We start from the raw sequence: 57,671 nt of genomic DNA, 5'->3' as shown, positions 1-57,671 counted from the left end.
TAAATATAATTGTTTTTGCCGTTGACTTATCCAGGAAGTTTCAAAAGAATTTTTAGCAAGTTGCACGACTTGATCTTGGGAAAGATCAAATTTTTGTGCTAAAGCATAATAATTGTCGCTAATATAACCTTTAAAGTAAGCAGGGTCATCTGAATTAATGGAAACTTTTACTCCCGCATTCAAAAGATCAATTACTTCTTTACCTTTCATTTCTGGTGAAACAAAGCTGTTAGACAATGGGCAAGAAGTTAAGCCAATCTGTCTTTTGGCTGCTAATTCTACCAAATCAGGGTCTTCCACAATATTGGTACCATGATCAAGACGTTCAACTTCCATAATTTCTAAAGCTTGACGGATGTGTTCGATTGAATCTTTTTGATCAATGTCGCAGTGAGTAGTGATGTGCAATCCGGCCACTACTGCGTCTTCAAACTGGCGAGCAAATTTTAATGGCGGATTGTTATGCTCATCAGAATCAAGTCCAATACCAATAATTTTATCTTTGTATTTCAGACCTTCTTGCAGTGTTTTTCTTGCTGATTCCTTTGAAAAATCACGTAAAAAGCACATAATCAGATGAGCGTCAACGTTTAATGCCCGTGCATCAATAGTAGCTTGATAAAGACCATTGAGTACAACTTCAAAAGGAATACCGCGACTAGTATGAGCCTGGGGATCAAAAAAGAGTTCAACGTGTCGTACATTATTGGCAGCAGCTTTAGTTAAGTAGTCCCAAGCCAAGTCATAAAAGTCTTCTTCAGTTTGTAAAACATTCATTGCTGGGTAATAAACAGCTAAAAATGATGCTAGGTCATGATAGTTATATGTTTTTTGGACATCTTCAATTGTAGCTTGGCCTATATCGACGTGATTGCGTTTAGCTAATTTTAGTTTCAATTCAGGTTCTAAAGTACCTTCAATATGCAAGTGCAATTCGGCTTTAGGCAGGCCACGGGTAAATTCTGGTGTAACGACTGAACTCATATAATCCTCCTTGATAATGTTCTTGTATTTAACTTATTATCTCAGTTTAGCATAATTTTAATAACAATAATAGAGCAAAAAACGAACAAATTAAATAATTATAGCATATATGTTCCTAATAAAATACCTAACTAAAAATCTAGTCAGGTAAAATAATTAAAAATTCCAGTTAAGTATTTTAGTCGCAATGGCGCCATTTTGCGTCCGTTAAAATGCGAGCAGTAAGTAAACCGATTGGCAGAGCAGTAATAATCATTAAAGCATCCATAATCCAATAAGCACCGACATTAATGTTAGTAATACCAAAATTAAAGACAGCGCGATACATGTATAAACCGGGGACCATGATGACAATTGCGGGAACCGTGATTGCAATGCGGGGAAAACCAACTTTATCCCGCACAAAACTGGCAATTAATCCTGCTAATAATGCTCCGATGAATGCTGCTAGGGCAGCCGGAACGTGATTAAATTCAACTAGACTTAAACGCAAGGTATTTGCTAGAGCACCAATAACTGCCGCTACTGTCGCCATTGATACTTTGGCATTAAACATGATTGAAAAGCCGAAAACACCGCAAAAACTGGCAATAATTCTGAAAGCTGTTAATAATGTTGGATTAAGATTTAATTTGGGCATGGTACCTGGCGACAAATTGAGCATAGTAGCCATGCCCCAGCCTACCATTGCCGCAATCATAACAACTAAGATAGCATAAGCCAGCCTTTCAAGACCAGATCGCATATCAAGCTTTGACATATCAAGGCCAGAAGTAATAAAAGGGAATCCAGGTATGACATAAAGCATCGAACCGATGTAACCATAAGCATGATTGTTACTCCAGCCACAAATTAATGTGCCTAATCTAAAACAGATGAAATAAACGGCGCAGGAAATCGCTACGCCAACAGTTATTTTGGCGACCAAAGTAACTTTTTTCTTCCCTAATAATTGGCGCAAATAGTTGCCAATAAAGGCTCCAAAAAATGTGCAAAACATTTCCGGTATTCCTCCACCAAGCAGAAAAAGAAAACTAGCACACGCCAGGCCGGCACTCAAAGCGGAAATGATTAGAGGATAGTTTTGAGTATGGCGTTCAATTTGATTCAGTTTGTGGTGAACTGCTCCAATAGTCAAATAATCATTCTCAGTTTCAAATTTACGGACAAATTCTTCCATTTCATTGAGCTTGTTCATATTTACTTCTGTAGTTGGTAAGGAAAGAGTCTGTGAGTAAGACTTGTTGTCAACATCAAAGCAGGTATAGCTAATAGTTACCAAGCCAATGTCTGTTGAACATGTGATTTTAAGTGCTCTTGCAATTGTATTCATCGAATCACGAACTCGCCAGGCTCCAGTACCACACTGAAGTAGCATTATGCCAATTCTTCCGACTAAAGACCCTTTTTCTACCAAGGTGATATCTTTAACTAAAGTATCATCTGAACTTTTGAAGAACTCTTTCCAATGAATTCTCATATGGTGTTTACTAGAAATCTTGGGATATGATTCTGGAGTCTGCTTGTCTTTCATAACTAAATTTATAACCCTTCTTTTGATAACGTAATATTTTAATTTTACCACACTCGTGGTTGGACCAATTTTGTAGAATTGAGTTTTTAAAAACATGTTTATTATAAAAAAGTATAGTATACTACAGTATGATAAAATATTAGTCTGAGATTTACTTCTGAGGGAAATAATATGACAACTTTTTTAGATCGAATTGGTCCCAAAATTAAAATTGCGAATACTTTGATTGAAAAGGAATTAAACAAGCAGTTTGCAGAAATATTTAGAGATTATTCTTTAACAGGTGCCCAAATTTCTCTGATGATTTATTTATATGAATCAAAAGCACGGCAAATTACCCAAAAAGAAGTGGCAGATGCATTTGTGCTAAGTCATCCTACAATTCGAGGAATAGTTAAACGCTTAGAAGCAAATAAATTAATTGCTTCTAAGCGTTTAGAAAATGATCAAAGGCAAATTGTTTTAAAGCTTTCGGATAAAGGCTTTAATTTGATAAATAAAAATATTGCCAAGATTCGCACAATAATGACAAATATTAATACTCGTATCACTAAGGGATTGTCTAAGCAAGAAATTTCAAATCTTGAACAAGTTTTAAATAGAATTACGGATAACTTTTAATTATTATTAGCAAAAATGTAGCATGCTACATAAAAGAAAGGATTAAAATGATCGAAAATATCTCTAATAAGAAGAGGATTTTAATGATGGCTGTTTTACTATTTGGGGCATTTGTCTCTTTACTAGCCGAAACCTTTCTTAATAATGCTCTGCCAACAATAATGACTGTTTTTAAAGTTAATCAATCCACTGCTCAATGGCTTACTACTTCTTATTTATTGGTCGTAGGGCTAATGATTCCCATGTCGGCATGGATCTTTGAATCATTTAACTTAAGACAAAACTTTTTAACAATGATGCTTATTTTTTTAGCAGGTTCACTTATTTGTGTTTTTGCGCCTAATTTTCCGGTGCTATTGCTAGGCAGAATTATTGAAGCAGTTGCGGCTGGTAGTTTAATGCCTTTTATTCAAAATGTCATTTTACTTATGTTTCCTCCTGAAAAAAGAGGTGTGGCGATGGGAATTACTGGACTAGTAATTGGTTTTGGACCTGCTGTTGGTCCCACAATTTCAGGATTAATTTTAAAATATGCAGACTGGCAAATGCTTTTTATCATTTTAAGTATTGCCAGTGGTATGGTAGCCATTTGTGCAACTTTTTGTATGCAAAATATCATTGAACCCCATAGAAACACTACCGATTTAATATCATTTATTGAATCAATTGCCGGCTTTGGTTTAATTTTGTACTCCCTGTCAGATATTGGGAACACTGGTAAAGTTACGATTACAATAGCTGCATTCTTTACAATAGGTCTGCTAATTATTCTGTTATTTTGTCGTCGGCAGTTGCATATGAAAAAACCTTTGCTTAATATTAGAGTTTTTCAAAATTTAAAATTTGATTTGTGTACTTTATTAAGTACTATTAGCAACATTTCAATGGTAGGAATTGAATTAGTTTTACCTTTATATTTACAAACTACTAGACAAGAGAGTGCATTAACCTCTGGTTTAGTAATGATGCCAGGGGCTCTATTAATGATCATTTGCAATCCTGTATCGGGCGTTTTATTTGATAAATTTGGTATTAAAAAATTGGCACTTTTTGGTTTTTCTATGCTTTTATTAGGGACGTTCCCAATGACTGTTTTTAATAGCAAAACAAGTCTGGCTTTAATTAGTTTATGCTATGCCTTACGCATGGTAGGCGTATCTTTTACTATGATGACCACGTTTACCGCAGGTATTAATGTGGTAGAACCTCAAATGACTGCACATGCTAATGCAGGTTCTTCTACGGTAAGGCAAATCGGTGGCTCACTGGGAACGGCGTTATCAATGTTAGTAATTAGCTTGTGTGCGAGTGGTACTTCAAATGCTGAGACTGCAAATTTGACAGTTGCATACCGCTGGGGTTTTGTCTTAATGCTGACTTTTGCAATAATCGGATTTTTAGGCTCTTTTATTTTACCGTCTGCGCAAAAAGAATTACGTAAATAGTGAGAAGAAAGCTGTGATACTAATAGTGGACAGCTTTTTTGCTACCTTTAAGGTTAAGATTTAATAATGGATTACTTGTTTATAATAATATACTCTAATTAGACCAAATCTTTTTTTATGTAGCTTTAGGGATATATGTATAGATAATTATAAGTATACCAATTATTTTGGACTAGACCATTATATTTGAAAGCGCTATTATTTGTGGTAGATAAAAATTACTAATCTATAAGGAGGAAAAATGAATGAATAATTTTATGACGTGGATGCAAGATAAGTTAATACCCCCGATGGCAAAAATTGGTAATAATAAGTATCTTGTATCCATTCGTGATGGGTTAGTTATTACTTTGCCAGCTGTAATAAGTGGTTCAATTTTTTTAATTATTGGCAATATTCCTATTACTGCATGGACAAACTTAATTAAACCGTATAGTGGGATGTTAACGGAAGCTGTTAATGCCTCATTTGGAATAATTTCACTACTAGCAGTAATTGGCATATCATATCAGCTTTCTAAAGCTCTCGATGTTGATGCAATTTCTTCAATAGGCCTTTCTGTTATGGCGTTTATTCTAACTTCTTTTAACGATAAACATGTTTTAAACTATGATAATCTTGGTTCAAGTGGTATATTTACTGCTATTCTAACAGCCTTTGTTGCAACGTTTATTTTCACTTTTTTTGTTAAGAAAAACATTGTTATCAAGCTGCCAGATGGTGTTCCAGCGGCAGTTTCAAATTCTTTTGTTGCTTTGCTACCAGGAATGACAGTTTTAGGTTTATTTTGGCTAGTAAGAGTTGTATTTAATATTGATATAAATCAAGTAGTTCAAGCCATTTTCCATCCAGTTGTTTTTGCTTTAAATACATTGCCTGGAATTTTAGTTTATACATTAATTGTCAGTTTACTTTGGGTTTGTGGAATTCATGGAGACATGACTCTAGAAGGAATTGCAGATCCAATCTTTTTACAATATTTAGCTTCAAATGCAACTGCCTTTGCTCATCACCAGCCATTGCCTTATGTAACAGCTTCAGGCTTCGCAAGTTTGCTGGTAAATGTTGGTGGAACAGGAGCAACTTTAACCCTTTGTATGTTAATGCTGTTCTCTAAAAGTAAGACATATCGTGATTTAGGGAGATTAGCTTTTCCTAGTTCACTTTTTGAAATAAATGAACCAATAATTTTCGGCTTTCCAATAGTAATGAATCCTATGATAATGATTCCGTTTATAGTGATTCCATTAGTTTTAGCCACTTTATCGTATATACTGATTACTATTAAGTGGATTTCAGCTCCAGTAGCAATGGTTCCATGGACTATGCCACCAATTATTGGACCAATGATGGCTTGTGGTTGGGACTGGCGTGCAGGTGTTTGGTCAGCTGTTGAATGTGTAATTGCAGCTGGTTTATATTATCCATTTTTTAAAGCATGTGAGAAACAAATGTTATCTAAGGAAATGAAGAGTAATGAAGCTGAATAAGGATAGAGAGACTTTAGATGAAGCTATTCATTTAATTCAATATGCTTTTTTGAAAAAAAATGACCTCAAAAAAGATATTAATTTTATGAGTCGTTATGAGCATAGTGACGGTTATGGTACATTTCACGGTGGCAAACTTGCAAGTTATATAATGTCAAATCATTTTGAAAGCAAAATATTTGATCAGGAAGTCAAGATGTCAGGTATTGGATATGTTTCATCGTATCCGGAAAACCGTGGACATGGAGATGTTTCTAAGTTGATGAAAGAGATACTTAAGGATCTTAATGAAACAGGAGTTTCTTTATCCAACCTGGCACCTTGGTCAGAAACATTTTATCGTCAGTATGGTTATGAAAATTCAATTTATCAAAAAAGATATAGTATAGATCCTGCAATGTTTAGATACTTTAAATCTCCTAAAACAGGTAGAGTTTTGAGAGGAGACTGGAGTAATTCTAAATTAAAAGAACTAATTATAAAGTTATACCAAAACCAAATTAATTCAGGCCAAGAACGTAATACAGTTATTAGAAGAAAATGGTGGTGGGATAGACTTGAAACTTACTATCCTGGCAGGTATGCAGTTGTTTATGTTGATGACAATCAAATTCCTCAAGCGTATATGTTTTACCGATTTTTAAATAATAAATTTAAAGTTGATGAAATATACTATACTGATGAAGTATCTGCTACCGCCTTACTTAATTTTATTGGTGGGCATATATCGACTTGTACTGAATTTGAAATAGAAGCACCGGAAGATTCATTAATAGATGAATACTTTCCAGATCAGAGTGGATTAAAAATTACCACTCATCCGTATATGATGTCGAGAATTGTTGATTTTGCAAAAATTGTTTCTGCTGTAAAGTTTATTAGTGAAAGATCTGTGAACTTGGAAGTTTTAGATGATCAAATTTGTCCGTGGAATACAGGTGTTTGGCATCTAGTAAATGACTCTGATCATGTTAGCTGCATTAAAACAATTGATAAACCCGATTTTGCAGGCTCAATAACTAATTGGACGAAGGTTTTACTTGGTCATTTAACTTTAGAGCAAGCAGTTAGCTTGGGATTGATTAAGGCATTAAGTTCGAAGAAAATAGAATTTATGGCTGGAAAAGTAAGTTTTTATGACTATTTTTAAATAAAAGTATTTAAAGGCTTGCGGTAAATAGTAAAAAGCTACATCATTGATATGATCTCCAAATTTAGGACAAATTTGGGGGTTATTTTTTGGGCTTAACTTTAAAATATATAAATTGAAGAATGCTCTTTGCTCTGCTCAGTGTAGCAATAAATATCGTAGGAAAATTTGCTGTCATTTCAAATCAAAACATTACAAGTCCGTCAAAGATGATGACAAATACATTGTCATTTGTGGAATCAATTATAGGTTTTGGTTTAATGCATTATGCTTTGTCGGAAGTCGGTAATACAGGTAAAATTAGGATTAGTTTATGTTTGGCGTTTATTGGTTTCTTGTATTCACTACTTTTACCTTTAAGAAAATAGTAAGCTTAAGGGAAAATTACTGCGTATAAATTTATGCGCATTTTTTAATGCGTAAAAATTAAGTTATAGAGTGGCTTTTGCACGTTTTTGCAAGAAAATGATAAATTATGATTGAAAATGATTGCTTTTAATTGCTAAACCGCATAAAATACTGTCTGGAGGTGAAATGTATGTTAACGCAGGAACGGCAAAAAGTGATTGAAGACTACGTTAACCAGCATGGCTTGTGTCGAGTGAGTGATCTTTGCTCAATGACTTCGACATCTGAATCAACGATTAGGCGTGATCTTAACCAGATGGAAGAACAAGGTCTGATTAAACGGGTACATGGTGGTGCGCAGTCAGTCAAAAGCTTCACTCATGACGTATCTCAACATATTCGTTTTTCAATGAATCATAATGATAAAAAGCTAATCGCTCAGTATGCTGTTAAAAACTTTGTGCATAAAGATGTTTATATTTTTATTGACGCAGGTACGACAACTTATGAAATGGTTCCTTTTATTGCCATGACTCCAGGAGTAACGATTGTCACAAATGGTTTAGAAACTGCACTTTGTGCACTTAATCATGGGATTGAGACTATACTTTTAGGTGGTCGGATTAAAGAAAATACTCATGCTGTGGTGGGGCAAACAGCTCTAAAGCAATTGCAGCAAATGAACTTTTCTGCCAGTTTCATTGGCACCAATGGACTTGATAGCCAGGGAAACTTGACTACACCTGATACTGAAGAAGCAGCAATTAAGAAAATAGAGATTGCTCAGGCTGATCAGGCATACATTTTGACCGATACTTCTAAAATTGGTGAGCGTAGTTTTGCGACTTTTGCACAAGTCAAAGATGTAACAGTACTTACTACTTCTTTAAGTGCAAAAGATAAAAAATTCTTGCCCGCTAAAATTAATTTGAAGGAGATTTGCTAATGATTTATACGGTTACCGTTAATCCTGCTTTGGATTATGTAATTCAATTAGAGCAGGTTAACCGTGGTGAAGTTAATCGTGCTGATAACTGCACGTTTTTGGCTGGCGGCAAGGGAATTAATGTTTCCCAAATTCTTAACCAGTTGAATATAGATAATACTGCCTGGGGCTTTGTTGGTGGTTTTACTGGCAAAGAGCTGGTACGTCAGCTAAACCAGCGCCGCATTGTTAATGATTTTGTCACTATATCTGATGTGACCCGCGTGAACGTTAAAGTACATGCAGAAGAGGAGTCAGAGATTAATGCCGCTGGTCCTAATATTACAGATCAGGAAATAACCGCTTTTAAAGCACGTCTTAGCGATTTGCAAAAAGGTGACATTGTGGTTTTGAGTGGTTCCCTAGCACCAAGCTTGCCAGTTGATTTTTATAAAGAACTCTTACCTATTATTAAAGAAGCAGGAGCAGAATTTGTAATTGACACTACTGGTCAGGCTTTGCTAGACACTTTGAGTTATAAACCTCTGGTAATTAAACCAAATCATCATGAACTGGCTGATCTATTCAAAACTACATTTGAGTCAGATCAGGAAATGCTTGAGTGTGCGCGCAAATTGCTTGACATGGGTGCACAAAATGTTATGGTCTCCATGGCTGGTAAAGGTGGTTACTTGATTACACCTAAGCATTTTTATCATGCTAAAGCAGCTGTTGGTACTGCCGTTAATTCGGTTGGTGCAGGAGACTCCATGACAGCTGGCTTTGTCGGTACTTATGTTAAAACAAAAGATCCGGCCGCAAGTTTCCGTATCGGTATGGCCTGTGGTGCTGCCACAGCCTTTACTAAGGATATTGCAGTTAAAAGTCAGATTGATGCGGTTTTGCCGCAAATTAATGTTGAAGAAATTTCGTAATTTGAGGAGAATTTAAAATGAAAATTAAAGATATTTTGGCTCCTGAATCCATGATTATGTCGCTTAAAGCGACTAATAAAGAAGATGCTGTTAAGGAAATGGCTGATTTAGAAGTCAAAACTGGCATCGTCAATGACGAAGATGAATTCATTAAGTCAATTTGGGCTCGTGAAAATGAATCTACTACCGGGATTGGCGAAGGTATTGCAATGCCACATGCCCGCAATAAAACAATCAATAAGGCGCGTGTACTTTTTGCTAAAAGCGAAAAGGGAATTGACTACAATTCACTTGATGGTCAACCGGTTCATTTATTTTTTATGATTACCGCTCCAGACGGTGCTGATAATACTCACCTTGAAGCCTTAGCTAAATTGTCCGGGTTATTAATTGATCCTGATCTGGTTAGCGCTCTTAAAAAAGCGCAAACCCCTGAAGAAGTAATCCAGCTTTTTGAAGACGCTGAAAAACAAAAAGATGCCGCTAAACAAGCTGAGAAAGAGCAAGCCGCAAGTGCTAGTGAAACTAAAAAGGAAGAAAAACCTTTAATTGTCGGCGTTACTGCATGTATTAACGGTATTGCCCACACATATATGGCCCAAGAGGCTTTAATCAAGGCCGGTAAAAAACGTGGCGTTGATGTCCGCATTGAAACCAACGGTTCAGAAGGTGTCAAAGATAAATTGACCGCTGATGAGATTAGCCGTGCTCAAGGTGTTGTCATTGCCTCGGACAAGAAAGTTGATATGCCACGCTTTGATGGTAAGCCGTTAATTTCTCGTCCAGTTGTTGACGGTATCAACAAACCTGACGAATTGATTGATAACATTTTGAATTCTAAAGCTAGCGTTTACCATTCAAATGGTGAAAAGAGCAGCGATGATGGTGACAATGCTAAAGAAGGCGTTTGGGGCTCAATTTACAAGAACCTCATGAACGGTGTTTCCCACATGTTGCCATTTGTTATCGGTGGCGGTATCTTAATGGCAATCTCCTTTATTGTGGAAAACTATGCTGGTGGTCCAAAATCTCCTGCATTTATTTTCTTGAATAATGCTGGTAACATGGCCTTTGCATTCATGGTACCAATTTTGTCAGGTTACATCGCTGAATCAATCGGTGACTTGCCTGCTTTAATGCCCGGTTTTGTCGGTGGTTTTATGGCCACGGTTTATAGTGGTGCGTACGGTGGTGCTTATGTTGCCAATGTGGTAACTAATGCTAAATCACCTGCCGGTTTCTTAGGCGGACTTGCTTCCGGATTTATTGCTGGTTATTTAGTAGTTGGTTTAAAGAAATTATTTGCCAAGTTGCCTAAGTCTCTTGAAGGAATGAAGCCAATGCTCATTTATCCAATCTTGAGCCTGCTCTTCATAGCCCTGATCATGTACTACATTGTTAACCCAGTCTTTAGTGCGGTTAACTTTGCCATTACTAACTTCTTAAACCAAATGGGTACGGGCAACTTAGCTGTTTTGACAACTATTTTAGCTGCCATGATGTCAATTGATATGGGTGGACCTTTCAACAAGGCTGCTTATGTCTTTGCTTCAGGCGCCTTTGCCAACGACCCGCACTCAACTGTTGCCGCTGTGATGATGGCTGCCGTAATGGTGGGTGGCATGGTACCGCCATTTGCGACCGCAATTGGTACGACCTTCTTTAAGAATAAGTACACTATGGATGAGCGCCGTGCTGGTTTAACTAACTGGATTTTAGGCTTTTCTTTCATTACTGAAGGTGCTATTCCGTTTGCTGCAGCTGATCCTGGACACGTACTGCCTTCATGCATCATTGGCTCTGCTGTTGGTGGTGCCTTAGTGGGCTTGTGGCACATTGGCGTTCCAGCACCTCACGGTGGACTCTGGGTTTCTCCACTTGCTAACCACATTTTGCTTTACTTCGTTGCTACTATTATTGGCTCCATTGTTGCAGGTGTCATTTTAGGTCTGTGGAAAAAGCCAGTTAACCAACAAGAAGATAAATAACAAAATTTAATTGAATTATACAAAAACTGCACTGGGCTGTTTAAAAAGCTCAGTGCAGTTTTTGCTTGTAAATTAATGCTTATAAGCTGAATGTCTTCAATTATATAGATCACTCTATTGCATTATAAATAAAAGATTAAAAAATATTGACTATATAAAAACGTTAATATAAAAATCCTTTGTATTCATGTAATGACCATTTCCGGGCCAATTTCTTGGAACGGTACCAGTGAGCACAATTGTGTATTTTGCTGCCATGCATAACATTAGCCTCAGTTAATACTTGATGTCCTTTAAGCTTCGACACGTTGTAAAAAAGACCTCCATCTTCTTCGTGACCGCCGATGGCATTAGTTGAGTTCCATGGTTTTACGTTCAACCATTTATGGCCACCTTCTTTTTTATAACCAGTTAGAAACTCCCAATGTAAAGCTTTATTATTATCGCTGCCAAGTGCATCTGTGGCAGTATGTGGGATATATTTATGTAAAAATTTAGAATCAGTTCCCATCTTCATTTTTTTAGGATTTTCGCCATAATAATATGTTCTGGTAACTTTAGTTTTAGTAAAAGTTTCTTTGGTGACGAACGGATAATTTATATCTTCTTTATTGAAAAAATACCAGTTGCCCCGCATTGCCTTAGGATAAACGGTTGGTACTTTTTTAGCTTCTACAGTAGTTGCGGAATTGTTTATCTGACTTCCAACTGTCCCCAAGCTTATTAAAGCAATGACTGAAATTAGTGATTTCTTTAGTTTCATTTTTCTCTCCTTTTAAACTGCTTTAGCAATTAATATATTATTAATGGTATCACTTGACAGCAAATAAATAAAAGCAAATTACCAGTTAGATGACTGCCCTTTATCTGTTTAATAAATTTCATAAGCAATAAGTTTCAAAAATCTTAGTGAATTTAAGGCGAAAATTTAATCATTTCAGCCACTATTTTGAGCAGTTGAATACGATTTCTATTGCGTAAACTGAAAAAATTGTCATACTTATATGATATAAGAGGTTAATTCCAGCTTAGTTTACGGATTGGAGAAAAACGTGTTCAGTCTATTCATATTATTATCAGAACGCCTGGGTATTATTATGATTCTGGCGTTTCTCCTTGTTAACATGCGCTTTTTTAGGGATTTAATTGAAAAAAGAACCTTAAAATCGCAAATCTGGTTATTTATCATTTTTTCACTCTTCGTTGTCATTGCCAATCTCACTGGTGTAGAAATTTCGAGTTCAAAAGAAATAGTTACCCCACTTATTCTGACAGAATTACCCCAGTCTGACTCAATAGCAAATACCAGGATGTTGGTTATCACTACTGCAAGTTTGACTGCTGGACCCTATGTAGGACTTCTAGTTGGGTTAGTGGGTGGTTTACACCGTGTGATTTTTGGTGGCTTTTCGGATTATTTTTATATTGTCAGTTCAGTTTTAATTGGGTATTTAATTGGCGTTTTAGGTGATAAGGTTAAGAAAAATAACTTGTATCCTTCTACTTTTTGGGTAGCAGTTTTATCTTTTTTAGCAGAACTAATTCAGATGGCCTTTATTTTTGCATTTCATGGTTTCGGCTTGATTAAATTAATTTTTGTACCCATGATATTGTTAAACACAATTGGTTCTTGCTTGTTTATAGAAATTTTGAAAACCTATTTATCAAATGAGCGTCAATTGCGGGCTGTGCAAACTAAAGACGTTTTGGAATTGGCTAATAAAACATTGCCTTATTTTCGCCATGGCCTGGACTTTGATTCTGCAGAGCATGTCTGTAAAATTATCAAAAAATACACTAATTTTGATGCGGTTGGCTTAACTGATCGTGTTAATGTACTGGCTCATGTTGGCGCTGGACAAGATCACCACATTGCTGGTGAGCCGGTAATAACTGATCTTTCTAAAACAGTTATTGCTTCGGGACGTGAAAAACTGGCTCATTCAAAAGAAGAAATTGGTTGTCCTCATCCGAATTGCCCATTAACATCCGCTATCGTTTGTCCACTGCAAGTAAACAAAAAAACGATTGGAGCACTAAAGCTGTACTTTTGTGCTGAACAAGAAATGACAGTAGTTGAAGAAAATTTGGTTCGCGGTCTTGCTATGATTTTTTCAGGACAATTGGCTATTGGCATTGCAGAACAGCAGACCAGTTTGGTGAATGAAGCTGAAATTCGGGCATTACAAGTTCAAATTAATCCGCATTTTTTATTTAATGCAATTAATACAATTGGAGCCTTAATGAGGGTTGATGTTAGTGAAGCTCACAGAGCTTTAATGCAGCTTAGCACATTTTTCAGATTAAGCTTGAAAAATGGTCAGGCAAAAGAAATCACACTTGATCAGGAAAAAAGGTATGTCAGTGCTTATACTGGAATCGAGGAGCTGCGTTTTCCGCATAAATTTAAGATTGACTATCAAATCAGTGTGCCGGATAGTACGCTGCTGCCATCGTTTTGTTTACAAATCTTTGTGGAAAATGCTATCAAGCATGCCTTCAAAGGCAGAAAAACTGGTAACAAAATTATCATTAATTTAAGTCAAAAAAAAGATTACTTGCAGATTTTAGTAAGTGATAATGGTGTTGGTATTAAACCGGAAATTTTAAAAAGGCTGGGTCAAGAGCCAATAAGTGAATCTGGCGGCAGTGGTACGGCACTCTATAATTTAAATAAGCGTCTGATAGGTTTATATGGCACAAATAGTCAATTGCATATCAAAACTGGTAAAAATGGAACTACTTTTAAAACCGAGATACCATTGAGACAAGCTGAAAAAGGTGATTTTGAAGGTCAAGGGGGAGCTAAAAATGAAAATTTTGGTAGTTGATGATGAACCATTAGCCCGCACTGAATTATCTTATTTGATCAAAAAAAGTTCAGTCTTAAATAAGCTAACCGTTAAACTCTATGAAGCAGAAGATATCAAGGAAGCACAGGGAACTTTGCTTAAATATAAAATTGACTTGCTGTTTTTGGACATTTCGCTTAATGAAGAAAACGGCTTTGAACTGGCCGATGAATTGAAACAACTGAGCTATTCACCGATGATTGTATTTGCTACTGCGTATGATAATTATGCCGTGAAGGCTTTTGACGTTGGTGCACTTGACTATGTTCTGAAACCATTCGAACAAGAGAGGGTTGATCAGGCACTGCAAAAGGCTGTGAAAGTCTTAAACAGTCAAAATAACAATGCTGTGCAGGCGCAAAAAGCGGGAAGTGACGTTCTTAGTATTGAACTTGAAGATCGCAACGTAGTTATTAAGAAACTGGAAGTAATAGCTGCAACGGTTAATAATGGTGTACTAACAATTGAAACGAACAAGCAAAAATATGAAACACGCAAGACCTTAGCTTGGCTCAAGGAACGACTAACAGATTCATGCTTTCTACAAGTCCATAGAAATGCAATTGTAAATATTGAAGATATCAAGGAGGTCCAGCCCTGGTTTAATCATACATTGATGTTGATTATGAATAATGATTCCAGAGTTCAGGTAGGTCGATCCTACCGCAAAGAATTAAATCAAAAATTAGGTTTGTAAATAGTTCTCTAATTTATATTGACTTGTGAATTTGCTTTAGTGCAGTTCACAGGTCATTTTTTGCAATTCACGAGTTAATCGCTTACAAAAATCATATTTTCTATTATCTTATTACTTGAAAGCAAGAAAGCTGAAAATGAGAAAGGAAATCGATCTTATGAAAAAAGAAAAAACAAAATCAGCTCCAATTTTAGTACAAATGTTTATTTATGCTGCAATTTTGTTTGTGGCACAAGTAATTTCTGATTTGATGCCAAAGTCTTTTCCCGTACCGACTCCAGTGATAGGGTTAGTTTTGCTTTATTTTTTATTGACTTTTCATGTAATCAAAGTTGAATGGGTAGATTCTTTTGGCAGTGCACTAATCTCACTAATTAGTTTCATGTTTGTTCCCTCTGGAATCTCTTTAGCCGCAAATTTAAAGATTATGAAAGAGCAGGGAATACAACTAATTATAGTGGTAATTGCTTCTACAATCATTTTGTTAGTTGTAACTGCTTATACCACTAAATTCTTTAGTTGGGTTATAGGAAAAGTAACTAATAATCAACTAACTGTTATGAATCACAAAAAAGTAGGGGATGTTAAATAATGCAATATATTACGAATCCATTATTTGGAGTTTTCTTGTCATTAATTGTATTTTTAACTGGACAATGGCTGTTCAAAAAATCAAAAGGTTTTTTCCTTTTTCAACCACTCTTTGTAGCAATGGTTTTGGGAATAGCAATTCTGATTATCCTTGCTAAGTGCTTTGATGTTTCAACAGCTACTGTTTATGCTAAAGCTTATAAACCAGGTGGAGATATTATTTTCTGGTTCATCACGCCAGCTACAATTGCTTTCGCGGTACCATTGTATAAGCGTAATGATGTTGTAAAGAAAAACTGGCTGGTTATTCTTTTAGGGTTGGTTTTCGGTACGTTAATTTCAATGGCTTTAATAACGCTTGTCGCTAAAGCAGTTGGTTTAAATACTGTCGGAATAAAGTCAATGCTAAGTCAGTCTGCTACTACTGCAGTAGCTATGCCAATAACAAAAGCTATCGGGGGCAATGCCTCGGTTACAGCAATGGCATGCATACTTAATGCTGTAGTAATTTACGCCTTAGGCAAACAATTAGTTAAGTGGTTCAACTTAAATAGTGATCCATTGGGAACAGGCTTGGGTTTAGGTTCTGCAGGCCATACTATCGGCTCAGCTTTTGCATTGGAAATGGGCTCTGTGCAAGGAGCAACTGCTGCAGTGGCAGTTGTTGCGACAGCTTTAGTGGATAATCTGTTAGTTCCAGTTTTTGCCCATTTAATTGGGTTGTAGTTTATAATTTTATAGTTGTTTTGTTTACTTACTCAGAAAGCACGCGAATTTATGGCGTGCTTTTTGATTACCTTAAATTTATTTTTTTAAAGCAATGAAATTGTAACAAAACTATAATAGGGCGTGGCTTTTAAAGCAATCCCTAATTAGTGTATAATGGTTATTAATTGTAAGTAACTTTTATTTTGTACTGCAATTAAAAAAGTTGCCTTATTACCTAAAAACTACACTTAAATACGAAAAGGAATGACAACAATATTGAAATTTGTTAAATTTAGAAAGTTATTTGCTGCAGTTACCTTATTAGGCATAGTTCTTTTAACATTAGGTGCATGTTCACAAAAGTCACACAAAAGCAGTAAGATATCAATTATGACGACGACGAATGTCTATTCTGACATTGCTCAAAATATAGTTGGCAAATATGGCAAAGCAGAAGCAATTATTAAAAAATCTGCAATTGACCCTCACGATTTTCAACCTACTACTAACGATGCCAAGGCTCTATCTAACGCAGACATAGTAATAGAAAATGGCCTAGGTTACGACAGTTGGATGGATAAATTGGCTTCTTCAGTTGACAAAAAGCCGGTTCGTGTTGGGGAAGACTTGATGAGTAAAAAAAAGGGGGATAATCCACATATTTGGTTTGATTTGACTATGCCCACCAAGTATGTTAATTACTTAGTTAAGAGCTTGTGCAAAAAAGATCCTAAGCATGCTCGTTATTACAGAAAAAATGGGAAAAGATATTTAGCTGAAATTGCCCGTATTAAAAGGGCTTCTGCTAAATTAAGTCATCACGTTGAAAAGCCCGTTTATGTCAGTGAGCCGGTTTTTGACTATGCGTTAAGTTCTGTCAACATTAAAGTCGCAAATAAAGATTTTGAGAAAGCAATTCAAAATAATACAGATCCGAGTCCGGCTGCTGTTCAGAAAATGACTGATGGTATTAAGAAGCAGAAAATTGCGTTTTTTGTGGTCAATGAACAAACTTCAAGTTCTACAGTAGACACTTTTCTAAAATTGGCTAAAAAGCAAAATATTCGTATCTTAAAAGTAAGAGAGACCATCCCGGATAATACTAATTATCTTGACTGGATGAATGACAGTTATCAGGATTTGGCTGAAGTAGTCCGAAAATGATTATTATGAGGCATTAAAAATGAAGAAATTGATTGCCGTTTTAGCTTTAGGAGCGAGCATTGCAACTGTTGCTGCTCCAGAGACGACGATAGTACAAGCAAGTACAATTAATGATACTGCTAAGCAAAATAGTTTCAGCGGTGTAACTTATGCAGAACAAGTATTAGCGCAAGAAGGGATTAAATATAACGATTTTTCTGCTGCTAATCCGATTAATTATCGCAATGGCAAGCCTGAAGGCGTTGTTATTCACGAAACTGCAACACCCAATGCTACTGCACGTAATGAATGTATTTATTTTAATCGTGAATGGATGAATATTTATTCTTATGTTCATGCTTTTGTGGATAAAACAGGTGTCATTCAAATGACAAGCCCAGATTACGGTGTATGGGGTGCTGGTCCTGTTGCTAACAACCGTTTTGTTCAGGTAGAACTGTGTGAAGAAAACAATCTGGCTGATTTTGCCAAAGGCGTGAATAATGACGCAATTTATGTTGCGCAAATTTTGCACAGATATAATTTGGAACCTGACAACGCTGTTCATGATGGCAAAGGGACAATTTGGTCTCACCATGCTGTGTCTACCTTTTTAGGAGGTACTGATCATACTGATCCGGATGGTTACTTTGCTAAATGGGGTTATTCAATGGATGATTTCTTTGATCTGGTTAAATATTATTATGATCAAGGAACGCCAGCTGATAATGCACCTGTTGATAATGATACAGTAACTCCACCAGCACCTGCAACACCTGCTAAAAAGCCGGCTGTTCTACCTAAGCCAGTTGCTACCAAAGTCTTAATTCATAATGCATTGGTTTATGATGAAAATGGTGTGGCGACTGATTTACCAACTAAAAAGGCTGGTACCAAGTTAACAATTTATGGCAATCAAACCATTAAAAAAAGAAAGTATTTGCAAATAGGTGTTAATCAATATGTTGTTGCCAGCAACGTTGAAGGCAAATTACGTCCATTAAGCCACAATGCTTACCTATACGATGGCAAAGGGAAACGGGTTGGTACAAACAAGTTATACCGCGGCAATTATGTGCGGACATATGGCGGTCGCGTTAAGATTAAGGGTCGTAAATATTACCCAATTGATGTTAATCAATTTGTCAAAGTGGGCAATTTTAAATAGATAATATAGGAAAATACAAATTGTCTGATATTTTAGAAGTTAATAATCTCTCAATGAGATTTGATAAAAATAATGTTTTTGAGAACTTAAAGTTCAAGTTAAAAAGGGGCTCATTGACTGCACTGTTAGGTCCCAATGGTACTGGAAAGACTACCTTAATAAATATTTTAATGAAGATGTTGACTCCTAGTTCTGGATCTTTTACATTTGCAGACGATGTTCGTCTGGGTTATGTACCGCAGTTTCGCAATATTGATGCTGAATATCCATTATCAATTGAGGCTTTTGTGGGTTTGAATGCACCGATTATTAAAAACGGCCAAACTAAGGAAGCAATAAAAAAGCAGTTAGAGGAAACCAATCTCTATCAAATTAAAAATACTCGTATGGGGGAAGCTTCAGGTGGACAAAAACAAAGAGCCTATCTAGCACAAGCCCTGCTTGATAATCCTAATATGATTATTTTAGATGAAGCTACGGCAAGTCTTGATCCTATGGCTAAAGATGAGCTGATGAAGCTGATCAGACATTTAAATGAAAAGCATAAAATAACAGTTTTGTTTGTAACTCATGATATATCATTAGCTCACAAGTATATGCAAAACTATTTATATTTAAATCATGGTCAAATTGAACATGGTGAAATGTCCCAATTTAAGGAGGCATATGAATAATGTTTGCATATGGTTTTATGCGTAATGCATTTTTAGCGAGTACTTTTATTGCGATAACTTGTGGCACTGTCGGTGTTTATGTAGTCGCACGTAATTTTAGTTTTTTGGCACACACGCTTTCCGAAATTGGTTTTGCAGGTGCTGCATTTGCAGTTTGGCTGGGAGTTGGACCTTTGTGGGGGATGCTTTTATTCACTCTCTTGGGTTCAATCAGTGTTGGGGAATTGTCACTTCATAGTGAGCAAAAAGAATCCTCAATTAGTGCTATTTCAGCCCTGTTTACGGGTTTAGGCGTACTTTTTCTTGCCATTTCTGGAGCTAACAGCAATTATGCTACGAATATTTTATTTGGCAGTATTATTGGTGTTGATCATCAGGGCGTCATCCAGCTAACAGCTTTGTCTGTATTTGTGCTGTTAATGATTTTTAGCATCCAGCGCTCATTAAATTTTGATTCATTTGATCATATTGGTGCTCTTGCTCATGGAGTAAAAACTGGTGCAGTCAGTGTTATTTTTTTAATTGCTCTGGCGATGTCGGTATCGATTGGTGCTCAAATAGTAGGTTCACTTTTAGTTTTTATTTTGCTAACATTACCACCAGCCACTGCAAACTATTTAGGGAAAACAATTCCGGCAATGATAGCCTGGTCTGTCTTTTTTGCATTAATTGGCGTCTGGCTTGGCTTATACTTGGGCTATATTACGAATCTGCCAGTAACTTTTTTTATTGCTGTCATTGAAGTTACGATCTATCTTGTTACCTACTTCACTCATATTATTAAGCATAATTTATAGTAATTATTAATATAAAAATAACATTAATTATTATTTTTGCTTTACTTTGTGAAAAAATATACAGTGGGAATCCCGTTATTTAAACATTTATTTTTAAATTTCACTAACTTTTGTAAGCATTTACATGTATAATAGAAGTTGGAAATATTAAATAAAGAAGGAGTCTTAAAAATGACATCATATTATAATGGTTTTCCCCAAAGTGATCGTGACGAAACACTAAAGATGATTAACCTCGATGAGCTTGAGGAGCGTGCAAAGAAAGTTATGCCAGAAGGTGCATACTACTATATTGCTTCAGGTTCAGAAAATGAGTGGACCTGGCGTAATAACACCACTGCCTTTAATCATTTTCAAATTGTCCCACGTGCTTTGACCAATATGGATAGTCCTCAACTGGATACTGAATTTATGGGTATGAAATTAAAGACACCTGTAATGATTTCACCTATTGCCTGCCATGGTATCGCCCACAAAGATGCAGAAATTGCTACTCAAAAGGGTGCAGCAGCAGCTGGAGCCTTGTTTGCATCAAGTACTTATGCTAATAAGAGTGTAGAAGAGATTGCGGCAGCAGCTCCAAACGCACCACGTTTCTTCCAACTTTACCTCAGTAAAGATTGGGGCTTCAACAAGATGGTCTTTGATGCAGTTAAAAAAGCTGGCTACAAGGGCATTTTCCTTACTGTAGATGCCCTGGTATCAGGCTTTCGTGAAGCTAACCTCAGAACTAAGTTTGCCTACCCTGTTCCACTAGACTTCTTTACTCGCTACCAAGGAGCAAAGGGTGAAGGCCAAACTGTAGCTCAGATGTATGCTTCTTCAGCCCAAAAGATTGGGCCAGAAGATGTTAGACGCATTAAGGAGATGTCAGGCTTACCTGTATTTGTTAAAGGCGTTGTTTGTGCAGAAGATGCCTACTTAGCCATGGGTGCTGGCGCTGATGGTATTTATGTCACTAACCATGGTGGTCGTGAAGTTGATTGCGGTCCTGCTACTATTGATATGTTGCCGGAGATTGCTAAAGCTGTTAACCATCGTGTACCAATAGTCTTTGACTCAGGTGTTCGTCGTGGTTCACATGTCTTTAAGGCTTTGGCACTTGGTGCCGATATGGTTGGTGTTGGTCGTCCATACTTATACGGCCTTGCACTTGGTGGCGCTAAGGGCGTTCAATCAGTTATTGAGCAATTGAACCAAGAATTATTAATTGATATGCAATTGACTGGCTGCAAGACAATTGAAGATGTTAAACACGCCAAGATTACTCATATTAATTACACTGCCGACAACTTGAAGTCAAATACTGATCCTACAAGAGTTAAGCCATATCCTGTAACAGCTGAGAATCAATTAAAAGAAGATGACTCAGACGCTGTAACTGGTGCTTCTCAAGCATAGTTAATTTAAAAGCTTAAGTATTCAAATCGCTCTGCATATATTAGCTGCTCTAACTAATGTGCAGAGCTTTTTTTATTGCTTAAAAAATGATTGTTTTTAATTAATAGTTGTAATTTAATTTTTATATCTTTATAATTGTAATAATAAAATTATTAATGGAGGAAAATTATGAAGAAAGCGTGGAAATTGCTTGAGACTTTGTTGATAGCATTTATAATGTTAACCCTGTTACCCCAGAATGCAGCAGCCGCTGATAAAGGACAAACTGAACAAAGAACCGACAATTATCTACGAAGAGTCAAACAAAAAGGTGAACTAGTCATGGGGACTAGTCCAGATTATCCTCCTTACGAATTTGTCAAAAATATTAAGGGCAAATCAAAAATAGTTGGTATGGATGTTGAAATAGGGCAAAAAATTGCCCATGATATGGGTGTTAAGCTTGTTGTGCGGTCAATGGACTTTGACTCTCTTTTAGTGGGTCTTGAGACAGGTAAAATTGACATGGTCATTGCCGGAATGAACGCGACGCCTAAGAGGGCAAAAAGCGTTGCCTTTAGTCAGCCATATTATAAAAGTGAGCAAAAATTACTGATAAGAAAAGAAGATAAAGGCAAATATCATAATTATAAGTCTTTTGCCGGCAAAGCAATTGGTGCTCAAACTGGCAGTATGCAGGCCACAATGATCAAAAATCAAGCCAAAAATGTCAAACTGAAAACCATGGATAAAGATAACGACTTGGTTTTAGGATTAAAAACGCATAAGGTTGATGCAGTTTCAGTTGACAAGGCGACAGCCGAAGCTTTTGCTCAAAATACGGACGGGATTATGGTTATTCCGGCAGGCCTTAAGACAGAGTCATCCGCTACTTCTGTTGCTTTTCATAAAGGAGCCAATAGTTTAGTTAAAGCTGCAAATAAATCAATAGCGGAGATTAAGCAAAAAGATTTAATAGATAAAGAATATTTACCCAAAGCTGGAAAATATTTAACCGCCGGTAAGACAAAAAAGGAAGTCAAAGCGTCTAATTCGATGTGGGCGTATAAAGACTTCTTTATAGCGGGAGTTGGTTACACCTTACTTATTTCTGCTATATCAGTTTTCTTTGGCTTTTTGTTAGGTGCAATACTGGCATTTATGCGCTTAGGACACAATCAAATTGCACGTTCAATTGCGACAGCTTATGTAGAATTTATTCGTGGCACGCCGTTAATGGTACAACTGCTGTTTATTTACTTTGGCTTGGGAGTAGTAGTAAATATTCCAGCTTTACTTTCGGGTATAATTGCCGTTTCTCTTAACTCTGCAGCTTATGTAGCAGAAGTAATACGATCAGGCATTAATTCAATTGCTGTGGGACAGACTGAAGCATCTCGCTCCTTAGGGCTGTCACGCACAGCGACTATGCGTTATGTTATTATGCCACAGGCAATGAAAAATATTTGGCCGGCATTAGGTAATGAATTTGTTTCCCTCATTAAGGAAAGTTCCATTGTTTCGGTAATTGGCGTTAAGGATTTGATTTATCAATCACGTGTAGTCCAGGCCGATACTTATCGCGGAGTAATGCCATTAGTAATTACAATGATCTTATACTTTATCATTACTTTTGGTTTATCTAGCCTAATGAAGGTATTTGAAAGGAAAATGAATCATGACTAACGCAAACCCTGTAATTAAAGTTGAACATTTACAGAAAAATTTTGGCAATAATAAAGTTTTAAAGGATATTAATGCTCAGGTAAATGAAGGTCAGGTTATTTGTCTAATTGGTCCTTCAGGTGCTGGCAAAAGTACTTTTTTGCGTTGTCTGAACCTATTAGATCAGCCATCTTCTGGCAAAGTGATTTTTGAGGATAAGGAGTTAACTGCCTTAAGCGAAGATCAGCTTGATCAACTGCGTGAAAGAATGGGAATGGTTTTTCAGCAGTTTAATTTGTTTCCCCATATGAATATTATTGAAAATATTAAATTAGCGCCTATGAAAGTAAAGGGCATGAGTGACAGTGAAGCTAAAGCTAAGGGAATGGAATTGTTGGATCAGGTCGGTTTGGCTGATAAAGCAGAAGCCTTTCCAACCAATCTTTCAGGTGGACAACAACAAAGGGTTGCCATTGCTCGTGCCTTGGCAATGGATCCCGAAGTAATGCTCTTTGACGAACCAACTTCAGCGCTTGATCCGGAAATGGTGGGTGAAGTGTTGAAAGTAATGCAGGATTTAGCACAAAAAGGGATGACTATGGTAGTTGTAACTCATGAAATGGGTTTCGCCAAAAATGTTGCAGATGAAGTATGGTTTATGGCTGACGGTTATATTCAAGAAAAAGCTGCACCACAGCAATTTTTTGCTCAGCCACAAACTCCGCGCGCACAGGACTTTTTGGCAAAAGTTCTTGAGGCTTAGGTGGGAGATAGTAAGTGGAAGAAACACAAGCGATTAAAATATTAACAGACTTGTTAGCGATAGATTCGGCAAATGATCATGAAAGCCAGATAGCTGATTATGTAACCGCATTGTTTAGCGGATATCCAGTAGAAATTCACAGACTTTCTTATTCTTCCGGCAGAGATAATTTGGTAGTAACCATTGGAGATCATGGTCCATTGTTAGGTTTCTCAGGGCATGAAGATGTTGTTGCAGCTGGGAATTTGACCAATTGGCATACAGACCCATTTAAGCCCGTTTTGAAAGACGGAAAAATATTTGGGCGTGGTGCGAGTGATATGAAATCCGGTCTGGCGGCAATGATTGTTGCAATGCTTGATTTACTTGATAGTGAGAAAGAACTGCCCGGTCGTATTAGACTTTTAGCTTCTGTAGGCGAAGAAACCGGTGAATATGGGGCGGCTCAGTTGACTAAAGAAGGCTATGCTTCTGACCTGGATGGACTTGTTATTGGTGAACCCTCAAACTTTGACGTACGTGTGACACATAAGGGTATTATTGACTATTACGTTTATTCTAAAGGTATTTGTGTTCATTCTTCGACCCCAGAAAAAGGTCAGAATGCTATAATGCCACTGATTGAGTTTGCACAAGCAGCGCAACAATTAATGGACAGTCATCAAAAAAAGGATCCGGTTTTAGGCTCTTTTACTCATGTGGTTAGCCAAATTCAGGGTGGCAGTCAAATTAATTCTGTTCCTGACAGTGCTTGGCTTTCCGGCAATATCAGAACAACGCCTATATATCCCAATGAGCAAATTTATACTGAACTTGAACAAATAGTTGCTGATTTAAATAAAAATGGCGCTCAGCTAAAAATAAGATATAGTTTTCCTGAGGTGCCTTTACCTGACCAATCTCAGACAAAATTAGCTAAAATGGCTCAAAAAGTTGTCGAGCAAGAAATTGGCAGGCCAAGTGAATTTGTTGCAGGGACTGCTGCTACAGATGCATCAGAATATATTCAAGCTGGAGGTTTCCCTATTATTATTCTGGGACCGGGAGCTGGAACTACTGATCATGAACCAAATGAGTATATAGAAGTAAATGCTTATTTAGATGGCTGTCGTTTATACCAAGAATTAGCAAGGCAGTTTTGGAACTCATTAGACTGATTTTTGACTATCATTAATATTTTTATAACAGAAAAAAGCCACTTCTTAAAAATAGGAGTGGCTTTTGATGTGAGAAATTATTATTTACATACCAGTTATATTATTTGTAACTAAAAGATGCAAGTATTAATTATAATTATTTTGGATAATTTTCTTAAATTCGCTTAAACGATTGGCAAAAGTTTTAAAAGCTTCTTCTAAATAATCTGGCTTCGTCATATCAACTCCAGCTTTTTTCATGATTTCAGCAGGATAATCACTAGAGCCAGCTTTTAGAAAGTTCAAATAGGCATTTCGTTGCTCGGTCGATCCATGAACGACATTGTTTGCTAAGGCAGTGGCTGCGGCAAAACCTGTAGCGTATTGATAAACATAGAAGTTGTAATAAAAATGAGGTACTCTGGCCCATTCTTTAGCAATTTCTCCACCAGATTCTACTGCATCACCGTAATAGCGCTGATTAATTTTACCGTAGATATCATCTAAGCGATCGGCAGTTAAAGGTTCACCATTTGCATCCATTTCGTGAATTTTTTGTTCAAATTCAGCAAACTGCGTTTGTCTAAACAAGGTTCCTTTGAAAGAGTCCAGGTAGTAATTAAGGACAAAAGCGCGTGTTTTAGGATCGGTAATATGAGCCAAAAAGTATTCTGTTAAAATATTTTCATTAGTTGTAGAAGCTATTTCAGCAACAAAGATAGGATAATCACCATAAACATATGGCTGATTTTGCCTGGTATACATGCTGTGGACTGAGTGTCCTGTTTCATGAACCAATGTGTATAATGAATCAACATTGTCCTCCCAATTGAGCAATTCATATGCATCTGTATCATAGCAGCCGCCAGAATATGCTCCGGTAGCTTTATTCTGTGATTCAACCACGTCAATTACGCGATTATTAAAAATATAGTCGACCTGCTTTAAATAGTCCTCTCCTAATGGTGCCAATGCCTTTTTGGCTTCTGCTTTAGCTTGCTCAAAAGTATAGCTCAATGCTGGTTTACCAGTTAATGGAACATACATGTCCCACATTTGCAGATCCTTTAAGCCTAAAATCTGTTTGCGTAACGCTACATATTCATGCAATAGGTCTAAGTGTTCATCGACTTCATCAATCAAAGTATCGTAAACGACTAATGGTACGCCATTTGCATTCATTGCACTCTCACGAGCTGATGGATAATGATGAACACGGGCACTATAGTTATGCTCCTTGACAGCACCGGAAAGAGTTGCTGCCAGGGAATTTTCAAATTGGCCATAAGTAGCGTACATGGAAGCAAAAGCATTTTTACGTACTTCACGATTTTGGGATTGAATAAGCAATGAGTATAAGCCATCGGAAAGTTGAACCATTTCACCGTTATCATCCTGAGTATAACCGTATTCCATATCTGAATTGGTTAAAACGTTATAAGTGTTTTCTGAAGCAGATAAAGCATCACCAGCATCTGCAATTAGCTTTTCTTCTTGTGCAGATAGCGTATATGGTCTCAGCCTCGTAATTTGATCAAGCAAATGCTTGTAGTTGCTGAGTTTAGGCTCTTCTCGTTCTAAAGCACTCAACTTTTCCGCTGAAAGACTTAAAATTGCTGGATTCATAAAAGAAGTAGCGGCTTCAAACTGGCTTGCAAGTCCTTGCACTTGAGCTACATAACTCAAATAATGGGCATTTCCAGTATCAACATCACTGGCAAGAGTAGCATAAGAATAGACTTTTTCCAGTCTCCGACTAACTGTTAAAATTTGAGTAATACCATTATATAAAGATGCACCAGAAGTGGTAAAATTTTCTTTTAAAGTGCTTAAAACTGGTATTTCTTTTTTGACAAGTGTATATTCATCTTCCCAGTCATTATCAGTTTTAAATATCCTGGTTAAATCCCATTTGAGATTTTCTGGGACTTCATTACGTTTAGGAATTGACATAAAAATTCTCCTTTTTAGCTATTTAATTAAATTATACTAAAGATTAAAAAATAAGATATTATTAATTATAATTGATATTATTTTAATTCATGTTTGAAAGTGTTAAAAATAATAGATGGAAAACTACGAAAGGGTTTGAATAGAGGAATGAATCCAAATTCAAAACGCAGAGAAGATTACCACAAAAAGCATTCTTCCCTAAATCTTCATCGGAATATTGCTTTGGCAGAACCTGCTAAAGCCTTTAAAGGCAGCGTTTTTGCTCGGATTTGTGGTATTGTAGCTGTTTTGTGTGTCAGCTTCGGCTTAGCTTGGGTAGCACACATGTATTTTGCTTTGCACAGTGCAATTGATGGCGAGGGTGGAAATTATGCGACATCTGCTCGTATTGCCAACAGACAGCCGATTTCTGTTTTAATTCTCGGAGTTGATCAGGGACTTGAAGGACGACATGATAAAGGTAATTCTGACACTTTGATTTTGGCAACAGCAAATCCTGCTAAAAATAAGTCGACAATGACTTCAATTCCTCGAGACACTCTCGCTAATATTTTAGGTGATCCTGGAAATAAGTACAATATGTTTCGGGTTAATTCGGCATACGGCATTGGTGGCAGTTCTGCTTCAATGAGAACTGTTTCAGCTTTAATTGGTGTTCCCATTCATTACTATGTGGAAGTAAATATGAAAGCTCTAAAAAGCCTGGTTGACGCTGTTGGTGGAGTTGACGTTAAAGTGCCGTTCAAGTTTTCATATGATTGGTGTGATTTTCATAAAGGAAAACAGCACTTAAACGGACGCCATGCTGTAGCATATGTTAGAATGCGCCATGATGATCCTCGAGGTGATTATGGCAGGCAAATGCGTCAAAGACAGGTTATCACTGCTGTAGTTCATAAAGCTATTTCAGTTGACTCAATTACCAATTATCGCAAGTTGGTTAAGATCTTTTCAAAATATGTCAAAACTAATCTTACGTTTAATGATATGTTAGCCTTAGCTCTGACTTACCGCGGCTGTTCCCAGAATATTGCCAGTGGTTATATTCAGGGGCATGATGCTTGGATTGATGGAGCATCTATTCAGGTAGCATCAACTAAAGAGCTTCAAAAGGCTTCTGACAAGATACGTACCAATCTTGACTTGGATAAAAAAGTATTGGATAATGATGAAACGAAACTCAATAAGTTAAATGAGCAGAACAATAATATTAAGTGGAAAGATCCCAGACCATTTACTAATTATCAGATTTACCGTTCAGTAGTAACTGATGAGTCAAATGGCAATTCCTCAGGAATTGGAACAAGTGGAGATAATTCTGCAGGTCAATAACTGTGCTTGGTAAAGGAGGATAATAAATATGCGTAAGCAATCTGCATTTATAGCTGTTTATAGTACAATATCAGCCTTTATTGCTTTTATTGCCATAGTATTCATTTGTTTACGCACATTTCATTGGAATTTACCTGCTTCTGTATTAGCAGCAAGCATATTTGCCTTATTTTTCTTTGCTTTTTCATGGTTTCGCGGTCATGCTTCTGCTGAAATTAAACGAATTGCACGTGAACATCATTTATCTAATAAAGATTTAGCTAAAATTACTGGCATGAAAGCAAGCGATTTTCCAATATATAATGATAAATTGCAGTTGATTTTACCTAAGCGTTATTGGCCTAAAGTATTGGATTCCTTGCAGAAATATGAACAAGAAAATGACGAAAAGGTGGGCAAATAGCCCACTTTTTTATTGTGTATATTAGCAAAACCAAGCCAAAAGATAGTTTTACTTTATTTTGTACAACTTATAATGATATTTAGGGAGATGCATAATGAGCATACTAACAGTTAAAAATTTGGGACAAGGTTTTGAAGATAAAACTTTATATCAAGATGCAAGTTTTGTACTTAACAAAGAAGATCATATGGGCGTGACTGGTCAAAATGGGGTTGGCAAATCGACCTTGATTAAAATTTTAACTGGTGAAATATTACCTGATGATGGACAAATTAAATGGCAAAACAAAATTGCAATTGGTTACCTTGATCAGTATGCCAAGTTGAAACCAGGGGTGACAATTCGCCAGTTTTTACGTACGGCTTTTGCATCACTTTATAATAAGGAAAAAGAGTTAAACTCTTTATATGAAAAGTATGCAGCTGAGGGTGATAGCTCTATATTAGAAAAAGCTGGTAAGATGCAAACCTACCTGGAAGAAAATAATTTTTATAATATTGATACCGAAATTGAACGAGTTGCATCTGGATTAGGTCTGGCAGAACTGGGGTATGATCATGATGTGAGTCAATTGTCAGGAGGTCAAAGGTCAAAAATTATTTTGGCTAAGTTGCTTTTGCAGACTCCAGATGTGTTGCTGCTAGATGAGCCGACCAACTATCTTGATGTTTCTCATATCGATTGGCTGGTTGACTATTTGAACAATTTTGCCGGTGCTTTTATCGTAGTTAGCCATGATTATGACTTTTTAGACAGAATTGCCAATTGTATCATTGATATAGATATCGGCACAATTACACGTTATACAGGTACTTTAAAACAGGCAATGCGTCAAAAAGAAGCTAATCGGGAAACGTATATGAAGGCTTATGCTAACCAGCAGCGTAAAATTGCCAAAACAGAAGCTTATATTCGCAAAAATAAGGCCGGTACCCGTTCAAAAAGTGCAAAATCACGTGCTCGGCAACTTGCAAAAATGGATGTACTGAATCCACCTAAAAATAACCATAAACCTCACTTTGCATTTCCTTATGTGGCTACAGCAGCCAATCTTTTATTGCAAACACAGGATTTAGTAATTGGCTATGATCAGGCGTTAGTCAAAGAAGCGTTCAATTTTTCTGTTGGAGGTAATGAAAAAGTTGCTATTACCGGTTTTAATGGTATTGGGAAATCAACGCTTTTAAAAACCATACTGGGACAACTTGATCCGATTTTTGGTACCTATAAATTGTCTGAAACTGCTAAAATTGCTTACTTTAAACAGGAATTAACTTGGCCAAATAATAACATGACGCCTTTGCAATATTTGCAGGAAAACTTTGAACGCACAAAACCCAAAGAATTAAGAGGGGCTTTGGCAAAATTGGGCGTCACTGCTCAACAGGCAATGAGCCCTTTGAAAAAGCTATCAGGCGGTGAGCAGGAAAAAGTCAAACTGGCAAAAATGTTATTTGAACCGGCAAATTTATTATTTTTGGATGAGCCAACCAATCATTTGGACCGGGATTCTAAAGACGCATTAAGACAGGCTATCGTTAAATTTCCGGGAGGAGTAATTATCGTTAGCCATGAACGTGATTTTTTCCAAGGCAATTGGGTTGATAAAACTATTGATATTGAGACTATGAATAAACTTTGAGGTAAAAAATGAATGCTAGACCAGGTGAATTGTTTTACCAAGATTTGCTTGAGACCTGCTTAACTGTCGGTGAATTAATGATTGAAGGCGGAAGCGAAATGTATCGGGTTGAAGATACGATGGTGCGCATTGCCAAAAGTGCTGGTGAACCGGATCCACGTGTTTTTGTAGTACCAACGGGTGTTTTTATGAGCTTGGATCATGGTAACTATTGCCAGAGCACACTTGTACATGAGCGCAATATCAACCTTGAACTAGTTGACCGTATCAATTCTTTGTCCCGTGCTTTTGCAGATAAAAAAATAACTTTGCAAGAAGTTAAAAAAGAAGTTACCAAGATGGCAAAGGGTGATTATCCCAATTTTCCCATATGGCTGCAGACGATTGGAGCCGCAATTTTAAGTGCAACGCTCATGGTATTGTTCATGAATAATTATGATTGGATTGATTTTCCTGCTGCGGCTATTGTGGGAGCTATTGGATTTCTTTCATTTTATTATTTTAAACGTTTTACTAACGTTAAATTCTTGGCTGAACTTGTTGCAGCCTTGATTATGACGCTTATTGCAGCCGGTTTAGTTCAACTTTTTCCGCAAATGATTATTGACCATATTCTAACTGGTGCGCTGATGCCTTTAGTTCCGGGTCTTGCTTTGACAAATGCACTGCGAGACTTATTTAAAGGTGACATTCTTTCAGGAATGGTGAAAATTTGTGAGGCTCTGCTTACAGCATTTGCATTGGGCGGCGGAGTTGGTATTGTCTTAAAATTTTTAGGAGCTTAGAAAATGCCTTTTTGGTTAGAAATAGTAATTAATGTTGCTTTTGCCTATTTGGCTTCAGCCTGTTTTGCATTAACAATCAATGTCCCAAGACGAGTACTTAATTTGGCCGGCGTGAGTGGAATTATTAGCTGGATTATTTATTGGCTGTCAATGAGAGCGTCGATGGGTCGGTTATTATCCAATTTACTTGGCTCTTTTGCGATTGGTATTTTAGGGATAGTTTTTGCCAGAATGAAAAAATGCCCGGCTACAGTTTTTTATATCCCTGCGATTGTGCCTTTAGTGCCAGGTGTTCCAGCATACCAGGCTGTGCGTGAATTAACATCCGGCAACCTTAGGGGTGCAAATGATGCAGTTTTAAGAGTAATAATTGTCACAGGATCAATTGCTTTGGGGATGCTTTTATCAAATATGTGTGTGGAAATTTTCTTCAGAATAAAAAAATTTTACAAACGTTACTCAGATAAGTATAATAATTAATGCGAGTCGACAAAAACGCGAGATGCGTATTTGTGTGAGGACACCCGCCTTAAGTGGCAGGCACGGGAAGTGCTGGTGGTTGACCAACCTGATGTGAACAGAAGTAGTCACCTGTTAATTTTAACGGGCCTCGATTTGAAAAAGAGCAGATTCTTAATTGAATCTGCTCTTTTTTATTTTAAATATAATGCTTGTTTACCTTGCTGGTTATAACTTTTTTCCAGGTTTTTCCAAGGTATTGCTTTGTTTTTATGACCAAAGGGATCATTAACGTAAACGATTCGTGCCTTTTTATCAAAGCCGGTAATAACGCAAGCGTGTGAAGACGGAGTCACATGAACTTCACCTTGAGCTGTCTGCCACGTTTGCATGTCGCCAACATGATTAAAATTGGTGGTAGTAATAATTAAAACTGGATGACCATCAGAAACCAATTTTATTACTTGGATAAAATCATGATTCGTGAAATTCTTAATACGACTAGTGTACTTTAGTCCGACTTGTTCTAGCGGTTCATTATAAACGCACCAGCCAGCATTAGCCTGACTCATATAGCCAACAAAGCCAACATGAGGGTTGCCGCGGTATTTGCCATCATCCGTATATGAAGAAACGTGCTTAATATTCTCTGAGAGATCGAGTTTATTAACTTTAACACCATAATAGCGCAAAAGCATCGAAAGAGAAGTCACTTCGCAGCCGTTGGGCAAATCCGGATACTGATTTTCTAAAGGAACATCTAACTTCTGGGATGATTTCAAGGTTAACCAATCATAGCGGTCTTTAACACCTGTAGAATTAAAGATTGTATAGACTAAACCTAGAGAAAAAATAACCAATAGTAATATCAAAATAGCTTTAAAGGAAAATCTTTTCTTTTTCATAAAGCTATTTAAACATAGGATGATTATTAAAAGCAAAAAATCGCTCAAATTAATGAGCGATTTTGCTAAATTTTATTTTTTCTTTATTGAAAGCGGTAATTAGTGGTGAGTTGCGCTTGATAAAGCATCAAGACTGTGATCTTCACCTTTAACTGCCATACCTTCAACGTCCATTCCTGGGCAGAAGACTTCGTCTTCAGGTACTCCTCTTTCTTCGGCGAATGCCTTAGTCAAAGTTTCCATGTCCATCAAATGATATTTCTTGTCTGGTTCTTTTGGATCAACTATTTGAATTTGAGCCATCATACCAGCGTCTTCATGTTCAATAATGTGGCAGTGGTACATGAACACACCTGTGTTTTGGAAGTAAACCTTTATGCGAACCGTTTCTTGAGGTGCTACTTCGATAGTGTCTTTGTAAACGCCTCTTTCGTTTGGATATGGTTCTTTACCGTTGCGTGATACAACCAAGAAGTGGGCACCGTGAGTGTGGAATGGGTGCAACATGCCGTTAACTTTATCGTTTGTGTTAGTTACATCCCAGTACTCAGCATTCATCAATTCCTGCTTCATGTCAATTCTTTCCATTGAGAACAACTTGCCGTTGATCATGTTGTGGTTGTCCATAGTAACATGAGGAATTGGTGAGTTAGGGTTAACAACTGGATCGTATGGTTTGAACAATGTGTCAGGAATTACGCTGTCATCTTTTTCATAGCTGTGAATTCTGAATTCAACCAACTTGAAGTCATCAGTGTAAAGGTTGACAACATCGCCTTCTTTGTAATTGCTGAAATCAACAACTACTTGTTGACGCTCACCTGGTCCAATTAAGACTTTAGTCAATTTAACTGGGTGCTCCAAGAATGAGTCATCGCCGGCGATTTGGGTCATTACCAAATCATCGCTGAAGTGCAGGCGCCATTCACGACGGTTGGAACCACCTAAGAAGAGCAAACGTACTTTTTGGGTAGTGACATCAACGTATGGACGAACGACACCGTTGATAATTGGAGTATCACCAAAGATACCCATTGCGTTGTAGTCTGCCTTGTAGTCAAATTGGTTATCTTCGTGGAAAATACGGTCTTGTAAAATAATTGGGAACTCGTCCTTGCCGTATGTCTTAGGAATTGGCAACTTAGCTTCGTTGGCGTCAGTAATAACGACACCCATTGCCAGCCCCATCCAAACTTGCATGGCTGTTGATGGACATGGGTGAGCATGAAGCCATGTTAAGGCTGCCGGTTGCTTAACAGTAAAGTCAATATGCTTTTCTTCACCTGGATAAACTGGTGAGTGGCAAGCACCATCATTACCAGGACCTTGAAGTTCCATACCATGCCAGTGGTATGTAGTTAATTCTGGCAAGCTGTTCTTCAAAGTTACGTGAACGTGTTGACCTCTGGTCAAAACCATAGTTTTACCAAGAACTGGGAAGTTGTAGCCCCAAGTATGAGTCTTTTTACCTGGCAAAAATTGGAAGTCACCTTCTTGGGACTCAATTGTGTACCAAACATCATTGTTTTCTTGTTTATCAGGCTCTAATACTGGTGGAACAATTAAAGGTTGAGCTTCAACACCTTCAGGAATATGAAGATCCTTGTATCCCATTTCGTGATTTTTATCAAAATCTTCGGAATTATAGAAATAATCTGTGTAAACTTTATCTGACATATTCGTCTACCTTTCAGTTAAAAAATTTAGTGAAAAATTTTTAGTTACATGTTAAATTTACTCTATGTGAAAACGCTTGTAAAGTAGATACGGCCAAGTTTTTTAAATAATAATTTATAAAAACGCTTTTTTAAAATTTTATAGAGCAAAGTGTTATTTAATATTAGCAAAAATTCTGCTTTAATAGTGGTTTTCTATGGATAAAAACGGTTTTTAGATATTTTAAATTAACATTGACTAGCAAAAGTGTTTTTTAAAAAATATTTTTAAAAGAAATAAAAAAATTGTTTTTAAACAAAAATTTGAGTATCGTATAAAAGACTGATAAAAATTAATAAATTTAGATAAGGGTTTTTAATTTGAAAATAAGCTTAAAAGATTTAACTGCAAAAATAGAAAAACAAGATTATATTGAAGACTTAGAAACTGTTAAATATGCAGACATTAGCAAGTCAAAAGCTAGAATGCATGAGCTGGCGACTAAATTAGTTACAGAAACTAGAGCAGCACTTAAACATAGTTCATTAAGTCATGTTGCACTTGAAATAAGCGGACAGAGGCCTGTTGTCTTTGCTTTGGAAAGCAATATCATTAATTTGCCTTATAGCAATTACAAAAAGATCGCTAATTTCTTCGAAGAAGGTAGAGAATATCCTGTTGCTATATATTTTGAGACACAATCAGAATATTTGAATGCATCAGGGTTTAGAATTGATCAAATAGCGACAGAAGAAGAGATTGAACAAAATCAAGCAGAAATTGCAGATAGACTGTCAGATGCAATGCAGGAAAAAATTAAGCAGGTCCGTGAATATCAAAAGACTTCATCTTCGACCAAAAAAAAGCCTGCCACTAAAAATACTGCAAAAACTAAGAAAACTACTACTAAAAAGACTAAATAAAAATATTCAATTTTTAACAGGTAAAAGTTTTTTAATTATTGCGTTAATAATACTATTTTTAAGCTCAGCTATTCAAAAGATACTTTTTACAATATAATGGAAAAAGAAGCAGGAGGTCCGTTATGGTTAGCTGGAATCTACTTGGAGTTTTGTTATGGGTAATTGTTATTCTTTATTTAGTTTTTGTTGTGCAAAATATTCGCAAACGCCGAATTACTATGATTATCAAGAAACACAGGCAGTTTAGCTGGCCAAATTTTTTAATCGATATTATTGAAGTGGTTGCTTTAATAGTAGGTATTGTATGGTTGTTTAACAAAACTATACTGGACAATCCTGACCTTGAGGATACAAGTAAAATTACGTCGCATATTACTTACGAGCCTATTGTCATGAACACCGGGGAAGGTAATTCAAGTTACGTTACGATTAATTCGAAAAAGAAAAGAATTAGCACTCAGACTTTTACCTATTATAGACCAGGTAAGAAGATCAAAGTATCCAGCGATTTTGCCACTGTTGCATATGGCAAAAGTCCCTTAGATCTTAATGCCGCAAAAATTCCGTATGATAAAAAAGAACTACAGAAAATGGACCGTAAGTATCAACGTGCTTATGTTGCAATTTATACGGCTGATTATAAAAAGGTGTGGCAGAATGGCATCGGAATGCATGCTGGACACAACGCAACGCGCTACTATTTAATTAGGATTCCGGATTCATCATTTATCAAAGAAAAATAAAATTAATTTAACTAAAGGTTTGCATAATTTCAAAATTGTGCCAAGTCCTATTTTAATTGAAAATCGCAGAGGCTAGTGGTAGCCTCTTTTTTCGTAAAATGAAAAAGTACAAAATTTAAGCAATAACTTAGTTTAATCACCGAATTTGAACAGATCTCGGAGTTTTTATAATGGTCAAAAATATCACAAATAAAAAAATAAAGGGACTAAGTTTGATAACAACATTAGTCCCTTAGTTATAACTGAATCTGTGATGAATTTGCAATTTCGCATTAATTAAAATTCCGTATAGTTTACTTTTTACGAACTTGAACCAGGAGATTTCCCTCGACAAAAGCGAGAATAAAGCTCGCTGTTAAGAAGTCGACTACATTACCAGAGTAAAAAGCGGCCAGTAAGATGAAGCTGCTGGAAACAATTAAAGAACTGACTAAATAAGTGCGTGCTGACTTATATCTTAGCCACCTGTATACTCCATAAAATAAAACTGCCACATATGGTCCGACAAACAGGAGCATTCCGAGCCAGCCTAAAGAATATATTTGGGCGGTAAAATCGCGTTCTAAATTAAAAATATTATTTTCTCGAATGTACGAAATGCCCAAAAATTTATCTAGCTTGTTGTTATTGATTTTGACTACTTGATTAAGCATTGCTTTTTCAATATGGCGATTTTCCATCCGCGCTTGACCCGGTTCATTCATAATTTTGAGCCAAAATTCTGGATCATACTGGTACGGGTAACTTTTGAAAACAAACTTGGGATTGAGAGCATATTCCTGATAATTTTTCTTAATGAAGTAACGTAAAAATTCAGCTCTTTTTTCGCCACTGGGATATTTTTGTAAGCCCGCAGCCAGCTCCTTTTTTTCATCAGTTAAGTCGTGGTCAGATTGTTTGGCTAAATAAATTTCATAATTGTAACGCTGAATTGCAGGGCCAAAAGGCAAAATCACCAGAGATCCTACTTCAATTAGGACTGCAACTAAAAATGCCTTACCACCGTTTTTTACATCTTTAATCAAATATTTATGTAGACCAAACAGGATAAGGCCAATAATTATGCCACCAATTAGGCCAATTGCTGCTACTTTAGTACCAATCTCGATCATTGCCAGAGCTTGCACAACATTTAGCAAAACCGTATGCCAGCTAAATGAAGTAAAAAGATAGTAGAGCATGAGCGGCAGCAGCATAAACAAGACTGCCGATATCATATTGGTAAAGTTGAAGAAACCTTTAGAAGCCATATGGGAATAGCCAATATTAGGATTAAAAAACCATTCAAAAATATTGGCACTGATAGTTCCTGTTTCATAAGATTTAAGAGAAATAACAAAAAGATTGGAAAGAACGATAGTGCCTGAAAAAAGTCCTGAAATACCTTCAATTACCAATTGCAGTTGTTTTTGACTAAAATTTAATTCATTAGTTAAATAAAGAACTGTTAAGGGCAGCATCATTCTGATTAAATAAAAGATTTCCCCGCTCGCAGTATAGCCGTAATTGTTGGGGCTGACACTGGTAAAGTGCTGCACGTGCACTAAATGAAGTGCTGAATAGATGGCTAAAAGAACAATATAAAACAGTAACAATTTTTCCTGTGATAGTTTCTGCCAGGAATTTTTCGAGCTAAAGTAAAGACAAACCAGTACAGCCACAGCCAAAATACGGATAATTGTGGGCAAAGTAAATGGTAAAATATTGGCCAGAGTACCATGGTAAAACCAATATAAATCTAAAAACGGTTGTATTAAAATGAACCAAAATAAGACAGTTCTTGCTTTTTCTTTCACTTTTTTCTCCATATTATAAATATTTTCATGGTTTAATTTTAGGCAAAAACGCAGCAAAAAAAAAGAGCAGTGAATCTTTATTCACTGTTTCTTAATTAAAAAATAGCTGTTAATCTTTTTTCTTGTCAGTATTTGCTTTTTCTTTGGCAGCTTTTTTAATTTTTTCTACTTTAACATCACTTTTGGCCAATGCTTGAATTTCTTTGATCTTCTTTTTAGGAATGCTTTTCAAGTTTTTAAAATTCACTACAATTTTTTGATTAAGATCACTAACTGCAGTTCTGTCAGTAGGATCATAATCAATGATTTTTAGCAGGGCAGAATTTTCGTAAATTTTTTCTACTTTACCTAAAAAAGGTTTGGTCAGTTCTTCTTCAGATTTAGCGCTAAGAATGTCATCTGCTTTCACATCTGCTTTTTTCATAATAAGTTTTACTTCCTCTCTTACCCATGTTTCATTATAATAGAAAGATATTATTATAAAAGCGAATTGTTTTCAAGTAAAGGAAGCCTGGATTTTGCAAAAATTAATTTTAATTGCTGGCCCTAGTGGTGCAGGCAAAACTACTATTTCAGAGTATTTAGCAAATAAGTTTGATATTCCCAGAGTCTTGACTCATACGACCAGGCCAATTAGACCAGGAGAAAGTCCCGAGAGCTCTTATCATTTTGAAACTGATGCCAGTTTTAAAAAACTGCATTTTTTTGAGCACGTTAAATATGGCTCATATCAATATGGCTCGAGCAGAGAAGCATTAGAGAAAGCCTGGCTGGACCATGATATAGTATCCTTGATTGTTGATATTAAGGGTGCTGCTTCATATTTGGCTGCAATCAATAAGCAAGTTTATTTTTTATATATTACTACCAGCTCTAAAGAGATGCTTGCTGAGCGTTTATTAAAAAGGGGTGATGATCCGCATAAAATTAAAGAACGATTAAGTGGCAGCGAGCTAAATGTATTACCTGATAACTTGAAAAAAGACGCTCACATATTAATTAATGATAACTGGCAGCAGACTGAAAAAGAACTCCTTACCATTGTTACAAGTCTTAGAAACTCACCGAACTAATTAAATTACTTTTGTAAAAAAAAACCCGTTTCAAAATAAAATTCTTAACGTTTTGTAGCTCGTTTGAAACAAATGTGTAACATTAAATGAGTATTATAGAAAATGTCGAAGAAATAGGGCGAATGATTTCTAATTATCATTTGTTGGAATTAAAAAGTTTTGCTTATGAACTAGAAAAGAGTTTAATTTTGAAACACGGACACTCAAAGAGATTAGTTAAGTTAATAACTTTCATTGCTTTGTTTTTCACTAGTACAACTAGTGTAACTGTAGTTAGTGCTGCCACTGCAAATGATGTCAGTGCCAGTAGTGTAACTAAGAAACGGACAGCTGTAGCTAAATTAGCCAAAAAACAGGTAGGTAAAGGCTATGTATACGGTGCTACAGGTCCTTACTCTTTTGATTGTTCCGGTTTAGTACAATATGTGTATAAAAAAGCTGGAGATAAAACTTTACCAAGAACCACTTATTCTCAAGTAGCACAGGGTAAAAAGGTTTCATTAAAAAAATTAAAGAAAGGTGATTTGCTTTTCTGGGGTTCTTCTGTTGCACCTTATCATGTTGGCATTTATGTTGGAGATAACCAATTTGTTCATGCAGCTACCCCAAGTCAAGGTGTTTTAAAGCAATCAATTAGTGCCTATTTCTATCCCTCCGCTGCTAAACGTATTTTAGATTAATTAAACTCTAGTTCTATATTTTAAAAATTATAAAATTGCAGATATGCTCTTTCAGGTATAGTGAAGTTGAAAGGGCTTTTTTTACTTACTGGTATTATTATTGTAACCTTATTGTAACAATATGCGAGTAAAATTGATTTTGTAACATAGAAATAGAACTTAATTTTTAAAAAATTTGATGCGAATACGGGGGGATTTTGATTTTGAAAGTTAAAAGTAATTTAGTTAAATTTACTACTGCAGCTGCTTTGACTATTACTGGATTTGGTATTGCAAACGCAGTAAATACCAACTCTGTGGCTACTAATGTTAAGGCTTCTACAAACAAGTTAAAAATCAATTATGTTCCTGGATACGGCATTAATGTGTGGGATAATTATGAAAATCCTACTTTTACTGGTAAAAGAATTAAGCACGGTAAAACAGTGAGCATTTTAAGCAGTGCAATTGATAAAAAGGGAAATACTTGGTATCAGATTGGTGAAAATCAATGGATTCAAGCTCGTTATACTGTCAAGCCGGGAGTCAAAATAGCAAAAGTTCAAGCCAGAACTGTCAAGAAGAAAAGTGTAAAACAAGCTGAAAAAGTTGTTGATTTGGCAAATGCTGAAGTTGGAAAATCATACGCGTGGGGCGGAAACGGACCTCAAGGTTTTGATTGTTCAGGTTTAGCTCAATATGTTTACAGCAAAGCTACCGGAGTAAACTTGAGTCGTACAACTTATTCACAAGTTAAGCAGGGCAAGAAAGTTTCAATGCAAAATTTAAAGCCCGGTGACCTTCTATTTTGGGGTTCATCAACAGCTCCATATCATGTGGGTATCTATGTTGGTGACAATCAATATGTACATGCTGCTACTCCGGCTCAAGGGGTTGTAAAAGAAAATTTAAGTTCATATTTCTATCCATCAGTTGCAAAACGTGTTCTTGAATAAGAATAAGTTTGAAATTTAAAACACTTAGAAAATCTTCTAAGTGTTTTTTTATTGCTAATTGATTGGTGTAACTTGATTAAAAATCTGAAGCGTTTAAAATAAAATTGAATACTAATTTTTGATCAAATTAAGCTATTGAAGGAGAACTGATTTGATGAAGCGTAATTTTTGGAAAATGGGTCTTGCAGCGGCATTGACTCTAACCGGAATTGGTGTGGCTTCACCGCAGAAAGCTGTGGATGCTGCTACATTAAAAGTCCCAGTCAAGAGGATTCAAATTAGTTGTTTACCAAATAAAGATGTCAAGATATGGACTAATTTTGAGGGGGGACAACTAATAAGTTTTCGTGCTAAAAATAAAAGTAAGTGGAATGTTGCTAAAACAGCAGTGGACCGCAAAGGTAAGCTATGGTATATGATTGGTGACAGTGAGTGGATTGAAGCTCGCTATACTGAAGATCTAGAAGAAAAATCTGATGCTAAAACTGCTCGTGAACAAGTAAAATCTGTTGCCACAAAAAAGAAAGATAAAAAAATAAAGCCTAAAAAGGCATTAAAAGTACCAAAAAAGCAAAAAGTTCAAAAACAAAAAGTAGTTGTTCCTAGTTTAAATAATGTTATTAAAAGGAAGAGTAATAAAACTACCGTAAATCCAATTAATTTAGGTAATAAAACTGTTTCTAATAATTCTTCAAGCGATACTTCAAGACGTGCACAGGCTGTAGTCAGTTTAGCTGAAAGTCAATTAGGCAAAAGCTATGTCTGGGGTGGCAACGGTCCAGACAGCTATGATTGCTCTGGCCTGGTGCAGTATGTGTATAATCAAGTTGGTGGTGTGAAATTACCTCGTGTAACGACTGATCAAGTAAAGGTTGGGCAAACGGTGGCAATGAGCCAGTTGCAGCCTGGAGATTTATTATATTGGGGCTCGACAGATGCGCCTTATCATGTTGGCATTTATGTTGGAAATAATCAGTACGTCAGTGCCGCCACACCGGAACAAGGCGTTGTATTACAAACAATCAGCTCATATTTTTATCCTTGTATAGCAAAACGTGTTCTTCTCTAATTTACAGGCAAAGTTCATGATTAAATTGATTTTCGATTATCAATTTATATTAAAAAAGATTCTCATATGATATGACTCCCAAATTTAGGACAAATTTGGGGGTCACATCAATATTGAAGTGAGAATCTTTTTTATTAGTGTTAGTTTTCTATCGTTTATTTTCGTCTAGACAATATAACTGGCCAATTGTGCTTGTTCTCTAGGTGAGAGCCGCACAGCAATATGAACACCATCATTTTGATATGTCTCTGTTAATACTTGGGCATTTTCATGTAAATAGGATAAAATCTTTCCTGCGGATAAAGGCAATAACAAATTGATTTTTTTATAATTGGTAAAAATTCGTTTTGTTATTAAATCAGCGAGGGTTTCAATAGATTTAGTGTCAACTGCAGAATATAAAATGCCGCTGCCTTCAATTTGGGGATAATTGCGTTCCGACTTGTCAGCCTTGTTATAGGCAGTTATTATTGGAGTGTTTTTGACACCAATTTCATTAAGCACATTTTGTGTAGTGCGAATCATTTGAATCATATTAGGATCTGAAGCATCAACAACGTTTATTAATAAGTCGGCATCTTTAACTTCTTGCAAAGTAGCTTTAAAAGATTCAATCAAATTATGAGGTAATTTAGAAATAAAACCAACTGTGTCTGAAAGAATAAAACTAAAATTATTTTCTAAGTCTATTCTGCGTACGTTTGTATCTAATGTGGCAAATAACATATTTTTCACAAAAACTTGTTTATCGCTATGTTTAGAAAATTCTTTTAGCAGTCCATTCATTGTGGTTGATTTGCCGGCATTGGTATAACCAACAAGTGCTACTTTTGGAATATGGTTTTGATTACGCCTTTTGGCTTTGATTTGTTCCTGCTTATCAATTGCTTGCAATTCCCTTTTTATAATAGAAATTTGTTTACCAATAGTACGCCGGTTCAATTCCAGTTTGGATTCACCAGCACCACGGTTGGCAAAGCCGCCGCCAGTTGAGCCACCATTACCGCGTTGCTGGTCCAGGGTATTTTCTGATGGGTGCAAACGTGGCAATTCATACTGCAGGCGTGCCAGTTGAACCTGCAGTTTTGCTTGCTTAGTGCGTGCTCTACTTGAAAATATTTCTAAAATTAATTCGGTACGATCAATTACTCGTAATTTAGTTAATTTCTCTAAGTTCCGAATTTGAACCGGCGTCAATTCATCATTAAGTACTAGAACTTTTGCTTTTAAACCATGTGCCATATCCTTAATTTCATTGATTTTTCCTAAGCCAAAATAAGTGCCAGCTATTATATGTTCCTCATTTTGTCGAGCTTGTCCTACAACCTCCATGTTTGCGGCTTCTGTAAGGTTAGCCAGTTCACTCATGTAGTAGTCAAAATTAGGATCATTTAAATTGGCTCCAGCAATAAATGCTTTTGTTTTACGTGGAGTATTTTCAATCATTTATTTCTCTTTCTGTAAATAAATTTATTAAGTGGTATTTCTCAAAAAAATTAAAAATTATTAATCCTCATGTTTCGTGCTTCTTTCGCGTCTATGATAGTTTAATTTTAATACAAATCGCTTTGTTTACCAAAAAGAAGAAGTAAAGTTAAAAAATAAATAATTAGCCTTTTGATAATGATATTACAAATTATTGCTTTTGCTGGACTTATCATTAATATAAATAGCTGCCTCATTTAAAAATGTAATTAATATTTTTGTACTGCGTTTTTGCTTAAAGGTAACAATATTTTATTTAGAAAAAGAAAAGCTAAATCAAAAGTAAAAAGCACATTCTAAAAGATGTGCTTTTTTGTTGTCAAAATCTCTAGTTAACTGATTGCACCAGAAATAATAGTTAATCTTGACTTTTGCTTATTCAGTTGTCGTGCTTGAATATTGGTTGAGAACGATTACATCTAGAAAGAGGCTAAATAATGCTGGAACAATTAAAAAAAGAAGTTTATGAGGCCAATATGCAGTTACCCCAATTAGGTTTGGTTACCTTTACTTGGGGCAATGTTTCTGGCATTGACCGTGAGCAAGGATTATTTGTTATTAAGCCTTCAGGAGTTGAATATGACAAATTAGTACCTGAGGATATGGTAGTTGTCGACTTAGCCGGCAAGGTAGTTGAAGGTAAGCTCAATCCATCAAGTGACACTCCAACTCATACATATTTATATAATCACTTTCCCAAAATTGGCGGCATTGTTCATACTCATTCACCGTGGGCAGTAGCTTTTGCGGCAGCTAAAATGGATATTCCGGCACTCAACACTACCCATGCTGATACTTTCTACACTAATGTTCCCGCAGCTGATGCACTGACAAAAGAAGAAATTGCAGCAGACTACGAGTGCAATACAGGTAAGACAATTGTCCGCACTTTTAAGGAGCGCAACCTTGACTATTTAGCAACTCCTGCTGCTTTGGTTAGTCAGCATGGGCCGTTCTGCTGGGGGTCAACGCCAGACAAGGCAGTATATAATGCGAAGGTTTTAGAAGTTGTCGCAGAAGAAGATTATCACACTTTGCAACTAACAAGAAAAAATTGCGAACTGCCACGATACCTGCTTGATAAACATTATTACAGGAAACATGGAGCTAATGCTTACTATGGTCAAACTAGTGCGAAATCTTTTTCTCACAATTAAAAATTATCCGATAAAGGAGGTGAATAAATGGAGCTTTTACTTCCAGAATTAGTTTTTGCACATGTAAGAGTAAATACAGCTGATGAAGTACTTCATTTTCTGGCAAATAAGCTGCAAGTTAATGGTAAGGTTAAAAATACTTTTGAAAATGCGGTTATGAAGAGGGAAAAAATCCACCCAACAGGTTTGCCTAGTGGCAAAATTGCGGTTGCAATTCCTCATACAGATGTGCAGTACGTTAATGAAGCAGCAATAGCTTTTGCTACTTTGGATCATCCAATACCATTTCATAATATGGCTGAAACTCAGAAAATCTTGGATGTTCAGATTGTTGTGATGCTGGCATTAAAAGACCCGCATAGTCAGGTTAAGATGTTGCAAAAGTTAATGACGTTATTCCAAAATCAAAAGCTTTTAAGTGATTTGCAAAAGTTGACTGATAGTCAGGAACTTTATCAAATTGTTTCTAAGCATATTTAAAAATAAAGAGAGGGAGTTATTTATGAAACCTGTTATTGATTTCATTATGTATATAGTTGGCTTGAGACCAACAGTCCTAATTCCAATTATTATGTTAATCTTTGGCTTGTGTGTACGAGTGCCGTTTACCAAAGCATTGCGTGGTGGCCTAATGGTTGGAATTGGCTTTATTGGTTTGAATGCGACAGTTTCAATCTTGACTGATGTTATGAATCCTGCAATTAAAAACATGATTCAGGTAATGCACTTAAATTTGCAGGTAATTGATGTTGGCTGGCCCTCAGCTTCAGCTATTGCATATGGTACTGCAGTTGGAGTCAGTATGATTCCTTTGGGAATAGCAATAAATGTTTTGATGCTGGTTACAAAAACCACGTCAACTATTGACGTTGATATTTGGGACTTTTGGCATTTCGCATTTAGTGGATCTTTAGTTTACGCTTTAACAAAAGATATTGTCCTTAGCTTGTTTCTAGCAAGTGTAAACATGATCGTAATCATGGTTACAGCTGACAGAACTGCACCACTTTCGGAAAAATACTTGGGTTTACCGGGAATTTCCATTCCTCATGGTTATGCAGGCTCTTTTGTGCCGGTGGCAATTGTTTTCAACTGGATTATTGACAAAATCCCTGGTGTCAATAAAATTCATATGGATGCTAAAGATTTTAATAAAAGATTCGGTTCCTGGGGTGAACCAACGCTTTTAGGTTTTGCGATTGGTATCATTATTGGAATTTTGGCATATGGTTTCATTCCGGGGATGACTATCGCCACTAAGCTAGGTAAAATCATGTTGATGGGTGTTACTCTTTCTGCCGTGATGATTATTACACCAAAAATGGCAGCTTTGTTATTACAAGGAGTTGTACCAGTTTCAAACGCCATTCAGGCATTTACTCAAAAGAAATTTTCAGGTAAAAGAAAAATTTATATCGGAATGGATACTGCTGTCGGTATCGGTAGTCCAGTAGTTTTGGCTTGTGCTACCCTAATGATTCCTGTTGCTCTATTGTTTGCGTTTATTTTACCTGGAAACCAATTCCTGCCAACTATTGGTTTAGTAGGGTTTGTTTTTATGTTTCCGTTAATAGTTTCAGTTACTCACGGTGACTTTTTCAGATCATTTATTATTGGTGCCATTAATGTCGTCATTGGTTTGTGGATTGGTACTAATTTGGCACCACTTATTACCAAATGTGCTCGTGCTGCTCATTTTGCTATTCCGAAAGGTTCGTCTTTGATTTCAAGTATTGATTATGGTTCCAACCCATATCCCTGGTTGATAGTCCAAATTGCTCCTTATAAGATTGCAGCTTATGCAATTGGCATTATTCTGATAGTGGGACTTTGCTGGTGGAACAGGAAAAAGATTATTGCTGAAGAAAATCAGATGGCAGCAAGTGCTAAAGAAAAATAATTGTTTAGGTAAGGAGAAAAAATCATGAAGAAAATTTTAGTTGCATGCGGTGCGGGGGTCGTGACCAGTACCACTGCTATGAATAAATTACAAGAGGAATTAAGTAATCGCGGCATTTCAACTGATGAGTATTCTTTAGGACAATCATCAGTTGCACAGGTCGAGTCTTTAGCCCCTGAATATGATTTAGTTATTACTACTACTCAATATGATAATGACGCTGTTAAAATTCCAGTTATTAATGGTTTACCACTTTTAACTAATGTAGGAATTGATAATGTTATTAATGAAGTAGTCGATAAATTAGGACTTTAACTTTTTTACGGTGAATTGCTATGTTACTAAATTTAAAGGGTGATTAACATGGCAACAAGTAATTATGCCATGACACCAGCCAGCAGACTTTTTAAATACTTACTTCAAGCGCCAGATTTTGTGAGTTTAAAAGAAATTCTGGAAACATTTAATATCTCTCGGCGGACGGCTTTTAATTGGTTAAAAACTATCAATAATACGCTAAAGCAGAATCAACTTGATGAAGTAATCAACGTGCCTCGATACGGATATAAAATAACCGATAAGACCAAAAAAAGTATAATAGCTGGTTCAAATATGGGTAACTTAACGTCAACTCATGAATTAGGAGTACCTTTAGATGCTATAGATCGTCGTACTGCAATTGTTTTATTGCTGATAGATCAGAATAAATATCTTTCAATTAACAAATTGGCACAAAAATTCAATTGTTCTCGTAATACAATTATTAAGGATTTTAAAGCAGTTAATAAATGTTTCCCAAGGTTAAAAATTGTTAGTTCACACTTAGGACATAAAATAAATTGCAATGAATCAGCTATTCGCATCACAATTTATAAATTATTGATGCAGCATAATAAATTGGTTTATAAGTATATAGAACACTTGAATTTTCCGGTAGCTAAATCTAGAGAGCTAGTTGAGGATATTCAGCAAAATCTCCAAATGAATTTTTCTGAAAATTCTGTTCAACAACTGGCTTATCTTTTGGTATTTATTTATTCAAGGATTAAAAATGATCGTTATGTTAAAACTATAGCTGATTACAATTGGATAGCTAACAATACAACTAATGTTTTAGCTAACTGTAAATATCTGCTCTACCTTCTTACAAGTAAAAAAATCACTGAAGGTGAAGTGGTTTTTTTAAGTAAAATAGTTTTGTGTTCGCAAGCTACTGAAGTCAACTGTGTAAATGATTCTTTATACCAGGACTTAGATCAAATAGCTCAGGAAATAATTTTTCGCTATGAGCAATTAACAGAACAAAAAATTTCTTACAAATTGTTTACAAAAGTTTTATGTAACCATTTATATGCTACATTTTTTAGAGTTAAATTTGACATACCATTTTCTTCTAATGAAGTTAATGAAATTAAGCGTCAATATCCAGAACTAGTTAAGTTTACTGCAATTGCCTGTGCGCCTTTAGAGCAATATTTACAAAAAAAATTACCTAGTGAAGAAGTAGCACTAATATGTCTTTATTTTGGATCAGTTAATACTAAGGGATATCAAGATATATCAAACAAGGATAAAATAAAAAGGGCTTCACTGGCTGAAGTTCTGGTTGTTTGCACAAGTGGAATTGGTACATCTGCAATGCTTTATCATGAACTAAATAAAATGTATCCGTTAATTAAATTTTCGCTGCCACTGGAAATTCGAGATTTGCCACTGATTTTTAAGCATGAATATCAAGCAAAATTAATTATTAGTACTGCTATATTGCCGAAAAAGATTTTTCCAATTCCGGTTATCAAAGTTAAAGCAGTGTTAACCAAACATGATGAAAGTGTTATCGAAAATTTTTTCCGTCAAAAAGTTCCGCAGAAAATTGAACATAATAAAAGTACAGTAAGCAATCTTTTATCAATTATTAACGAATATGCAGATGTAAAAGACGTTAATGGTTTGCGGTTAAGTCTTGATAAGTTTATTTCACCGACAATTGATGAAAACAATCAACTTGGCTTACCAACTTTAGGCAATTTATTACCTGCTGATAGAATTAAATTTATTCATAATAATACTTTAAATTGGCAGGAAGTTTTGAAAATGGGCTGTCAATTACTGGAAAAAAACAACATAATAGATAATGATTATTTTGGAAAGATTGTTAAGTTGATTAAGCAGTATGGACCATATATGCTTATTTCCAATGACATTTTTTTAGCTCATGCTGCTCCAAGCAATAGTAATAAAAAAGTAGGACTATCGTTAATTTTATTGGATAAGCCTCTGAGTATCCAAATTCGCCAGCAAAAAGCTACCATCGTTTGTATGTTTATCTTGTCACCAGGACAAAAAAGAGAACACGAAAGAGCCTTAGAACAATTAGTTGATATAGTTAGAAATCCGGATAATGTCAAGCATTTGTTAAATGCTCATAGTCCACAAGAAGTTCGTAAATTACTTTTATCAATTTAGATTAATTACATAATATTCACCTGCTAATTAGAAAAAGCGACTACATAAATATGTGGTCGCTTTTATACTTGGCAGATAGAAAAAAAGGTGTATAATTCAATCTATTAAGGTACCTAACTAATTTCGAAATGGAGAGTATATTAAAATGGCACAAACATTAAGCTATCAATCTAATCAAAAGGTACAAAAAAATCGCTGGTGGATATTAGTTGCTGTGGGTCTGTTTACATTTATGTCAACCCTAGACGGTACGATTGTTAATATTGCTTTGCCAGTGATCAGTAAAGACTTACATATCCCGATGAGTCAATCTGAGTGGGTAGTTTCACTATATTTGATTGTAGTTTGCAGCTTTATTTTATTTTTTGGCAAATTAAGTGACACTTACGGCAAAATAAAGGTTTTTCGCTTGGGAGCTGTATTCTTTATTGCCGGTTCGCTTTTATCAGGAATTAGAATTAATTTAATATTTTTATTGCTGGCCAGGGCACTGCAGGCTTTTGGTGCTGCCATGACCATGGCTACTAATAATGGAATCATTACTGAAATTTTTCCGGCTACTGAAAGAGGAAAGGCATTAGGTACAATCGGATCTTTTGTTGCTCTGGGTTCAATTGCAGGTCCTGGACTTGGTGGCTTAATTTTAAGTCACCTTTCATGGTCTTATATTTTTTGGCTAAATGTTCCTGTCGGCCTAATAGCTGCAATAATTGGGGCTATATTTTTGCCCAAGGATATTACTTTTACTAAATCTGCTTTAGATAAAGCCGGCTCTTTCAGCTTTGCTTTAGGCATGATTACATTGTTTGGAGGTATCTTTTTAGGGCAGCAGCTTGGCTTTAGTTCTTTACCCGTTTTACTTATGTTGCTAGTGGGTCTGGTCAGTTTTATCGGGTTTGTTTACGTTGAAAATCATGTAGTAAATCCATTATTGCAATTTAAATTATTTAAAAATCCAGATTTTTCAGTTAGTCTGCTTTGTGCATTATTAATTTTTATAACTAACTTTTTCTTTAATGTGGTCACTCCCTTTTATTTGGAAAATGCCCGTCACTTGTCACCAGGGAAAACCGGTTTAATTTTAATGATACTACCAGTAGTTCAACTTTTTGCTGCCCCAGTTGCTGGTTCTATATCTGATAAAATCGGTCCTAAATTGATTACTTTTATTGGTCTGGTGTTATTGCTGATCAGTCAGATTGGTTATACATTATGCAGTTTAGATTCATCTATGTGGTTATTCATAATTAGTATCGCAATTATGGGGTTAGGCAGTGGCATATTCAGTTCCCCAAATAATTCTTTAGTTATGAGCTCAGTCGAGCAAAAAGATTTAGGCATTGCAGGCAGTATTAATTCACTTTCTCGAAATCTTGGAATGGTCATTGGTATATCAAGTGCTACTACTGTATTGTTTGCTGCGATGAGCAAAGCAAAGGGAGCAAGAGTTACCGCTTATCTGCCCAAACAACCTGAAATTTTTATTTATGGCATGCATGTGGTTTTTATTATTTCAATGATAATTTGTATGATTACTGTTCTTCTGAGTGGGTGGAGACTATTTAAAAATAATAAATAATTAAATATAAAAAAGTGTTGAAAATTTGATATGACCCCTAAAATTAGGACAAATTTGGGGGTCATATCAATTATAAAAATCAACTCTTTTTTATTTTAAAAAATAATTTTTTAATAATTATTTCTTCTTTTGGGCAATTTGGGTATATTATGGTAGAAGTAAAGAGCAAAATGAGGAGGTCTAGGATGAACCATAAAGTTGTGACGTATCCAGCTGTTTTTAAGCCACTGGAAAATGATATTTATGTAATTAGTTTCCCTGATGTTAAAGGTGGAATAACTGAAGGTCAAGGTTTGCGCGAGTCAATGAAAATGGCCGCTGATACCCTTGCCAGTCGTCTTTATAATAAGTCAGTATTGCCCAAGGCCAGCAAGCTTAGTGATATTGAATTACCAGATGATGGCTCATTTGTTGCACCTGTTTCTGCAGACCTTACCGAAGCTTCGCGTGATCGCATTAATTACGAAATATAATATACAAAAAAAGCATCCCAATCAATTGGGATGCCCTTTTTATTAACTTGTTCCAAAAACTTTTTTATAATCTTCGGGAACAAGTTAATTATAATATATCTAAGTAAATTTTGCTAATAAATTTAGTTTCTTTTAGTAAAAATGCTTTAAAATAACCTTTAGATTAAAATGTTATCTGAAAAGCGCAGTATTATATCATTTTTTGAAAATTTAAGTATAATTTTTCTTCAATAATTTGATTGAATAAAAAGAAGGCATTGCAAAAAATCTTGTATTTTGAGCTCAAATTGACAATAGCACTATTTGAGTGCTATTTTTGAAAGAGAAAAAGTTTGGGAGTAAATTATGCAAACAATTGAAAGTTCTGTTTTGCGTGTTGCTGTTTCTGAAAAGGGAGCTAAAGTGGTTAACTTTGTTGCCCAAAATAGTCAAATTGATTATTTTAAAGATGTTGCTACGCAAAAAGCATTAGAAGTTATTTTTAGAGGAGCCGAACAGAAGGAAAATCTAGCAGATATTCTGCCTTGGACAGTTGTAGACAAGGGGGATTCGCGTGTTAGTTTGGCTTTGATTGACGACAATTCTAGTTATAAAAAGTTTCCGTTCCACTTTGAAGCAATATTAACGTACGCACTAGAGGGAAGTGGAATTGATATTAAATTTTACCTGAAAAATAATTCTCATAAAGATATGCCGTTTTCGCTGAAATTCGTGATACCAGTTTTTTCAGGATGGAAAGTAAATACTAATGCTAACGAAATCGTATTAAATAAAGATAAAAGTAATTTGACCATAGCATCTCCTAATTTTACATTAACAGCTGAAAGCAATCAGATTAGTGTTGCTTATGATGCAGCTACACTGGCTAGTGACAGTGATGAGGATCTGAGATTAAGCCTAGCCTTGAGTTAAATAATTAACGATTTTAATAAGATAAAATAGACAAACCGGCAATGGCTTGTTTTTTTTGCTATAATGTACTCATTGTAATTAAAATTTGGGTAAATAAAAAGTTATGGATCACAACGATAATCATCCGAATAAAAGTCGAGTTGAATTACATGCAAAAGATTACCATAAAAAAAGACGTATTTTGGCGTGGTTATCATGTCTTATAGCACTTTTAGTCTTGGCGGTCTGCGTGTATTCAGCATATATTTATTTTCGTACAAAAGATACAGTTGACGATGCGTATGACGCTAAAAACGGCGTACAGATTAAAAATGGTGAGTTCAACGGTAAGAAAAAATTTGCGGTGTTGTTAATGGGCAGCGATACTGGAGCGCTTGACCGTAAAGAGAAGAAAGGCAACACTGACACCATTATTATTGCCGTTGTTAATCCTCAAAAGAAACGCTACACTTTAATGTCAGTTCCACGAGACACTATGGCTCAAATGGTTGGTGCTGACCAGTTTCAGGTTGAAAAAATAAATGCCGCTTATCCTGTTGGTGGGGCTGCCATGTCGATGGCGAGCGTGTCCAAATTAATAAATGTACCAATTAAATATTATGTTTTGGTAAATATGAAGGGCATTATGCGTCTCATCCGCTATGTTGGCGGTATTAATATCAGACCTACTCTGAGCTTTGAGTATGGTGGTTATATTTTTAAGAAAAATCAGCTGACCCACATGGGTGGCGGTGGTGCTTTGGCATATTCACGAATGCGCTATGATGATCCAGAAGGTGATTATGGTCGTCAAAAGCGTCAGCGCCAAGTGATTACTACTATTATAAAGAAGGCAGTTTCAATTAATACTTTAACTCGCTTGGATTCAGTATTATCGTCAGTTTCTGGAAATCTTAAAACCAATTTACCCTTTGATGCATTGCGTCAGATTGCCTTCAATTATCGTGATTCTACTAAAAACGTAAAAAATGATTATCTTCATGGACACAATGCTACAATAGATGGTTCTTCTTATCAGGTGCAATCTACTAAAGAATTACAACGAGTATCAAATTACCTGCGAGCAGAACTTGGTTTACCCGAAGCGCCTGTAAATAATAATGAAACTTATCAGAATAAGCGTAATAAAATTGATGGCTTCAGTTTTAAAAACCCTGATAGCCAAGAATATCACATATATGAAGATTATCAAGATCAAAGTTACCAAGAAGAAGGTGACTATTGATAATGCGCTTGTGGTCAATCATTATTGGATATGGGTTTGGTTGTCTACTCACTGCCGTGTTGATTTGTCGTTTTGCTTTGCATAAAGATCCTACAAAGGTGGGATCAGGTAATCCGGGAACTGCAAATGTCGGAGCCGTGTTTGGGAAAAAATGGGGTATATTAACTTGTATTGGCGATATACTAAAAACTCTTATTTGTCTTTTAATAGTACACTGTTTTTTCTCAGACAGTATTGCTTTGTTATATGCAGGCTTGGGATTAATGCTAGGCCACTGTTTTCCTTTTTGGGAACATTTCCATGGTGGTAAAGGTGTAACGGTCGCTGTGATAGTAGCAGCACTATATGATACACCAGTAGCTGCAGTTACATTGTTAATTGCTTTTTTCCTGTTGATAATTTTACAAAATTTGACGGTTCCACCAATAATTTTTATAATATTGTTCAGTTTATATGAATTTTTAACAACTCAGGAAGCCGGAATCGTATTATTGATTATGACGTTGGTTATGGTCTATAAATTTAGATATGATCTTCGTGACTTTTTTGCCGGAAAAGGAAAAAAGGTTGATGTTTTATACTCAATTAAGAAAAAGTTGGGTATTAAGCGTGATAATTAATAGCATCATTTTTAGTGAGGAAAATAACTAGAAATATGAATAAAAATAAAAAATCTTTAAAAGCCATCCAGATAATCTGTCTTCTGGTAGCAACTCTGTTCATGCTGATCCAAATGTTCAACTTGAAGGGAATTGCTGCCAGAGCACATTTTTCATTTGTCCGTTTTATGCCAAATATGTTGCATAATGCGACTTTAATGCTTATTCCCATGATATTTGGTGCTGTTTATAGTAAGAAAAAACAAAGTGTTAGCGAAAGTTTTAAATACTGGTTGTTAGCCAGCGTGACTTTGATTGTCTATTACATTTTATTTTTCTTTATAGTTCCTGCCCGCTTTAATATGTGGCGTGTATGGGGCATGTTGTTTCCGATCATTACCAGTACATCTGTTTTGTTTTCTGGTTTGATTTTCTGTTTGTTGATTCAACCACATTTGTATGACTTTTTGCATAAATTGACAGTTAAGCAAAATCTCCTGGTGTTGAGTTTATTAACTCTACTCGGCTTTGCCCTAAGTGCCGGCAACCTGTCATTTCAATATTCGCTATATGGTCTTTACTTGGTTTTATTTTTTGCCTGGGGCATGTTTTTAGCTAATATCCACATTGGCAAAAAATTGTTAACTTTATCTTTAATTAGCGGTTTTCTTTCTTTCTTCATTGTGATAATCGGTGTTTCTGGGTTCGATGCTGTTTACTGGTCACAAATTATTTCTGGCAACGGGGGTGGTGACTGGAACAGGGAGTTCTTAAACAATCCTTCATCTCCGTTCATGTTTTTACTGGTAGTAGCGGTTTTCTTATTATTCAAAAAAGTTATTATGACTTTTAATAAAAAGCAAATGCGCTATTTTATCCCGGTAATCATGATCATGGATGCACCCATTTCTCCGAGGTTTATGAGAGCATTTCAGTTCACTGACTCCTCAATAGTTAACAAGTTGATTATGCTTGTTATTATGCTATTAATTGTGATTGTTTGGTATCAGTTACTTGACCGCTATTTGTTCCAAATCAATCCGTTCGCAAAAATAATTAATTATTTAGATAACGAACCTAATTTAGCTAAGATATGTGAAAAAGTATGGGCAATCTTTACCAAGTTTATAGTTACTAATAGAGTAAATTTGCTTACTTGGGCCTGGTTCTACATTCTAAGTTTTGGTTCTTTCCTAATTGAATCTGATAATTTACGAATTCAAATAAGTACAGCTTCTACAATTAATGCGATAGTTTATCTTCTAGGCACTAAATTCTTTGCCATGATTTTGACAACTATCTTTCTTGATGCGTTGTTCTCCGTCTTTTATTTTGTAACTACACGATACTGGACTTCAAACATTTTAGTCAGTTTGATTGCGATCGGCTGGGCTGTTGCTAATAAGATTAAGCTGATTTTACGTGGAGAGCCAATTTATCCAACTGAACTTAGTGAAATTGTTAATTGGAAAACATTAATACCAATGATCGGTAAGACTACTGTCATTGTGATTTTAGTTGCACTCGTTGTAGTTATTGCTCTCGACATTTTCTTAGAGATGAAATTCCCTGTTAAAAAGCGTGGATCATGGAAGAGACGTGGTATTTGGGCACTTTTAAGCTTATTATTATTTGTAACACCATTGCGTTTTAACCATGACGGCGGAGTTATCTATCATATCAATCGCGGTTTTGATAATAAACAAAGGTTCCGTAATCCCGAACGTGATATTCAGGTAAATGGTCCTGTACTTAATTTCTTGAATTATATTGATTTGCAAATTATGGATCAGCCTGAGGGATATTCAGAAACAAGTATCAAGCAGTTAAATAATAAATATGAAAAAGTTGCTGCTAGGATAAATAAGAAACGCAAAAATACTCTTAAAGATCAAACTATTGTCTTTAATTTGAGTGAAAGTTTTGTTGATCCAAGCACTTTCCCTACATTTAGGCTTGACCGTGATGTTCCAAATCCAGTTAAGTTTATTCAGTCAATGAAGTCACGTTCAACATACGGCAACATGCTCAGTGCTGGTTATGGTGGTGGAACAGCCAACATGGAATGGGAAACTTTAACTGGTTTAAACATGGGAATGTTTAAATCCACCTTGACCCCATATGTTCAAGTGGTTCCAAACTATGATTTTTACCCAACAATAGGGATGAACTTCGATTATAAATCTGCTGTCCACCCATTTATTGGTACTTATTACTCAAGACAGGAAGATTATCATAGGTTTAAATTTGATAAGTTTATCTATGTTGGTTCGAAATATAAGGTTATTGACCAGAAGAAATTGGGTAAGAGTGGTTATAACTCTGACTTTACTACCTATGCTAATGGTCTAAAAGAAATCAATTCCCGCGATGGCGGACAGTTTATCAACTTGATTTCAATTCAAAATCACATGCCATATAATAATTGGTATCCAAATAACGAATATATGGGCAAGATTTCTGGAGAATTATTCAAATCTCCAGCGGTACGTGATCAAATGGCTACCTACGTAAAGGGTACGCAATATACTGACAAGGCAGTCAAGCAGTTTATCGAGCAGATTGATAAAATTAAAAAGCCAATTACTTTGGTCTTTTACGGTGATCACTATCCAAGCATCCTTTCTCAAAGTTATACTGCTAAATACCCGGTACAAATGCACTCGACGCGCTACTTTATCTATTCGAATAAGTATGCACGGCAACATGGCGCTAAAAAGAGATTGCCACGTAAGGCTAATAATTTCGTCAGCTCAAGTGATTTTATTGCAATGATGCTGGAGCAGACAGATTCGAAAGTTACTCCTTACCAGGCTCTGTTAACAGAAGTTCATAAAAGATTACCCGCAATTACTATTAACTTTAAAGGTGATAAAGGCTTCGAGTTAATTGGAAGGCAAGGACAAGTAATAGAACCGAAATACTTGACCAAGAAGCAGCAGGAAGTTTTAGCCGATTATGAGGCTATTCAATATGACATGACAGCTGGGAAGGCCTATGGTCTTAAGATTAAAGGCTTTTATAAGTAATAAAATTATATTGACTTATTAAGAAAAAATGAGTATTATCATTTATAACAAATTTAAGTAGCAGCTTGATTCAGCGTTCAGAGAACTAGCGGTTAGTGTGAGCTAGACAGGTCAAGCGTAGCGAAATACGAGTTGGGTGGTTCCCATAAAGACCATAATTAAGGCACTTGTCATTGAAGTGCGAACGTGGGTGGTACCACGGCTGAAAAAGTATTTAGTCGTCCCTAGATTCTTAAACGAATCTAGGGATTTTTTATTGGAGGAAAAAAGATGGCAAACTTTGATATTTTAGCAGACTTAAAATGGCGTGGAGCGATTAACCAGCAGACTGATGAAGCAGGACTGACCAAATATTTACAAGACCACGATGACTTAGCCCTTTATTGCGGCACTGATCCTACTGGTGATTCGCTGCACATTGGACATCTTATTCCCTTCATGATTTTAAAAAGATTTCAACTGGCTGGATATCACCCTGTGATCGTTATAGGTGGCGGCACAGGAACAATTGGTGACCCCTCTGGACGTAAGTCAGAGAGAGTACTCCTTAGTGCAGAAAAATTACACGAAAATGAACTTGCTCTTACAAGTCAAATGGAAAAATTGTTTGGAACTGATAACTTTCAAATTGTTAACAACGCAGAGTGGCTTGATAAATTAAGTTTAATTGAATTCTTGCGTGAATACGGCAAGCACTTCCAAGTTAATAATATGATCAATAAAGACGTAGTTGCCAGCCGCCTGGAAAATGGTATTTCATTTACCGAGTTTTCTTACCAGATTTTACAGGCCATTGATTTCTACCAGTTAAATAAAAATTATGGTGTTCAAATGCAAATTGGTGGTAGCGATCAATGGGGCAATATCACAGCAGGAATTGATTTGATCCATAAATTAATGGGGTCAGACAGACAAGCTTTTGGTTTGACTATTCCATTAATGCTAAAAGCCGATGGTACTAAATTTGGTAAATCAGCTGGTGGTGCGGTTTGGCTTGACCCAGAAAAGACCAGTCCTTACGAATTTTACCAATTCTGGATTAATCAGGATGATCGTGACGTTGTTAAGTACTTGAAGTACTTTACTTTCCTTAGTCATGAAGAAATTGATGATCTGGCGGAGCAAGTAAAAGCTGAACCGTGGAAGCGGACAGCGCAAAAGACATTAGCTAGAGAAGTAACAAAATTTGTTCACGGAGAAGCAGGCTTAGCAGAAGCAGAAATGATTACAGATGCTTTGTTTTCTGGAGATATTAAAAGTCTTTCAGTTAAGCAGATTAAGCAGGGCTTAAAGAGTGCACCTGCAGCCGAATCAACATCTCAGAACAAAAATATTGTAGACTTCTTGGTTGACACCAAAATCGAACCCTCTAAGCGCCAGGCTCGAGAAGATGTTACCAACGGAGCAATTTATGTGAATGGTGACCGCCAGCAGTCAGTCGACTTTGAAGTTGAACCTTCTAAGGCTTTTGACGGCAAATATGTCATTATTCGTAAAG

Annotated in this window: 51 protein-coding genes (2 of these 51 running past the window's edge); 42 read left to right on the top strand and 9 right to left on the bottom strand. The window is 36.0% G+C overall.

Annotated features, from left to right (window positions below; all coding sequences use genetic code 11):
* Positions 1 to 984 carry the 5' portion of an adenosine deaminase gene (add, locus tag F5ESL0261_RS08665; RefSeq protein WP_122052916.1) on the bottom strand. The gene continues 36 nt to the left of window position 1, outside the view, so 984 of the gene's 1,020 nt are visible here — the first part of the coding sequence; it begins with the start codon at positions 982 to 984; the stop codon falls past the left edge of the window.
* A gap of 178 nt (positions 985 to 1,162) precedes the next feature.
* Complete coding sequence (locus F5ESL0261_RS08660) at positions 1,163 to 2,518, bottom strand: threonine/serine exporter ThrE family protein (protein ID WP_122052915.1); 1,356 nt, start codon at positions 2,516 to 2,518, stop codon at positions 1,163 to 1,165.
* 171 nt (positions 2,519 to 2,689) lie between these two features.
* Here F5ESL0261_RS08660 and F5ESL0261_RS08655 point away from each other — a divergent pair, with 171 nt between their 5' ends.
* From F5ESL0261_RS08655 to F5ESL0261_RS08625, 7 genes are all read left to right on the top strand, one after another.
* Positions 2,690 to 3,139 carry a MarR family winged helix-turn-helix transcriptional regulator gene (locus tag F5ESL0261_RS08655; RefSeq protein WP_122052914.1) on the top strand — a complete coding sequence of 150 codons (450 nt, stop codon included), beginning with the start codon at positions 2,690 to 2,692 and terminating at the stop codon, positions 3,137 to 3,139.
* Between the two features lie 47 nt (positions 3,140 to 3,186).
* On the top strand, positions 3,187 to 4,584 hold the full coding sequence (locus F5ESL0261_RS08650; RefSeq protein WP_122052913.1) for an MDR family MFS transporter: 1,398 nt from the start codon (positions 3,187 to 3,189) through the stop codon (positions 4,582 to 4,584).
* 245 nt (positions 4,585 to 4,829) lie between these two features.
* Positions 4,830 to 6,074 carry a PTS sugar transporter subunit IIC gene (locus F5ESL0261_RS08645; protein WP_122052912.1) on the top strand — a complete coding sequence of 415 codons (1,245 nt, stop codon included), beginning with the start codon at positions 4,830 to 4,832 and terminating at the stop codon, positions 6,072 to 6,074.
* Positions 6,061 to 7,224 (top strand): enhanced intracellular survival protein Eis, encoded by a 1,164-nt coding sequence (gene eis / locus F5ESL0261_RS08640; protein ID WP_122052911.1) that lies wholly within the window; start codon positions 6,061 to 6,063, stop codon positions 7,222 to 7,224. Before F5ESL0261_RS08645 ends, eis begins: the two co-directional genes overlap by 14 nt.
* 538 nt (positions 7,225 to 7,762) lie before the next feature.
* On the top strand, positions 7,763 to 8,518 hold the full coding sequence (locus F5ESL0261_RS08635) for a DeoR/GlpR family DNA-binding transcription regulator (RefSeq protein ID WP_122052910.1): 756 nt from the start codon (positions 7,763 to 7,765) through the stop codon (positions 8,516 to 8,518).
* Complete coding sequence (pfkB, locus tag F5ESL0261_RS08630; protein WP_122052909.1) at positions 8,518 to 9,432, top strand: 1-phosphofructokinase; 915 nt, start codon at positions 8,518 to 8,520, stop codon at positions 9,430 to 9,432. The genes F5ESL0261_RS08635 and pfkB overlap by 1 nt, the downstream gene beginning before the upstream one ends.
* A 17-nt stretch (positions 9,433 to 9,449) precedes the next feature.
* Entirely contained in the window at positions 9,450 to 11,420 is a 1,971-nt protein-coding gene (locus tag F5ESL0261_RS08625) for a fructose-specific PTS transporter subunit EIIC (protein ID WP_122052908.1), read from the top strand.
* A 163-nt stretch (positions 11,421 to 11,583) separates the two neighbouring features.
* Here F5ESL0261_RS08625 and F5ESL0261_RS08620 read toward each other — a convergent pair whose 3' ends face one another.
* Complete coding sequence (locus F5ESL0261_RS08620) at positions 11,584 to 12,183, bottom strand: hypothetical protein (RefSeq protein ID WP_122052907.1); 600 nt, start codon at positions 12,181 to 12,183, stop codon at positions 11,584 to 11,586.
* 334 nt (positions 12,184 to 12,517) lie between these two features.
* On the opposite strand from F5ESL0261_RS08620, the gene F5ESL0261_RS10295 reads away from it, so the two are divergent.
* The 12 genes from F5ESL0261_RS10295 to F5ESL0261_RS08560 all read left to right on the top strand — a co-directional run bounded on the left by F5ESL0261_RS10295 (position 12,518) and on the right by F5ESL0261_RS08560 (position 25,015).
* On the top strand, positions 12,518 to 14,251 hold the full coding sequence (locus F5ESL0261_RS10295; protein WP_199699950.1) for a LytS/YhcK type 5TM receptor domain-containing protein: 1,734 nt from the start codon (positions 12,518 to 12,520) through the stop codon (positions 14,249 to 14,251).
* Entirely contained in the window at positions 14,232 to 14,969 is a 738-nt protein-coding gene (locus F5ESL0261_RS08610) for a LytTR family transcriptional regulator DNA-binding domain-containing protein (RefSeq protein ID WP_122052905.1), read from the top strand. Before F5ESL0261_RS10295 ends, F5ESL0261_RS08610 begins: the two co-directional genes overlap by 20 nt.
* Before the next feature lie 157 nt (positions 14,970 to 15,126).
* Entirely contained in the window at positions 15,127 to 15,561 is a 435-nt protein-coding gene (locus F5ESL0261_RS08605; protein WP_233560919.1) for a CidA/LrgA family protein, read from the top strand.
* Positions 15,561 to 16,286: an LrgB family protein gene (locus F5ESL0261_RS08600; protein WP_034978143.1), complete on the top strand. Its 726-nt coding sequence runs from the start codon at positions 15,561 to 15,563 to the stop codon at positions 16,284 to 16,286. The genes F5ESL0261_RS08605 and F5ESL0261_RS08600 overlap by 1 nt, the downstream gene beginning before the upstream one ends.
* A gap of 246 nt (positions 16,287 to 16,532) precedes the next feature.
* A complete protein-coding gene (locus tag F5ESL0261_RS08595; protein WP_122052904.1) occupies positions 16,533 to 17,432 on the top strand; it encodes a metal ABC transporter solute-binding protein, Zn/Mn family in 900 nt (299 codons plus the stop codon).
* Between the two features lie 19 nt (positions 17,433 to 17,451).
* Positions 17,452 to 18,579, top strand: a complete 1,128-nt coding sequence (locus F5ESL0261_RS08590) for an SLAP domain-containing protein (RefSeq protein WP_122052903.1) — start codon at positions 17,452 to 17,454, stop codon at positions 18,577 to 18,579.
* A 53-nt stretch (positions 18,580 to 18,632) separates the two neighbouring features.
* Positions 18,633 to 19,253 (top strand): ATP-binding cassette domain-containing protein, encoded by a 621-nt coding sequence (locus tag F5ESL0261_RS08585; protein WP_122052933.1) that lies wholly within the window; start codon positions 18,633 to 18,635, stop codon positions 19,251 to 19,253.
* Positions 19,253 to 20,050, top strand: coding sequence for a metal ABC transporter permease (locus F5ESL0261_RS08580; protein WP_122052902.1), 798 nt, complete (start codon positions 19,253 to 19,255; stop codon positions 20,048 to 20,050). Before F5ESL0261_RS08585 ends, F5ESL0261_RS08580 begins: the two co-directional genes overlap by 1 nt.
* Before the next feature lie 171 nt (positions 20,051 to 20,221).
* A complete protein-coding gene (locus F5ESL0261_RS08575; protein WP_109586747.1) occupies positions 20,222 to 21,451 on the top strand; it encodes a lactate oxidase in 1,230 nt (409 codons plus the stop codon).
* 168 nt (positions 21,452 to 21,619) lie between these two features.
* Positions 21,620 to 23,116 carry an ABC transporter substrate-binding protein/permease gene (locus F5ESL0261_RS08570; RefSeq protein ID WP_122052901.1) on the top strand — a complete coding sequence of 499 codons (1,497 nt, stop codon included), beginning with the start codon at positions 21,620 to 21,622 and terminating at the stop codon, positions 23,114 to 23,116.
* Positions 23,109 to 23,858 (top strand): amino acid ABC transporter ATP-binding protein, encoded by a 750-nt coding sequence (locus F5ESL0261_RS08565; RefSeq protein WP_034978122.1) that lies wholly within the window; start codon positions 23,109 to 23,111, stop codon positions 23,856 to 23,858. Before F5ESL0261_RS08570 ends, F5ESL0261_RS08565 begins: the two co-directional genes overlap by 8 nt.
* A 14-nt stretch (positions 23,859 to 23,872) precedes the next feature.
* Positions 23,873 to 25,015 carry an ArgE/DapE family deacylase gene (locus tag F5ESL0261_RS08560; RefSeq protein WP_122052900.1) on the top strand — a complete coding sequence of 381 codons (1,143 nt, stop codon included), beginning with the start codon at positions 23,873 to 23,875 and terminating at the stop codon, positions 25,013 to 25,015.
* 126 nt (positions 25,016 to 25,141) lie between these two features.
* Here F5ESL0261_RS08560 and pepF read toward each other — a convergent pair whose 3' ends face one another.
* The gene (gene pepF, locus F5ESL0261_RS08555) at positions 25,142 to 26,947 is read right to left on the bottom strand and encodes an oligoendopeptidase F (protein WP_122052899.1); all 1,806 of its coding nucleotides are present in this window, start codon (positions 26,945 to 26,947) and stop codon (positions 25,142 to 25,144) included.
* Positions 26,948 to 27,094: 147 nt separating this feature from the next.
* On the opposite strand from pepF, the gene F5ESL0261_RS08550 reads away from it, so the two are divergent.
* The 5 genes from F5ESL0261_RS08550 (at position 27,095) to F5ESL0261_RS08530 (ending at position 31,589) form a co-directional block, all read left to right on the top strand.
* A complete protein-coding gene (locus F5ESL0261_RS08550) occupies positions 27,095 to 28,279 on the top strand; it encodes an LCP family protein (protein ID WP_122052898.1) in 1,185 nt (394 codons plus the stop codon).
* Between the two features lie 28 nt (positions 28,280 to 28,307).
* Positions 28,308 to 28,682, top strand: a complete 375-nt coding sequence (locus F5ESL0261_RS08545; protein ID WP_045928615.1) for a hypothetical protein — start codon at positions 28,308 to 28,310, stop codon at positions 28,680 to 28,682.
* Positions 28,683 to 28,776: 94 nt separating this feature from the next.
* A complete protein-coding gene (locus F5ESL0261_RS08540; protein WP_109586741.1) occupies positions 28,777 to 30,324 on the top strand; it encodes an ABC-F family ATP-binding cassette domain-containing protein in 1,548 nt (515 codons plus the stop codon).
* An 8-nt stretch (positions 30,325 to 30,332) separates the two neighbouring features.
* Positions 30,333 to 31,109, top strand: coding sequence for a threonine/serine exporter family protein (locus F5ESL0261_RS08535; protein WP_122052897.1), 777 nt, complete (start codon positions 30,333 to 30,335; stop codon positions 31,107 to 31,109).
* Positions 31,110 to 31,112: 3 nt separating this feature from the next.
* Positions 31,113 to 31,589 (top strand): threonine/serine exporter family protein, encoded by a 477-nt coding sequence (locus F5ESL0261_RS08530; RefSeq protein ID WP_045928612.1) that lies wholly within the window; start codon positions 31,113 to 31,115, stop codon positions 31,587 to 31,589.
* 173 nt (positions 31,590 to 31,762) lie between these two features.
* Here F5ESL0261_RS08530 and F5ESL0261_RS08525 read toward each other — a convergent pair whose 3' ends face one another.
* Positions 31,763 to 32,473: a C39 family peptidase gene (locus F5ESL0261_RS08525; RefSeq protein ID WP_122052896.1), complete on the bottom strand. Its 711-nt coding sequence runs from the start codon at positions 32,471 to 32,473 to the stop codon at positions 31,763 to 31,765.
* A 99-nt stretch (positions 32,474 to 32,572) separates the two neighbouring features.
* Positions 32,573 to 34,150 (bottom strand): multicopper oxidase family protein, encoded by a 1,578-nt coding sequence (locus F5ESL0261_RS08520; protein WP_109586738.1) that lies wholly within the window; start codon positions 34,148 to 34,150, stop codon positions 32,573 to 32,575.
* Between the two features lie 359 nt (positions 34,151 to 34,509).
* On the opposite strand from F5ESL0261_RS08520, the gene F5ESL0261_RS08515 reads away from it, so the two are divergent.
* Positions 34,510 to 35,052, top strand: a complete 543-nt coding sequence (locus tag F5ESL0261_RS08515) for a hypothetical protein (RefSeq protein WP_122052895.1) — start codon at positions 34,510 to 34,512, stop codon at positions 35,050 to 35,052.
* Between the two features lie 122 nt (positions 35,053 to 35,174).
* Positions 35,175 to 35,795, top strand: coding sequence for an LVIS_2131 family protein (locus F5ESL0261_RS08510; RefSeq protein WP_045928608.1), 621 nt, complete (start codon positions 35,175 to 35,177; stop codon positions 35,793 to 35,795).
* A gap of 293 nt (positions 35,796 to 36,088) precedes the next feature.
* Here F5ESL0261_RS08510 and F5ESL0261_RS08505 read toward each other — a convergent pair whose 3' ends face one another.
* A complete protein-coding gene (locus F5ESL0261_RS08505) occupies positions 36,089 to 37,591 on the bottom strand; it encodes an O-antigen ligase family protein (RefSeq protein WP_122052894.1) in 1,503 nt (500 codons plus the stop codon).
* A 109-nt stretch (positions 37,592 to 37,700) separates the two neighbouring features.
* Complete coding sequence (locus F5ESL0261_RS08500) at positions 37,701 to 38,015, bottom strand: hypothetical protein (RefSeq protein WP_045928606.1); 315 nt, start codon at positions 38,013 to 38,015, stop codon at positions 37,701 to 37,703.
* A gap of 94 nt (positions 38,016 to 38,109) precedes the next feature.
* Between F5ESL0261_RS08500 and F5ESL0261_RS08495 the strand changes: the two genes are divergently transcribed.
* The 4 genes from F5ESL0261_RS08495 to F5ESL0261_RS08480 all read left to right on the top strand — a co-directional run bounded on the left by F5ESL0261_RS08495 (position 38,110) and on the right by F5ESL0261_RS08480 (position 41,348).
* The gene (locus F5ESL0261_RS08495) at positions 38,110 to 38,664 is read left to right on the top strand and encodes a guanylate kinase (RefSeq protein ID WP_122052893.1); all 555 of its coding nucleotides are present in this window, start codon (positions 38,110 to 38,112) and stop codon (positions 38,662 to 38,664) included.
* Between the two features lie 86 nt (positions 38,665 to 38,750).
* Positions 38,751 to 39,344: a C40 family peptidase gene (locus F5ESL0261_RS08490; RefSeq protein ID WP_233560917.1), complete on the top strand. Its 594-nt coding sequence runs from the start codon at positions 38,751 to 38,753 to the stop codon at positions 39,342 to 39,344.
* 203 nt (positions 39,345 to 39,547) lie between these two features.
* The gene (locus F5ESL0261_RS08485) at positions 39,548 to 40,279 is read left to right on the top strand and encodes a C40 family peptidase (RefSeq protein WP_122052892.1); all 732 of its coding nucleotides are present in this window, start codon (positions 39,548 to 39,550) and stop codon (positions 40,277 to 40,279) included.
* A gap of 154 nt (positions 40,280 to 40,433) precedes the next feature.
* Positions 40,434 to 41,348: a C40 family peptidase gene (locus F5ESL0261_RS08480; protein ID WP_122052891.1), complete on the top strand. Its 915-nt coding sequence runs from the start codon at positions 40,434 to 40,436 to the stop codon at positions 41,346 to 41,348.
* A gap of 165 nt (positions 41,349 to 41,513) precedes the next feature.
* On the opposite strand, the gene hflX is transcribed toward F5ESL0261_RS08480, so the two are convergent.
* Positions 41,514 to 42,794 carry a GTPase HflX gene (gene hflX / locus F5ESL0261_RS08475; protein WP_122052890.1) on the bottom strand — a complete coding sequence of 427 codons (1,281 nt, stop codon included), beginning with the start codon at positions 42,792 to 42,794 and terminating at the stop codon, positions 41,514 to 41,516.
* Positions 42,795 to 43,270: 476 nt separating this feature from the next.
* Between hflX and F5ESL0261_RS08470 the strand changes: the two genes are divergently transcribed.
* From F5ESL0261_RS08470 to tyrS, 12 genes are all read left to right on the top strand, one after another.
* Entirely contained in the window at positions 43,271 to 43,990 is a 720-nt protein-coding gene (locus tag F5ESL0261_RS08470; protein ID WP_122052889.1) for an L-ribulose-5-phosphate 4-epimerase, read from the top strand.
* 27 nt (positions 43,991 to 44,017) lie between these two features.
* Positions 44,018 to 44,470, top strand: coding sequence for a PTS sugar transporter subunit IIA (locus F5ESL0261_RS08465; protein ID WP_122052888.1), 453 nt, complete (start codon positions 44,018 to 44,020; stop codon positions 44,468 to 44,470).
* Positions 44,471 to 44,492: 22 nt separating this feature from the next.
* Complete coding sequence (locus F5ESL0261_RS08460; RefSeq protein WP_122052887.1) at positions 44,493 to 45,890, top strand: PTS galactitol transporter subunit IIC; 1,398 nt, start codon at positions 44,493 to 44,495, stop codon at positions 45,888 to 45,890.
* A gap of 24 nt (positions 45,891 to 45,914) precedes the next feature.
* Entirely contained in the window at positions 45,915 to 46,205 is a 291-nt protein-coding gene (locus F5ESL0261_RS08455; protein WP_109586726.1) for a PTS sugar transporter subunit IIB, read from the top strand.
* A 48-nt stretch (positions 46,206 to 46,253) separates the two neighbouring features.
* Positions 46,254 to 48,356 (top strand): transcription antiterminator, encoded by a 2,103-nt coding sequence (locus F5ESL0261_RS08450; RefSeq protein WP_109586725.1) that lies wholly within the window; start codon positions 46,254 to 46,256, stop codon positions 48,354 to 48,356.
* 145 nt (positions 48,357 to 48,501) lie between these two features.
* Complete coding sequence (locus F5ESL0261_RS08445) at positions 48,502 to 49,935, top strand: MFS transporter (protein WP_122052886.1); 1,434 nt, start codon at positions 48,502 to 48,504, stop codon at positions 49,933 to 49,935.
* A gap of 185 nt (positions 49,936 to 50,120) precedes the next feature.
* Complete coding sequence (locus F5ESL0261_RS08440) at positions 50,121 to 50,408, top strand: type II toxin-antitoxin system HicB family antitoxin (protein WP_045928599.1); 288 nt, start codon at positions 50,121 to 50,123, stop codon at positions 50,406 to 50,408.
* Between the two features lie 345 nt (positions 50,409 to 50,753).
* The gene (locus F5ESL0261_RS08435; protein ID WP_122052885.1) at positions 50,754 to 51,320 is read left to right on the top strand and encodes an aldose epimerase; all 567 of its coding nucleotides are present in this window, start codon (positions 50,754 to 50,756) and stop codon (positions 51,318 to 51,320) included.
* A 103-nt stretch (positions 51,321 to 51,423) separates the two neighbouring features.
* Complete coding sequence (locus F5ESL0261_RS08430) at positions 51,424 to 52,545, top strand: LCP family protein (protein ID WP_109586722.1); 1,122 nt, start codon at positions 51,424 to 51,426, stop codon at positions 52,543 to 52,545.
* Positions 52,545 to 53,165: a glycerol-3-phosphate acyltransferase gene (locus tag F5ESL0261_RS08425; protein WP_122052932.1), complete on the top strand. Its 621-nt coding sequence runs from the start codon at positions 52,545 to 52,547 to the stop codon at positions 53,163 to 53,165. The genes F5ESL0261_RS08430 and F5ESL0261_RS08425 overlap by 1 nt, the downstream gene beginning before the upstream one ends.
* 35 nt (positions 53,166 to 53,200) lie before the next feature.
* Positions 53,201 to 56,173 carry an alkaline phosphatase family protein gene (locus tag F5ESL0261_RS08420; RefSeq protein WP_122052884.1) on the top strand — a complete coding sequence of 991 codons (2,973 nt, stop codon included), beginning with the start codon at positions 53,201 to 53,203 and terminating at the stop codon, positions 56,171 to 56,173.
* A gap of 270 nt (positions 56,174 to 56,443) precedes the next feature.
* On the top strand, positions 56,444 to 57,671 hold the 5' portion of the coding sequence (gene tyrS / locus F5ESL0261_RS08415; protein ID WP_122052883.1) for a tyrosine--tRNA ligase. Its footprint extends 38 nt past the window's final position; only the first 1,228 of its 1,266 coding nucleotides appear in the window; its start codon is at positions 56,444 to 56,446; its stop codon lies beyond the right edge, outside the window.

Source organism: Lactobacillus sp. ESL0261 (genome assembly GCF_003693025.1).
GTDB lineage: Bacteria > Bacillota > Bacilli > Lactobacillales > Lactobacillaceae > Lactobacillus > Lactobacillus kullabergensis.
This window is presented reverse-complemented; position numbering and strand designations above follow the sequence as displayed.

Excerpts from the sequence above, each read along its gene's own strand:
- F5ESL0261_RS08530 (WP_045928612.1), top strand. The coding sequence starts at position 31,113 with ATGCCTTTTTGGTTAGAAATAGTAATTAATGTTGCTTTTGCCTATTTG.
- F5ESL0261_RS08660 (WP_122052915.1), bottom strand. The coding sequence starts at position 2,518 with ATGAAAGACAAGCAGACTCCAGAATCATATCCCAAGATTTCTAGTAAA.
- F5ESL0261_RS08510 (WP_045928608.1), top strand. The coding sequence starts at position 35,175 with ATGGTTAGCTGGAATCTACTTGGAGTTTTGTTATGGGTAATTGTTATT.
- F5ESL0261_RS08620 (WP_122052907.1), bottom strand. The coding sequence starts at position 12,183 with ATGAAACTAAAGAAATCACTAATTTCAGTCATTGCTTTAATAAGCTTG.
- F5ESL0261_RS08595 (WP_122052904.1), top strand. The coding sequence starts at position 16,533 with ATGACAACAATATTGAAATTTGTTAAATTTAGAAAGTTATTTGCTGCA.
- F5ESL0261_RS08570 (WP_122052901.1), top strand. The coding sequence starts at position 21,620 with ATGAAGAAAGCGTGGAAATTGCTTGAGACTTTGTTGATAGCATTTATA.
- F5ESL0261_RS08455 (WP_109586726.1), top strand. The coding sequence starts at position 45,915 with ATGAAGAAAATTTTAGTTGCATGCGGTGCGGGGGTCGTGACCAGTACC.
- pepF (WP_122052899.1), bottom strand. The coding sequence starts at position 26,947 with ATGTCAATTCCTAAACGTAATGAAGTCCCAGAAAATCTCAAATGGGAT.
- F5ESL0261_RS08645 (WP_122052912.1), top strand. The coding sequence starts at position 4,830 with ATGAATAATTTTATGACGTGGATGCAAGATAAGTTAATACCCCCGATG.
- eis (WP_122052911.1), top strand. The coding sequence starts at position 6,061 with ATGAAGCTGAATAAGGATAGAGAGACTTTAGATGAAGCTATTCATTTA.
- F5ESL0261_RS08625 (WP_122052908.1), top strand. The coding sequence starts at position 9,450 with ATGAAAATTAAAGATATTTTGGCTCCTGAATCCATGATTATGTCGCTT.
- F5ESL0261_RS08450 (WP_109586725.1), top strand. The coding sequence starts at position 46,254 with ATGGCAACAAGTAATTATGCCATGACACCAGCCAGCAGACTTTTTAAA.
- F5ESL0261_RS08650 (WP_122052913.1), top strand. The coding sequence starts at position 3,187 with ATGATCGAAAATATCTCTAATAAGAAGAGGATTTTAATGATGGCTGTT.
- F5ESL0261_RS08420 (WP_122052884.1), top strand. The coding sequence starts at position 53,201 with ATGAATAAAAATAAAAAATCTTTAAAAGCCATCCAGATAATCTGTCTT.
- F5ESL0261_RS08565 (WP_034978122.1), top strand. The coding sequence starts at position 23,109 with ATGACTAACGCAAACCCTGTAATTAAAGTTGAACATTTACAGAAAAAT.
- F5ESL0261_RS08435 (WP_122052885.1), top strand. The coding sequence starts at position 50,754 with ATGCAAACAATTGAAAGTTCTGTTTTGCGTGTTGCTGTTTCTGAAAAG.
- F5ESL0261_RS08470 (WP_122052889.1), top strand. The coding sequence starts at position 43,271 with ATGCTGGAACAATTAAAAAAAGAAGTTTATGAGGCCAATATGCAGTTA.
- F5ESL0261_RS08525 (WP_122052896.1), bottom strand. The coding sequence starts at position 32,473 with ATGAAAAAGAAAAGATTTTCCTTTAAAGCTATTTTGATATTACTATTG.
- pfkB (WP_122052909.1), top strand. The coding sequence starts at position 8,518 with ATGATTTATACGGTTACCGTTAATCCTGCTTTGGATTATGTAATTCAA.
- F5ESL0261_RS08430 (WP_109586722.1), top strand. The coding sequence starts at position 51,424 with ATGGATCACAACGATAATCATCCGAATAAAAGTCGAGTTGAATTACAT.
- F5ESL0261_RS08610 (WP_122052905.1), top strand. The coding sequence starts at position 14,232 with ATGAAAATTTTGGTAGTTGATGATGAACCATTAGCCCGCACTGAATTA.
- F5ESL0261_RS08655 (WP_122052914.1), top strand. The coding sequence starts at position 2,690 with ATGACAACTTTTTTAGATCGAATTGGTCCCAAAATTAAAATTGCGAAT.
- F5ESL0261_RS08540 (WP_109586741.1), top strand. The coding sequence starts at position 28,777 with ATGAGCATACTAACAGTTAAAAATTTGGGACAAGGTTTTGAAGATAAA.
- F5ESL0261_RS08600 (WP_034978143.1), top strand. The coding sequence starts at position 15,561 with ATGCAATATATTACGAATCCATTATTTGGAGTTTTCTTGTCATTAATT.
- F5ESL0261_RS08490 (WP_233560917.1), top strand. The coding sequence starts at position 38,751 with ATGAGTATTATAGAAAATGTCGAAGAAATAGGGCGAATGATTTCTAAT.
- F5ESL0261_RS08550 (WP_122052898.1), top strand. The coding sequence starts at position 27,095 with ATGAATCCAAATTCAAAACGCAGAGAAGATTACCACAAAAAGCATTCT.
- F5ESL0261_RS08445 (WP_122052886.1), top strand. The coding sequence starts at position 48,502 with ATGGCACAAACATTAAGCTATCAATCTAATCAAAAGGTACAAAAAAAT.
- F5ESL0261_RS08605 (WP_233560919.1), top strand. The coding sequence starts at position 15,127 with ATGAAAAAAGAAAAAACAAAATCAGCTCCAATTTTAGTACAAATGTTT.
- F5ESL0261_RS08585 (WP_122052933.1), top strand. The coding sequence starts at position 18,633 with ATGAGATTTGATAAAAATAATGTTTTTGAGAACTTAAAGTTCAAGTTA.
- F5ESL0261_RS08465 (WP_122052888.1), top strand. The coding sequence starts at position 44,018 with ATGGAGCTTTTACTTCCAGAATTAGTTTTTGCACATGTAAGAGTAAAT.
- F5ESL0261_RS10295 (WP_199699950.1), top strand. The coding sequence starts at position 12,518 with ATGATTCTGGCGTTTCTCCTTGTTAACATGCGCTTTTTTAGGGATTTA.
- F5ESL0261_RS08580 (WP_122052902.1), top strand. The coding sequence starts at position 19,253 with ATGTTTGCATATGGTTTTATGCGTAATGCATTTTTAGCGAGTACTTTT.
- F5ESL0261_RS08545 (WP_045928615.1), top strand. The coding sequence starts at position 28,308 with ATGCGTAAGCAATCTGCATTTATAGCTGTTTATAGTACAATATCAGCC.
- F5ESL0261_RS08590 (WP_122052903.1), top strand. The coding sequence starts at position 17,452 with ATGAAGAAATTGATTGCCGTTTTAGCTTTAGGAGCGAGCATTGCAACT.
- F5ESL0261_RS08575 (WP_109586747.1), top strand. The coding sequence starts at position 20,222 with ATGACATCATATTATAATGGTTTTCCCCAAAGTGATCGTGACGAAACA.
- F5ESL0261_RS08635 (WP_122052910.1), top strand. The coding sequence starts at position 7,763 with ATGTTAACGCAGGAACGGCAAAAAGTGATTGAAGACTACGTTAACCAG.
- F5ESL0261_RS08440 (WP_045928599.1), top strand. The coding sequence starts at position 50,121 with ATGAACCATAAAGTTGTGACGTATCCAGCTGTTTTTAAGCCACTGGAA.
- F5ESL0261_RS08480 (WP_122052891.1), top strand. The coding sequence starts at position 40,434 with ATGAAGCGTAATTTTTGGAAAATGGGTCTTGCAGCGGCATTGACTCTA.
- F5ESL0261_RS08520 (WP_109586738.1), bottom strand. The coding sequence starts at position 34,150 with ATGTCAGATAAAGTTTACACAGATTATTTCTATAATTCCGAAGATTTT.
- F5ESL0261_RS08460 (WP_122052887.1), top strand. The coding sequence starts at position 44,493 with ATGAAACCTGTTATTGATTTCATTATGTATATAGTTGGCTTGAGACCA.
- F5ESL0261_RS08535 (WP_122052897.1), top strand. The coding sequence starts at position 30,333 with ATGAATGCTAGACCAGGTGAATTGTTTTACCAAGATTTGCTTGAGACC.
- hflX (WP_122052890.1), bottom strand. The coding sequence starts at position 42,794 with ATGATTGAAAATACTCCACGTAAAACAAAAGCATTTATTGCTGGAGCC.
- F5ESL0261_RS08500 (WP_045928606.1), bottom strand. The coding sequence starts at position 38,015 with ATGAAAAAAGCAGATGTGAAAGCAGATGACATTCTTAGCGCTAAATCT.